Source organism: Bacteroides sp. MSB163 (assembly GCF_036416795.1).
GTDB classification, from domain to species: Bacteria; Bacteroidota; Bacteroidia; order Bacteroidales; family Bacteroidaceae; genus Bacteroides; species Bacteroides maternus.
The window spans coordinates 173,015-230,685 of the sequence record NZ_CP143867.1 but is presented as its reverse complement, the minus strand read 5'-3'; the positions used below and the strand labels follow the sequence as shown (position 1 = coordinate 230,685).

General features: G+C 41.4%; 42 protein-coding genes (2 of these 42 running past the window's edge). 30 read left to right on the top strand and 12 right to left on the bottom strand.

Features of this window, described 5'->3' with window-relative positions; genetic code table 11:
* The 3 genes from VYM24_RS00720 to VYM24_RS00710 all read right to left on the bottom strand — a co-directional run.
* Positions 1 to 1,891, bottom strand: partial view of a SusC/RagA family TonB-linked outer membrane protein gene (locus tag VYM24_RS00720; RefSeq protein ID WP_330941219.1) — the 5' portion only. 1,145 nt of this gene lie to the left of the window's left edge; only the first 1,891 of its 3,036 coding nucleotides appear in the window; the start codon lies at positions 1,889 to 1,891; the stop codon falls past the left edge of the window.
* A gap of 201 nt (positions 1,892 to 2,092) precedes the next feature.
* Positions 2,093 to 3,808, bottom strand: coding sequence for a DUF6377 domain-containing protein (locus tag VYM24_RS00715; protein WP_007659759.1), 1,716 nt, complete (start codon positions 3,806 to 3,808; stop codon positions 2,093 to 2,095).
* A gap of 4 nt (positions 3,809 to 3,812) precedes the next feature.
* On the bottom strand, positions 3,813 to 4,766 hold the full coding sequence (locus tag VYM24_RS00710) for a tetratricopeptide repeat protein (protein WP_425286622.1): 954 nt from the start codon (positions 4,764 to 4,766) through the stop codon (positions 3,813 to 3,815).
* 195 nt (positions 4,767 to 4,961) lie between these two features.
* On the opposite strand from VYM24_RS00710, the gene VYM24_RS00705 reads away from it, so the two are divergent.
* Positions 4,962 to 5,762: a M48 family metallopeptidase gene (locus VYM24_RS00705; protein WP_007210106.1), complete on the top strand. Its 801-nt coding sequence runs from the start codon at positions 4,962 to 4,964 to the stop codon at positions 5,760 to 5,762.
* A 92-nt stretch (positions 5,763 to 5,854) separates the two neighbouring features.
* Here VYM24_RS00705 and VYM24_RS00700 read toward each other — a convergent pair whose 3' ends face one another.
* The 3 genes from VYM24_RS00700 to recJ form a co-directional block, all read right to left on the bottom strand.
* Positions 5,855 to 7,516, bottom strand: coding sequence for an IS1182 family transposase (locus tag VYM24_RS00700; protein ID WP_330941218.1), 1,662 nt, complete (start codon positions 7,514 to 7,516; stop codon positions 5,855 to 5,857).
* 121 nt (positions 7,517 to 7,637) lie between these two features.
* Positions 7,638 to 9,530, bottom strand: coding sequence for a RecQ family ATP-dependent DNA helicase (locus VYM24_RS00695; RefSeq protein WP_330942299.1), 1,893 nt, complete (start codon positions 9,528 to 9,530; stop codon positions 7,638 to 7,640).
* A gap of 103 nt (positions 9,531 to 9,633) precedes the next feature.
* Positions 9,634 to 11,349: a single-stranded-DNA-specific exonuclease RecJ gene (gene recJ, locus VYM24_RS00690; protein WP_217712725.1), complete on the bottom strand. Its 1,716-nt coding sequence runs from the start codon at positions 11,347 to 11,349 to the stop codon at positions 9,634 to 9,636.
* Between the two features lie 222 nt (positions 11,350 to 11,571).
* Between recJ and yaaA the strand changes: the two genes are divergently transcribed.
* Positions 11,572 to 12,336 carry a peroxide stress protein YaaA gene (yaaA, locus tag VYM24_RS00685; protein WP_291554847.1) on the top strand — a complete coding sequence of 255 codons (765 nt, stop codon included), beginning with the start codon at positions 11,572 to 11,574 and terminating at the stop codon, positions 12,334 to 12,336.
* Between the two features lie 13 nt (positions 12,337 to 12,349).
* Here the strand turns inward: yaaA and aat are convergent, their stop codons facing one another.
* From aat to VYM24_RS00665, 4 genes are all read right to left on the bottom strand, one after another.
* The gene (gene aat, locus VYM24_RS00680; RefSeq protein WP_291554849.1) at positions 12,350 to 12,988 is read right to left on the bottom strand and encodes a leucyl/phenylalanyl-tRNA--protein transferase; all 639 of its coding nucleotides are present in this window, start codon (positions 12,986 to 12,988) and stop codon (positions 12,350 to 12,352) included.
* Between the two features lie 4 nt (positions 12,989 to 12,992).
* Positions 12,993 to 15,221, bottom strand: coding sequence for an AAA family ATPase (locus VYM24_RS00675; protein ID WP_291554851.1), 2,229 nt, complete (start codon positions 15,219 to 15,221; stop codon positions 12,993 to 12,995).
* Positions 15,222 to 15,237: 16 nt separating this feature from the next.
* The gene (locus VYM24_RS00670; protein WP_118463503.1) at positions 15,238 to 15,546 is read right to left on the bottom strand and encodes an ATP-dependent Clp protease adaptor ClpS; all 309 of its coding nucleotides are present in this window, start codon (positions 15,544 to 15,546) and stop codon (positions 15,238 to 15,240) included.
* 971 nt (positions 15,547 to 16,517) lie between these two features.
* Positions 16,518 to 16,952, bottom strand: coding sequence for an acyl-CoA thioesterase (locus VYM24_RS00665; RefSeq protein WP_007210119.1), 435 nt, complete (start codon positions 16,950 to 16,952; stop codon positions 16,518 to 16,520).
* A gap of 80 nt (positions 16,953 to 17,032) precedes the next feature.
* Between VYM24_RS00665 and VYM24_RS00660 the strand changes: the two genes are divergently transcribed.
* From VYM24_RS00660 to VYM24_RS00525, 28 genes are all read left to right on the top strand, one after another.
* The gene (locus VYM24_RS00660; protein ID WP_227087934.1) at positions 17,033 to 17,596 is read left to right on the top strand and encodes an L-threonylcarbamoyladenylate synthase; all 564 of its coding nucleotides are present in this window, start codon (positions 17,033 to 17,035) and stop codon (positions 17,594 to 17,596) included.
* 141 nt (positions 17,597 to 17,737) lie between these two features.
* On the top strand, positions 17,738 to 19,528 hold the full coding sequence (locus VYM24_RS00655) for a chloride channel protein (protein WP_299088196.1): 1,791 nt from the start codon (positions 17,738 to 17,740) through the stop codon (positions 19,526 to 19,528).
* A gap of 12 nt (positions 19,529 to 19,540) precedes the next feature.
* Complete coding sequence (gene fmt / locus VYM24_RS00650) at positions 19,541 to 20,512, top strand: methionyl-tRNA formyltransferase (RefSeq protein WP_291548799.1); 972 nt, start codon at positions 19,541 to 19,543, stop codon at positions 20,510 to 20,512.
* A 188-nt stretch (positions 20,513 to 20,700) separates the two neighbouring features.
* Positions 20,701 to 21,294, top strand: coding sequence for an RNA polymerase sigma factor (locus VYM24_RS00645; RefSeq protein ID WP_227087919.1), 594 nt, complete (start codon positions 20,701 to 20,703; stop codon positions 21,292 to 21,294).
* A gap of 198 nt (positions 21,295 to 21,492) precedes the next feature.
* Positions 21,493 to 21,678, top strand: coding sequence for a hypothetical protein (locus VYM24_RS00640; RefSeq protein ID WP_227087918.1), 186 nt, complete (start codon positions 21,493 to 21,495; stop codon positions 21,676 to 21,678).
* 64 nt (positions 21,679 to 21,742) lie between these two features.
* A complete protein-coding gene (gene rpe / locus VYM24_RS00635) occupies positions 21,743 to 22,393 on the top strand; it encodes a ribulose-phosphate 3-epimerase (protein ID WP_330941217.1) in 651 nt (216 codons plus the stop codon).
* A 56-nt stretch (positions 22,394 to 22,449) separates the two neighbouring features.
* Positions 22,450 to 24,552 (top strand): ComEC/Rec2 family competence protein, encoded by a 2,103-nt coding sequence (locus tag VYM24_RS00630; protein ID WP_330942298.1) that lies wholly within the window; start codon positions 22,450 to 22,452, stop codon positions 24,550 to 24,552.
* Between the two features lie 109 nt (positions 24,553 to 24,661).
* The gene (locus VYM24_RS00625) at positions 24,662 to 25,888 is read left to right on the top strand and encodes a 6-bladed beta-propeller (protein WP_330941216.1); all 1,227 of its coding nucleotides are present in this window, start codon (positions 24,662 to 24,664) and stop codon (positions 25,886 to 25,888) included.
* A gap of 121 nt (positions 25,889 to 26,009) precedes the next feature.
* Positions 26,010 to 26,387, top strand: coding sequence for a ribosomal maturation YjgA family protein (locus tag VYM24_RS00620; RefSeq protein WP_217712696.1), 378 nt, complete (start codon positions 26,010 to 26,012; stop codon positions 26,385 to 26,387).
* Positions 26,388 to 27,364: 977 nt separating this feature from the next.
* Complete coding sequence (locus VYM24_RS00615) at positions 27,365 to 28,474, top strand: BF3164 family lipoprotein (protein WP_299088180.1); 1,110 nt, start codon at positions 27,365 to 27,367, stop codon at positions 28,472 to 28,474.
* Between the two features lie 38 nt (positions 28,475 to 28,512).
* The gene (locus VYM24_RS00610; protein ID WP_299088178.1) at positions 28,513 to 29,574 is read left to right on the top strand and encodes a TolB-like 6-bladed beta-propeller domain-containing protein; all 1,062 of its coding nucleotides are present in this window, start codon (positions 28,513 to 28,515) and stop codon (positions 29,572 to 29,574) included.
* A gap of 514 nt (positions 29,575 to 30,088) precedes the next feature.
* Positions 30,089 to 32,032, top strand: a complete 1,944-nt coding sequence (locus VYM24_RS00605; protein ID WP_330941215.1) for a hypothetical protein — start codon at positions 30,089 to 30,091, stop codon at positions 32,030 to 32,032.
* Positions 32,033 to 32,090: 58 nt separating this feature from the next.
* Complete coding sequence (gene lepB, locus VYM24_RS00600) at positions 32,091 to 32,822, top strand: signal peptidase I (protein WP_217712693.1); 732 nt, start codon at positions 32,091 to 32,093, stop codon at positions 32,820 to 32,822.
* 46 nt (positions 32,823 to 32,868) lie between these two features.
* Positions 32,869 to 34,644 carry an O-antigen ligase family protein gene (locus tag VYM24_RS00595; protein WP_299088170.1) on the top strand — a complete coding sequence of 592 codons (1,776 nt, stop codon included), beginning with the start codon at positions 32,869 to 32,871 and terminating at the stop codon, positions 34,642 to 34,644.
* A 24-nt stretch (positions 34,645 to 34,668) separates the two neighbouring features.
* On the top strand, positions 34,669 to 35,001 hold the full coding sequence (locus VYM24_RS00590; protein ID WP_299088167.1) for a hypothetical protein: 333 nt from the start codon (positions 34,669 to 34,671) through the stop codon (positions 34,999 to 35,001).
* 79 nt (positions 35,002 to 35,080) lie between these two features.
* Positions 35,081 to 36,208: a 6-bladed beta-propeller gene (locus VYM24_RS00585; protein WP_299088164.1), complete on the top strand. Its 1,128-nt coding sequence runs from the start codon at positions 35,081 to 35,083 to the stop codon at positions 36,206 to 36,208.
* Positions 36,209 to 36,218: 10 nt separating this feature from the next.
* Entirely contained in the window at positions 36,219 to 36,770 is a 552-nt protein-coding gene (locus tag VYM24_RS00580) for a hypothetical protein (protein ID WP_299088160.1), read from the top strand.
* Between the two features lie 53 nt (positions 36,771 to 36,823).
* Complete coding sequence (locus VYM24_RS00575) at positions 36,824 to 37,951, top strand: 6-bladed beta-propeller (protein ID WP_330941214.1); 1,128 nt, start codon at positions 36,824 to 36,826, stop codon at positions 37,949 to 37,951.
* Between the two features lie 5 nt (positions 37,952 to 37,956).
* Entirely contained in the window at positions 37,957 to 39,135 is a 1,179-nt protein-coding gene (locus VYM24_RS00570) for a 6-bladed beta-propeller (RefSeq protein WP_330941213.1), read from the top strand.
* Positions 39,132 to 40,298, top strand: a complete 1,167-nt coding sequence (locus VYM24_RS00565; RefSeq protein WP_330941212.1) for a 6-bladed beta-propeller — start codon at positions 39,132 to 39,134, stop codon at positions 40,296 to 40,298. The genes VYM24_RS00570 and VYM24_RS00565 overlap by 4 nt, the downstream gene beginning before the upstream one ends.
* Positions 40,299 to 40,308: 10 nt before the next feature.
* Positions 40,309 to 40,923: a peroxiredoxin family protein gene (locus VYM24_RS00560; RefSeq protein ID WP_224320545.1), complete on the top strand. Its 615-nt coding sequence runs from the start codon at positions 40,309 to 40,311 to the stop codon at positions 40,921 to 40,923.
* Positions 40,899 to 42,704: an O-antigen ligase family protein gene (locus VYM24_RS00555; RefSeq protein ID WP_330941211.1), complete on the top strand. Its 1,806-nt coding sequence runs from the start codon at positions 40,899 to 40,901 to the stop codon at positions 42,702 to 42,704. The genes VYM24_RS00560 and VYM24_RS00555 overlap by 25 nt, the downstream gene beginning before the upstream one ends.
* A 34-nt stretch (positions 42,705 to 42,738) precedes the next feature.
* Positions 42,739 to 43,467: a signal peptidase I gene (gene lepB / locus VYM24_RS00550; RefSeq protein WP_330941210.1), complete on the top strand. Its 729-nt coding sequence runs from the start codon at positions 42,739 to 42,741 to the stop codon at positions 43,465 to 43,467.
* A gap of 142 nt (positions 43,468 to 43,609) precedes the next feature.
* Positions 43,610 to 44,842 (top strand): DUF4934 domain-containing protein, encoded by a 1,233-nt coding sequence (locus VYM24_RS00545; RefSeq protein WP_299088127.1) that lies wholly within the window; start codon positions 43,610 to 43,612, stop codon positions 44,840 to 44,842.
* A gap of 177 nt (positions 44,843 to 45,019) precedes the next feature.
* Positions 45,020 to 46,102, top strand: a complete 1,083-nt coding sequence (locus VYM24_RS00540) for an efflux RND transporter periplasmic adaptor subunit (RefSeq protein ID WP_299088122.1) — start codon at positions 45,020 to 45,022, stop codon at positions 46,100 to 46,102.
* 5 nt (positions 46,103 to 46,107) lie between these two features.
* Positions 46,108 to 49,179: an efflux RND transporter permease subunit gene (locus VYM24_RS00535; protein WP_330941209.1), complete on the top strand. Its 3,072-nt coding sequence runs from the start codon at positions 46,108 to 46,110 to the stop codon at positions 49,177 to 49,179.
* 86 nt (positions 49,180 to 49,265) lie between these two features.
* Positions 49,266 to 50,744 carry a TolC family protein gene (locus VYM24_RS00530; protein WP_299088118.1) on the top strand — a complete coding sequence of 493 codons (1,479 nt, stop codon included), beginning with the start codon at positions 49,266 to 49,268 and terminating at the stop codon, positions 50,742 to 50,744.
* A gap of 22 nt (positions 50,745 to 50,766) precedes the next feature.
* A complete protein-coding gene (locus tag VYM24_RS00525) occupies positions 50,767 to 53,961 on the top strand; it encodes an efflux RND transporter permease subunit (RefSeq protein ID WP_299088116.1) in 3,195 nt (1,064 codons plus the stop codon).
* 297 nt (positions 53,962 to 54,258) lie between these two features.
* On the opposite strand, the gene VYM24_RS00520 is transcribed toward VYM24_RS00525, so the two are convergent.
* Both VYM24_RS00520 and VYM24_RS00515 read right to left on the bottom strand, forming a co-directional pair.
* The gene (locus tag VYM24_RS00520; protein WP_330941208.1) at positions 54,259 to 55,677 is read right to left on the bottom strand and encodes a sulfatase family protein; all 1,419 of its coding nucleotides are present in this window, start codon (positions 55,675 to 55,677) and stop codon (positions 54,259 to 54,261) included.
* 16 nt (positions 55,678 to 55,693) lie between these two features.
* Positions 55,694 to 57,671, bottom strand: partial view of a DUF4962 domain-containing protein gene (locus VYM24_RS00515; protein WP_425286621.1) — the 3' portion only. 629 nt of this gene lie beyond the right edge of the window; 1,978 of the gene's 2,607 nt are visible here — the last part of the coding sequence; its start codon lies beyond the right edge, outside the window; the stop codon is at positions 55,694 to 55,696.

Here is a 57,671-nt window from a genome sequence, read left to right as displayed (position 1 = left end):
CTTTTGCCAATGGGCTTGCCTGAAAGAAATGTTCATTGGAAATATTCCAGCCGATAGCCATGGAAGGGAATATACCGAACTTGGATTGGCTACCGAATGCGGAGTAACCGTCACGGCGTGCAGTCAGTGTCAATAGGTAACGGCTGTCGTATGAGTAGTTCAGACGTGCCATCTGAGAGATATGGTTTTGCTTGGTATAGCTGGAACTGCCGGACATGGTGGCGGCTTTGGATATCTGGTAATAGTACATCACGTCGTTCGGAAAGTCTTTGCCTTCCATTCCGTTGCCTTCTTTCTCGTAGCTTTGTGCAGAATACAGACCGGTGAAGAAGATGCGGTGCTTGCCGAATTCACGGGTATAAGTGATGATGTTTTCCAGAATCCACTCTTGTGAGTGCCAGTCGTCGGTGTTCAGAATACCATTGGAGCGTGCGCCGTAGTAAGTGTCCATTCCTTGGTACTGTTTCCAGCTGCTGTTTTGGTACGTATAGCCGGTATTGAGCTTATAGCTGAGTCCGGGGACGAACGGCAACTTTATTTCTACCACGTTGTTGGTGATGACTTTAGAGCGTATGTCGTTGCTCTTGTTGTTGAGGCTGCTTAAGGGGTTTACAGAGAAAGCTTCGCTGGAATCTTCCCAGGCGGCGGAACGGATGTTGCCTTCTTCGTCATAAGCTTCTGCCAGGGGATTCATACGGAATGCTCTGGAGAAAGAAGCACTGCTGCCGCTTCGGTCGTAGCGTCCCAACTGGGTACTGGTAGAGAACTTAAACCAGGAAGTGAACTCCTGATCGAGGTTGAAACGGATGTTGTAGCGTTTGAATTGGTTGCCTACGGCAGTACCTTTCACATCGGTATAGTTCAGCGAGACAAAATAGTTGGTTTTGTTGACGCCACCACGGAAGGAGATGTTGTGCTGCTGCTTGAAACCGGTGCGGGTTGCCAGGTCCAGCCAGTCGGTATCCATGCCGGCTTCGTGCATACGCAATTCTGTGGCGGTCATAGATCCCATCCACGGTTCGGGATTGCTTTCTGTGGGTGGGGTGGTATTGGCATCTTTCAATGCTTCCGTCTTATACTTCCAGAATTCAGCTCCATTCATGAGGTTGGGGAAGTTGATGGGATTGTCAATGGTGATGTAGGTGTCGTAGGATACGGTCAGTTTGCCTTTTTCGCCTCTCTTGGAGCTGATGAGGATGACACCGTTCGAACCGCGAGCACCATAGATGGCAGCCGAAGAAGCATCTTTCAATACTTCAATGGATTCGATGTCGTTCGGATTGATTTCAGACCAGGGACCGTCAAAGGGGATACCGTCCAAAATAACCAGTGGTTTGTTGTCTGCCGTGATGGAGTTCTCGCCGCGGATACGGGTCTTGGTGGAAGAGCCTTCCGCATTGGTTCCGGTCACTGAGATATTCAGGCCCGGTACGGCACCTTGCAAAGATTGGATGATGTTGGTCTGCGGGCGGTTCTCCAGTGTTTTGGTATTTACGGAAGCAACTGCACCTGTCATATCCGACTTGCGCTGCACACCATAACCTACCACTACTACCTCATCCAGCATCTTAGTGTCTTCCTTCAGGATAATGCTGACGGGTTTCGTGCCGTTGACTTTCACATCCTGGTTCAGATAGCCGATAAAAGAGATTTCAAGAGTGCTGCCATTCTGTACATTTGCCAATGAAAAGTCTCCTTCTACATTGGTGACACTTCCTGTACCAGTGCCTTTCACAATGACATTAGCTCCGATGATGGGTTCTCCCTTTTCATCTTTCACATTTCCGGTGACTGTGACTTGCTGTTGTGCAAATGCATTTACCGAAATGAACAGTAACAAAGCGCAGCAGGCAAGAATGAGTCTGCATGAGCGTTTTTCTTTTCTTTTCATGATTCGTTTAATAGTTAACATAAGTTTTTAGTTTGGATTTCTGTGGCAAAGGTATGCGCAATAAGGGTTACTTACTCTGCGAGGTAAACAGGCAAAGTAAACTGTTAAAACTGATAAGTACTTGATTATTAGTGTTGATTTCTGAAAATGAGAGGCTCGGAAGTAAACTCTTTGAATGGAATCGGTAGTAGAGAGCAGGGCTTACGCTTTGTATTTTCCGAGCTTTTTCACAGCATTTATAAAATCTTCTTTCGGGATAATGGATTTATTTCGGGTGCGAAGTCGGTTGTTATAAACCGTTTGTGCGGAACAATGGAGGAAGTCCGCTATCTTCACGCTGTCTGTGATGCCGAGTCTTATCAAGGCATGTATGCGCAGTTCGGTATTAAGCAGTTCGCCTTCTTTCAGTTCGATGCGCTCTTCGGGTAGCAGTAAGGCGTTGAAGTCACCTACAAAATCGGGATAGAGATGCAGGAAGATGGTATCGAAATTCTGGTAGAACTCTTTCAGTTCGTTGGAGGCTGTTGCGGAAGAGTCCGTCATTGCTTTTACATCTTCTATCTGGCCTACTTTCAGTTTCCGGTTGATGTTCTTGCGAAACTCTTCCAGCTTACTGATGTAGGTGGAACAGATGTTGAATACATAGCCGATATATTCTTCTTTTACGTAATTAGATTCCCGCAACTGGTCGTTGACTTCCTGTAATTGCGTATTCAAGTCTTTTAGCTGTATGTTTACTTCTTCCAGGCGTTGATGTGCCGTAGAGAGGGCATCCATATTGACGGACAGCTTCTGGTTTGTACTGTCTAACTTCAAGTTGGCTTCTTTTAGCCGGCGCATTTGCTTGCGGATGAACAGGAAGGCACCGATCAGTACGAGAAATAAGAAACTGACGGCAATCAGGGAGGCTTGAAGACGCTTTTGCTGTGTACGGCTCTGTTCCTGGTACGCTTTGTAGATTTGGTTTTGCAAATGAGACATTTTGACTATTCGTACCCGGTTGTGGAAAAGCATGGCTTTTTGGGAACAATAGAGGATGTAGTTATAGGCGCGGTCTATTTCTCCATGCTTAAATAGGTATTCCGCTATTTCCTGCAAAGAACCGATATCTCCGTTGACAGACCGTATGTCTGCCATAGCCGAAAGAATGAGGTTTTCCAGGTATTTGCTCTCGTTATTTTCACTCCGGTAGATGGCGGAGAGGTTGTAGGTAGCTATGGAATACTTGCGGCTGTCGTTAGACAATGTCTGCTTGTTTTCCTCAAATGCTTGTTTGACGGGTTCTATTTCCGGGGTTCCCATGTAGAGCCATGCCCGGCAGTTCCAGTAGCGCAATTCGTCGGGAGTGGCTGTGAGGTATACCGAGTCTCGGAAAGCCTTTTGGAGATTATTGTAATGTTCCGACAGTTGGGAGTTCTCACTGGAGTAATCCCGGAGGCGGGAATAGAGTGTACATAACCTGCCAAAATACTCGGAACGGAGATTTTGGGGTAATTCTTCCGGTTGGATGTCACTGACGGCTTTCAAGGCTTCGGTCAGTAGCCCGGAGGAGGTGAGGACAAATGATTGTTCGAGCAAAGAGACCACTTCCCAGGTACGGTTGTTGGTCTGTTGTGCCAGTTGTATGTTCTTATTGATGTAATGCAGGGCGGAATCCGCATCATAAACCCGATACTCCAAATAGACCATTCTATTCATGGCATAGAGTTCCTTTACATCTTTGACCCGGCTATACTGCATTTTCAATTGCTTGATGCGCTCCTCTTTTACTCTGACAAATAGATCCTGCTGTTCCAGCAGGCTATCTAAAGAGTGAAGCAATTTCCTGTTTTCTTCTAAAGCATGTTTAGAAGTGTCCGCACAGACGTAGGCAGGAAAAAGAAGGCATACAATGAGTATAAAGAGGCCGCTTTTCATGACGCTACAATCCTAAAATGTCCGTTTGTCTTGACTGATTGTCATATTGTCCGCTGATTCCTTGGATTTCTTTGGGGTTCAACTCCAATCCTTTCTTCATATCTTCTGCAGAGCCTGCCGTGTCACCATTCAGTAACTTGGCGCGACCGCGTTCATGATAGGCTTGTGCGAAATTAGGGTTCAGTTCGATGGCTTCGTCAAAGAGTGCGATAGCTTCGGGATATTTCTTCTGGACAATATAAAGTTGTCCCAGGCAAAGAAAAGCCTGTTCGTTGAATGGATTCAATTCTGTTACATAGCGATAATCGGTTTCGGCTTCTTCCTGCTGTCCTGCTGCTTCTTTCACTTTACCGCGGAGCAGTAATGCAGCTTCTTCATCGGGATCTTGGGAGAGTATAGCGTCGATATCTTCGGTAGCTTCCTTGTATTGCTGCATATTGATTAAGGCTTCGGCACGCAGCAGGCGGGCTTCGGTGAAGTCGTCTTTCAGTACAATGGCTTTGGTGAGATGGGCGATGCTCATGATACCATCGTCCATACCTTGCTTGGCCCTACCCAGAAGATAGTGTGCCATGGCATTTCCTTCTTCTATTTCAATAGCTTTTTGTGCGGCGTCTGCCATTGCTTGATAGTCTTCTTGCAGGTAGCATACGTTGGCAAGGGTGAGGAAAGTGGAGGTGTGGTTCGGTTCCTGTTTTGCCATGCGTTCCAGTAGTTCATGTGCTTCGCTGAGGGCATTAGTTTGAATGTAAACCTGGCTCAGATAGCTCATGGTTTCAAAGTCTTCCTGAAGGGCAAGGGCTTCCGTGAAGCATTTGATTGCATAATCGGGACGCCCCATACGTTGTGCACGCATGCCGTCATACTTGAATATCTCGAAGTTCTTTTGATCGTTTTTCTGTTTCTCAGTTTCCGGTTTCTCTTGTTTGCCGGAGAAGAAAGATTTAAAGAATCCCATAATCTGTATTTCTTAGGTGTTTTGTTTTTATTCTTTTTGCAAACTTACATAAAAATCTTGTTTCCATACCAAGAACTCCGTCTAAAAAGAAAAAACATTCGTGTTATTATTGATGGTATCATTTAAAATTTGTTCTTTTGCGATACATTTACCAATTATATTAATTAATCATCATTTCTAAATTAAAACACAAGAATGAAAAAGATTTTCATGAAGTGGGCCTTTTTTATGTTATGTATGGCCGTGACAATGCCTGCAATGGCTCAGTTTAATGTAAAAGCACTGAAAGGTGCGGCTAAAGCTGTTAAGGCTGTGACTCTGACTGATGCTCAGATGGCAGAATATGTAAAAGAGTATATCGACTGGATGGATACACATAATCAGGTATGTGCCGACGATAATGAGTATACAATCCGTCTGAAAAAGCTGACTGAAGGCTTGACGGATGTAGAGGGAATTCCTTTGAACTTCAAAGTTTATTATGTGATAGATGTCAATGCATTTGCTTGTGCTGACGGTAGTGTGCGCATTTTCTCGTCTTTGATGGATATCATGACGGATGATGAATTGCTGGGTGTAATCGGCCATGAAGTAGGTCACGTGGCACACAAGGACTCTAAGAATGGATTCCGTACGGCATTGCTGACTTCAGCTTTGAAGGATGGTATTTCTTCACAAGGTGGTACGGCAGCTAAGTTGTCTGATTCTCAGTTGGGTGACCTGGGTGAGGCTCTGGTAAACTCTACATATTCACAGAAGCAGGAGAGAAGTGCTGATGACTATGGATATGAATTTCTGAAAAGTCATGGTAAGAATCCCTGGGCAATGGCTTTATCTTTCCAAAAGCTGAAGAAATTGCAAGAAGAAGCCGGTGCACAGAAAAGTAGTAAGCTGAATCAACTGTTCTCTACTCATCCTGATTTGGATGCCCGTATCCAGCGTATGGAAGAACGTGCAACCAGCGAAGGTATTGAGAAACCGGCAGTAACGGAATAATTCTTTATTGATATAATAAGGAGAAGAGGTTGTGTCAAAACGTTGGCACAACCTTTTTCTATAATTTATAGTCCTGTTATCTTTTCTTTTGTCTACGCCGCTTTTTTCTCATTCATTTGGTAACAAGTTGCTATATTCCCGTTGTATCGGGTTATAAATAGTCCAATAAATATAGATTTAGTAAGTGTAATGAGCTCCTTTCCTGTTTTTCTCAGTTTTGCACACATCTTTTTGATATTAAAAGCTATGGCAAAGAAGGCAAAGTCCATTGTCACCTTGTCTTCTCCCACATGCCGGAACCTCTTGTATGCCATGTTGTATTTCATTTGTCCGAAAACAGCTTCCGGTTCTATACACCGCCTGCCCCTATACCTGACTCCTTCTTCTGAGACTAACCTTTCCCGTGCCTGCCGTTTGTATTGGTTTAACCGGTGGTTGACTTCTATAATACGGTTCCCCCGTGCTTTAAAACAACTTCCATGCAAAGGACAACCTTCGCATCTTTGTGCTTTGTACCGGGCACTTTCGGTGATGTATCCGCTCGCTGTTTTGTCATGTCTGGTTCCTATGCGGTTCATGTGTTGCCCCATCGGACAAACGTAATAATCCTCCCCCGCATTGTAATGGAGACTTTCCGCATGGAACGTGTTGGGAGTATAACGGGGACGCTGCTCTTTATGGAAGTAGTTGTACTTGACAAAGGCCTCTATCCCGTTTTCCTGCATGAACCGGTAATTTTCTTCCGAGCCGTAACCGGAGTCTGCCACACCGATACCCGGTAAGCGGTTATAGCGGTGCTGGAAGGAGTGGAAGAAAGGGATCAGGGTCAGCGTATCGGTGGGGTTGGGAAACAGCCGGAAGTCTATGATGAATTGGTTTTCAGTACCTGTTTGTAAATTATACCCGGGCTTGGTCTGCCCGTTCTTCATGGCGTCTTCTTTCATACGCATGAATGTAGCATCAGGATCGGTCTTGGAATAGGAATTACGTTCTCCAAGGACTTCAAGGTGATTGTCGTATTCCATCAGCTTGTCACGATACCCTTCAAGTTCCCTGACCTGTTTCTTCTTTTCACGCAGAGCTTTCTTTTGTTCCTTGTCCTGTGTTACAGGCTGGTGTTCCAGCACTTCTTTGAGTTCATCCACTATATTAGAGAGCATGGAGGGAGTCAACTCAACGGATGTGTCTTTCACAGAGTTCTCCTGTACAATGGCTTCATCCACCTGCTCCAGAAGGATGCGAACCTTATTCAGCAACCTTGTACGGTTCTTTTCGACTGTCTTGCGCCAGACAAAAGTATATTTGTTGGCCTTGGACTCAATCTTGGTACCGTCGATATACTCCACGTCAAGACTGATGAAACCCTTATCGGCAAGGACAAGAACCAACTGCGTGAAAACGTTGTTAATCTCCTCCTTTACACGGTTACGGAAACGGTTGATGGTTATGAAATCCGGATGCTCATGACCGGCAAGCCAGATATAATGAATGTCACGCAAAAGAAGCTTCTCTATTTTACGACAGGAATAGATATTATTCATGTAAGCGTAGATAATTACCTTAAGCATCATTTTAGGATGATAAGCTGAGCGCCCCGTTTCTTTATAAAGCTTCTTGAAATTATCAAGATTGAGATTATCAACAACTGCATTGACTATGCGGACAGGGTCGTCCGCAGCTATGTTTTCATCAATTCTTTGTGGAAAAAGAACGGTTTGGTTGGGAATGTAAGGACGAAAATGTAACTTTGCCATAACGAAAAAAATGATGCCTAAAGTTACATAAACTTTGGGTAATAACAAAGCCTGGGCTTGGGAAAGTCCGGGCTTTGCGCATAAAAAAAGGTTGTGCCAGCATTTTGACACAACCTCTTTCTTATGCCTTTAGGCTTATGATGCCGTTCTCCGCCTTCAGGTCTTTATCTTCCAGCAATTCGCGGATGCATTGAGAGATGATTTCTTTATCTGCTTCTATTTGTGAGGCAATATCGGCAGGTGTCAGAGATTGCTTGCGAAGCAATTCTTTAATTTCTTCTTTTATTTGGTGGGAGGAAAGTTCGGGAGTCTCGGTACGGTGGCTGAGGCAGACATCGCATATTCCACAGTTATGTTCATTTTTCTCTCCGAAATAGCGTAGAAGCATACGGCTGCGGCAAACGGTTTCGGTCGTTACATAATCTACCATTGCCTGAATGCGGGCTTCATAACGTTCCTTACGCTCCTCGTATATACTGCGGGAGATTTGCAGATGTTGCCTGTCTACGCGTTCGCGCGTGTATATGATATAAGGTGTCTTTTTATGTGGAATATAGTCGATGACGCGCATCTTGGATAGACGTATCAGTAAGTCGTACACCCGTTGTCGCGTTAATCTGCTACGTACGGCAAGCGAATTCTCGTTGATAAAGGTGTAATCCGTGAATACTCCGGTGTAAGAGCGCAGAACGATTTGAATAAGTTTGTCCATGTCCTCTCCCAGTTCGCGCAATTTATACAGTTCATCACGGCGGACGGTGAAGTAAAGACGGGAGGCATTGTCTTGTTCGTCGGTATATTCCAGATATCCTGCTTGCGTCAGAATCTTCAATGCACTGTCGGCAGGTACAGGGAAATATTTGAACTTCCGGCAAAAGTCTTCCAGATTGAACTCTCTGACACATCCCAAACCGTCTCCCATTGCCATCTGGTAATAATATTGCAGATGTTCGTACACCTGTTTGATGTAGTCTTTCTCCGGAAAGGTGTCCGGGATACGTTTATGAAGGGTGACTTTGTCCGATTTGGCATAGAGTATTACGGCATACGCTTTGTTGCCGTCACGTCCTGCACGTCCTGCTTCCTGGAAATAAGCTTCGGGAGAGTCCGGCAAATCGAGGTGGATTACGATACGTACATCGGGTTTGTCGATACCCATACCAAAAGCATTGGTGGCAACCATTACACGGCTTTCTCCTGTCTGCCAGCGATGCTGACGTATATCCTTGGTGGCATCATCCAGACCAGCATGGTAGAAGTCGGCGGTAATCTCTTTGTTAATTAAAAGTTCGGTGATTTCTTTGGTTCGCCGACGATTGCGTACGTAAATAATGGCACTACCCGGCATACGGCGTAGGATGTGAAGAAGTTCTCCGGTCTTATTTTCTGTTTTGCGGACTATGTAGGCAAGATTCTTCCGTTCAAAACTCATGCGGAAAACATTTTCCTGCCGGAAGCACAGCCGCATCTGGATGTCCTTCACAACTTCCGGAGTAGCGGTTGCAGTCAGTGCCAGCACAGGGACACCGGGTAGGAGGTCACGTATTTCGGCTATCTTCAGATAGGCAGGACGGAAATCATATCCCCATTGTGAAATGCAATGGCTTTCGTCAACGGTTATCATGCTGACGTTCATTTTCCGTAGCTTGGTGCGGAAGATTTCCGTATCCAACCGTTCGGGCGATATATACAGGAATTTATAATTGCCGAAAATACAGTTTTCCAGCGTGACGATAATCTCTTGCCGGGACATTCCGGAGTAGATGGCAAGTGCTTTGATTCCTCTTTTTTTCAGATTCTGTACTTGGTCTTTCATCAGAGAAATCAGGGGAGTAATAACTATGCAAAGCCCCTCTTTGGCAAGTGCAGGCACTTGGAATGTGATGGACTTTCCACCGCCCGTAGGCATCAGCCCCAACGTATCTCTGTCTTCACCAATACTATTGATGATGTCTTCCTGTATGCCACGGAAGTTATCATATCCCCAATATTGTTTTAAGATTTCCTTGTACATAGAAGTGAAGAGTGAAAAACGAAGAATGAAGAGTGAAGGATGAAGAATTAGCTGCGCTATTATCCGCATGGTAATTCTTCATTCTTCACTCTTCATTTTTCATTTAATTAGGTTGAATATCCTCTATCTGTAACTGTACCTCGCCCCGTTTATGGGTATTCTCTTCAATGGTGTAGCAGATATCAAACGAACGCTTGGTTTTGATGAAACGTACATGCGAACTTTGTCCGAAGGCGATGCCGTTCATTACATTATTCGATTTGTTGTCTACCAGTTCCAGCTTGATATGCTCTTGATCGCGCCCCACTACTTTACTGGTACCGTAATCATAGACATTATGCGTACAGAATATCGGTTTCGGATTATCCGGACCATAAGGATTGAATTTCTTCAGGTCACTAAAGAATTTCGGAGAAATATCCCTGAAATCTATTTCTGCATCGATATTTATGACCGCACTTGTCTGTTCCGGTAGGATGTTCTGTGAAACGAATTCCTCGAAGCGTTTGGTAAAGGCGGGAACATTCTCTACTTTCATCGAAAGGCCGGCTGCATAGGTATGACCACCGAAATTTTCCAGCAGATCACGGCAATATTCAATCGCTTTATACACGTCAAAGCCGGATACGGAACGGGCGGAACCTGTTGCCATATCATCCGTACGGGTCAGCACTACTGCGGGGCGATAATAAATTTCCGTCAGGCGGGAGGCAACGATACCGATAACACCTTTGTGCCAATCCTCGTTGTATAACACGATAGAACGGCGTTCGGCAAGTCCTTCCAGATCAGCTACAATCTGGTTGGCTTCCTCGGTCATGGTCTTATCGAGATCTTTCCGGGTTTCGTTGTATTGATTGATTTGATTGGCTTTTTCCAAAGCTATGGAGAAATCCTTCTCAGTCAGCAGGTCGACGGCCTCTTTTCCGTTCTGGATACGTCCGGAGGCATTGATGCGCGGGCCTATCTTGAACACGATGTCGCTGACGGTAATATCCTTTTCTGTCAATCCGCATACGTCGATAATCGCTTTCAAACCTACGCTGGGATTACTGTTCAACTGCTTCAATCCGTGGAAAGCAAGTATCCGGTTTTCTCCCATGATGGGAACAATGTCCGAAGCGATGCTTACGGCAACCAGGTCGAGCAGTGGAATGAGGTGATGGAACTCGATGCCATTGCTGATGGCAAATGCCTGCATGAATTTGAAGCCTACGCCGCAACCGGAAAGGTGCTCGTAAGGATACGTATTATCTAAACGCTTGGCGTTCAGGATAGCGGCGGCAGGTGGAAGTACATCGTCGGGCACATGATGGTCGCAGATGATAAAGTCAATGCCTTTTTCTTTGGCATAGGTTATCTCCTCTACAGCTTTGATGCCGCAATCCAGTACGATAATCAATCCTACACCGGTTTCTGCGGCATAGTCTACCCCTTTGGTAGATACCCCGTAACCTTCGTTGTAGCGGTCGGGGATGTAATAGTCAATGTTCGAATAGAACTGTTGAATAAACTTGTAGACCAGTGCCACTGCGGTAGTGCCGTCTACATCATAATCACCATAAATCAGAATACGCTCTTTCTTTCCCATTGCCTTATTAAGGCGCTCCACGGCCACATCCATGTCTTTCATCAGAAATGGGTCGTGCAAGTCGGGCAACTGCGGGCGGAAAAACTTCTTGGCATCCTGTGCCTTCGTTATTCCCCGCTGCACCAATAATCCGCCAAGAATCGGGCTAATCCCTAATTCTTGGGCCAACTTTTGGCTTGTCTCTGCCTGTTCGGGTGTAATGGGTTGATAATTCCATTTGTGAGTCATTTTATATATTGTTTTTTCCTTTTTTCAGTCTCGTGGTTGGAAGAGGTTTCGTTTCTCTCGGGAAAAGCCTGTATTTTTCCAACAAGGCGTAAAAGTACGAAAAAGTATGGAAACAGAGGAAGGTTATGCGGAAAAACTTTGCGCAAAACTTTTTCATACGAGCATGAAAGTTCTACATTCGATTTGTATTATCTTTGTTTCCCAAAAAACTTTGAACGTGATATGTTGACATTCATCTCTTGTGCCAAAACGATGACGGCACGCACATCTGTAGGAGTCCCTGAAATAACTGTTCCGTACTTTCAGGCGGAGGCAGTGCAGAATGCCTTGGATATGGGGCAATTTTCAGCTGCTGACCTGGAACGTCTGCTACGTATAAATTCCAAGATTGCCGCTGAGAATTATCTGCGCTATCAGGATTTCTTTTCGGAGGCAAATTCTGCGATGCCCGCTATCTGTGCCTATACCGGTGCGGTGTTCAAACGTATAGTACCGAAAGATTTTTCCGAAGATGATTTTCGTTACGCTCAGGAACACATGCGCATCACTTCCTTTCTGTACGGACTGCTTCGTCCGCTGGATGGGATAAAGCCTTATCGTATGGAAGGAGATGTACGCTTGCCCGAAAGGGGAGGGATGACTATGTTTGATTACTGGAAACCTTTGCTGACGGATTATTTTATAGCGGATATCAAACGGCAGGGTGGCATACTCGTTAATCTTGCCAGTGGTGAGATGAGAGATCTGTTCGACTGGAAGCGGGTAGAAGAAGAAGTCCGTGTCATTACTCCTGAATTCCAGGTATGGAAAGGCGGGCAACTAAAGACAATTGTGATATATGCCAAGATGTGCCGCGGAGAAATGCTACGCTATATTATTAAAAATCGCATTGAAAATTCCGAAGACTTGAAAGCGTTTACGTGGGAGGGTTTCGCATACGATGAAGGGCGCAGTACGGATGAGCACTTGCAATTTACGCTGGTGTGATCAGCGGAGGTGGCTATGATTGCAAAAGCTCCATGTATTCTTCGTAGCTGATATATCTTCCTCCCATTGATTTCAGATGGGGAGTTTCGAACTGGCAGTCTATCAGTACGCCGCCATGCTCTCCGAAGAATTGTGCCAGGTGGATGAGGGCTAACTTGGATGCACTCGGAACCAGTGAAAACATACTCTCACCGAAAAAGCAGCGCCCCAAAGTGACTCCATAGAGTCCGCCTACTAACTGTTCCCCTTCCCATATTTCCACGCTGGCGGCAAAGCCCTGTTCATGCAGAAGTGTATAAGCCTCTATCATCTCCGGACCGAGCCAGGCGCCTTCCATATCCATCCTCAGTTCTCCACACTTACGGATGACTTCATCGAAAGCCTGATTGATGGTGACATCGTACTTCCCTTTGTTTATGAGCGTCCGCATGGAGTGGGAGATATGGATTTCGTCGGGGAAAATGACGAAGCGTTCCAGCGGGCACCACCATTGTATCATTCCCTCCTGAAAAGTGTACCAGGGAAATATCCCGTTAGAGTAAGCCAGGATGAGGCGGTCGGTCGACAGGTCACCGCCTACTGCCAGCAATCCGTCCGGATCGCCGTAGCGCGGATCGGGAAATGTAATTTCGTCAGTTAGTGCAAAGACCATAATATTACTTTGTAGAGAGTTGTAGGACTAACTGATCTTTGTCTACCCGTATGTAAGTTTTACCACCGGATTTTAAGGAACCGAATAAGATTTCGCGCATCAGGAGTGGTTTCAGATGCGAAGCTATCACACGGTCCATTTCGCGGGCGCCATATTCGGGCAGGAATCCACGTTGCAATAACCAGTTGCGGGCTTCCGGACTCAATTCCATCTCTATCTGGCGTGCGGCAAGCTTGCCGCTCAGTTCCCCAAGCTTCTTGTCGAGGATAAGTGAGGCCATTTCCCGACTCATATCGTGGAAGATGACAGTAGCGGACAGACGGTTGATAAACTCCGGCTTGAAGGTCTTCTTGACCTGTTTCAACATGGCTTCCCCGGCTGTAATCTGACTGCTGAATCCAATAGATGCCTGACGGGCAAATTGTGCACCGGCATTTGAGGTCATGATAAGTACAACGTGGCGGCAGTCGGCTTTTCGTCCCTTATTATCCGTAAGAACAGCATAGTCCATTACTTGTAGCAGAATATTGAACACATCGGGATGGGCTTTCTCAATTTCATCAAGCAGCAGTACGCAGTTGGGGGTTTTGCGGATGGCGTCGGTTAATAAACCACCGTCTTCATAGCCTACATATCCGGCGGGTGAACCGATTAATTTGGCTACGGTATGCTTCTCGGTGTATTCGCTCATATCGAAACGTTGTAGGGAAATACCCAGTTCGGAGGCCAGCACTTTGGCTACTTCAGTTTTACCTACTCCGGTAGGACCGACGAAGAGCAGGCTTGCCAGCGGTTTGTTTTCATCCAGCAGCCCGGCTTTGGACATTTGTACGGCTTCCACCACCTGGCGTACTGCCTCTTCCTGGCCGTAAATTTGGGCACTGATACGTGCATGCAAAGTTTCCAGTGAGGTGGTATCTTCTTCTTTCATGGCGAGTGCATCTACTTTGCAGATGCGGGCGAGTACATCGGTTATCAATGTCTTGTCCACAATTTGTTCTCCGGAAGGTATAGGATGAATTTCGCGGTAAGCTCCTGCTTCGTCCACCAGGTCGATAGCCTTGTCGGGCAGAAAGCGGTCGCTGATATAGCGGACACTCGCTTTGACGGCGTAGGGGATTACATCAGGTTGGTAGGTTACTCCATGAAATTCTTCATATTTTTCTTTCAGACCTTCTACGATATGGATGGTTTCCTCAATGCTCGGTTCAAGTATGTCAATTTGTTGGAAGCGACGCACCAACCCTTTGCTGCGGGCAAAGTAACGGTTGTATTCCTCGTATGTGGTAGAGCCGATGAAACGGATGTCTCCGCTTTCCAGATAAGGTTTCAGCATATTGGATGCATCCATGGAACCGTTTCCTGTACGTCCGGCACCTATCAGATTGTGTATCTCGTCGATATAGATGATGGCACGTCCTTCATTGCGGACACCTTCCATAATGGTTTTCAGGCGTTTTTCAAAGTCACCCCGGTATTGCGTACCTGCCAGTAGAGTACCTAAATCCAGTTCATAGATACAGCAGTCGAGGAGTCGTTCGGGGACCTCACGTGCTTCGATGCGGGCAGCGAGTCCGTAAGCGAGGGAGGTTTTGCCAACACCCGGTTCGCCTACATGTAGCGGATTGTTTTTCTCTTTGCGACAGAGCACCTGGATGGTTCGTTCCAGTTCAGCTTTCCGTCCGATGAGTGGATTATGGTCTTGCAGACAGTCATTCAGACAAGTTACAAAGCTTCGCCAGGGTTCGCTTTTTTCCTGTGGAGAGGTTTGCAGATCGTCTTCTTCCTCCACTTCTTCATATCGGGAGATGAGTTGGCTGATAAATTCGGGTAGATCTTCTTCAAGAGTTTCTTTCAGAATATGGCATGCCCAGGAGTCTTTGAGCTGAAGCATGCTTTGCACTAAATGGGGGACGTTCAATGCTTCAGCACTTGAATAGTCTATCATCAGATAGGCATGTTGTATCAGTTCGTTGAGCTGGGTTGAAACTTCCAGTTCATAATCCATGTCTGCGGGAACGCTTTCCAGTTCTTCCGTGAAATAATTCTCTAAAGAGAAAGCAAGTTCTTGGGTATCGTAGAAACATATATTTAAGGCACTGGCAAAGGGACTCTGTTCCAGAAATGCACTCAGCAAATGCTCAGGTGTAATAAATTCATGGCGATACGATATCGCCTTTTTTTGTGCAAAGGTGAATGCGTTGTTCACATGCACTGTATTTTGTATATCCATAATTTTCTCCTAATTTTTATTCTTCTTCCGGTGCAATGGTGAGCCGGAGTGGAAAATTCTCTTCGCGTGCCATGCGGGTGGCTTTCTGTACCTTCGATTGTGCAATGTCGTATGTATAGATGCCCACCACTGCTGATTGACTTTTGTGTACCTGTAACATCAGCATTTCCGCTTCTGCTGCCGATTTAAAGAATACGGTGGTAAGTATCTTGACGACAAACTCCATCGTGGTGAAGTCATCGTTATAGATGATCACCTTGAAGTGCTGCGGTTCGCGCAGGTCTGTACGTTCCTTTTCTTTGAAAGATGATTGTTGCTGTTCCATAATGGGGGCAAATTTATGAAAAAAGAGGCAGATAAAGGCTACATACGAGGATTAAACTTGCTGTAGTAAAATGTGCAGCTATTTCTTGTATATTCATAAACCCTCCCAGGAATATACGGAAATAGTCGTGTGAAGTAAAAACCAGTTAGAGAAAAGATAGGAATACCAAATGGCAAAATGATAATTCTATTCTCTGACATTTCTTTCTTTGTGGAATGATGCTTGGATACATGAAAAAAACGCAAGGATATATGAATAGGTAAAGTTTAAAATGACACTAAGAAGCCTTGAATGGAATCTATTTGCAGGGGTAATGGGATTCTTTGCTATATAATGATTGTATTTTTCTGAGTATGGTTAAAAAATGGTTTTATTGTTTGGTCGGAGGTTTACTTCAAGATAGAAAGGATTCTATCTGTTTTTCAGTGAGGCTACACCCTTAATGGAAGATGGCTATACCCTTTTGGGCAAAGGGTGTCACCTTTTAACCAAAAGGGTGTAGCCATAATAGTAAAAATCGTTTTTTTAGGAGAGAGAAACCCTGTATTTGGAGTAAACAGATGAGCTATTTGGGATAAATGGATTGTATGTTTACTTAAAATAGGTGGTCTAAATGTTAAAAAAGAAAGATACCTTTTCCCGGAAGAGCTTATTTGCTCAATGTGCTTGTTTGTGATAATAGGGAAAAAGTGTTTCTGTGTTATGTAAAGTGGATGATTTAATGACTTTTTGATAAAAAGAGTTTTGCGTGATGAATCTTTTGTTTTGATATTTGATTTACGATTTTGGTATATATTAAAAATGGTATTGGTATTATCCAAATCTATAAATTGTACTGGCTTGACTAATAGTGCTTTTTTGAAAATCGAAAAACGATGTTTGTATGTGAAAAATCCCCTTTACATGCAGCCTTTATGGATAAAGGAATAGTGCAGTGAAAGGGGACTTCTTGTATTTTACTATATTTGTTTTTATTTTTTCTTTCTCAAATCCCTTCCTTCGTATTTACAGATTGCCTGAATCCATTCTTCTTCCAGAGGTTTAGATTCATGTTTTTCTAAATCAAAAGTTACCATCACAGAGGTACATATGCACTTGATCTCCTGTGTTTCCGTATCAATCACCCGCTGGGCGAGGTGAAAACTTTTGGTGCCGATTTCAGTAACGGCAGTTTGTACTGCGATATGATCCGAGCCATAAATCTGTGCAAGGAAGTTCGCTTCTATGTGTACGACGACAATGCCGTCTTTCTCCCAATCGACGTCCGGACATACGGAGGCAAAATACTCGGTTTTTCCCAAATCATAGAAAGAGAAATAAACCGTATTGTTCACATGGCCGAACTTATCGACATCATTAAATCGTAGTTGTATGGGCAGGGTGTGGTTAAATTGAATTTCTTCCATTGTTTTCTCTTAAACTTTTCTATTAATCCGTGCAAAAATAGTACTTTTGCGTGTTAATCACTGTATTTATACACCAAGAAATGATAGAAGATATTAAAAAAGCCTGTCAAGTGATGAACGAAGGCGGAGTCATTCTGTACCCCACCGACACCATTTGGGGAATAGGTTGTGACGCCACCAACGAAGAAGCTGTGCGGCGTGTGTATGAGATTAAGCAGCGCTCGGACAGTAAGGCGATGCTTGTATTGGTAGATTCTCCTGTAAAGGTAGACTTCTATGTGCAGGATGTGCCTGAAGTGGCATGGGATTTGATTGAAGTGGCAGATAAACCGTTGACGATCATCTACTCCGGTGCGCGAAACCTGGCACCTAACCTGATTGCCGAAGATGGTAGCGTGGGTATCCGGGTAACGAATGAAGAATTCTCAAAACGGCTTTGTCAACAGTTCCGTAAGGCGATTGTTTCTACATCGGCCAATATCAGCGGACAACCTTCGCCGGCAAATTACAGTGAGATCACAGAAGAACTTAAGTCCATGGTCGATTACGTAGTGGGCTATCGACGGGAAGAAATGGGACATCCAAAACCATCTAGTATCATAAAACTGGATAAGGGTGGTGTTATAAAAATTATCCGGGAATAAAATAACGGACTAAAAAAGGTATCGTTATTTTTAATCTCTGTAAGCTCGGGTATGCCCTGAGTTTGTCGAAGGATTTTCTCTCTTATTATATGGATACGAGAGTAAATTCTTTATTTCGTTTAGATTGGTAAATATAGGTATATGGAAAAAGAGAAGAGAAGTTTGTTTCAGCGTTTCCTTTTATGGCGTGAAAAGAATATTAAGGAAAAACAGTTTATCTTGATACTCAGTTTTCTGGTAGGTATCTTTACGGCTATTACGGCTTTGATACTGAAGATGCTGATACACTGGATACAGAATTTCCTGACGAACAATTTCAATACGACGGAGGCCAACTACCTTTATCTGGTTTATCCGGTAGTGGGTATTTTTCTGGCAGGATTGTTTGTACGCTATGTGGTGAAGGATGATATCAGTCATGGGGTTACTAAAATTCTCTATGCGATTTCCCGCCGGCAAGGACGGATTAAGCGGCACAATACATGGTCGTCTGTGATTGCCAGTTCCATAACCATTGGTTTCGGTGGTTCGGTAGGAGCAGAGGCGCCTATCGTATTGACAGGGTCCGCTATTGGCTCCAATCTGGGAAGTATTTTTAAGATGGAGCACCGCACACTGATGCTTTTGGTAGGCTGTGGTGCTGCCGGTGCTATTGCTGGTATCTTCAAGGCGCCTATTGCAGGACTGGTGTTTACACTGGAAGTACTGATGATAGACCTGACTATGACTTCTCTGCTTCCGTTGTTGATTTCTGCAGTGACGGCTGCTACAGTGTCCTATATTACTACCGGAACAGAAGCAATGTTTAAATTCCACCTTGACCAGGCATTTGAAATGGAACGTATTCCTTACGTTATCATGCTGGGGATATTTTGCGGACTGGTTTCGCTCTATTTTACCCGTGCAATGAACTCTGTGGAAGGTTTGTTTGGCAAGTTGAAAGGCCCTTACCAGAAGTTGGCTTTGGGTGGTGTCATGTTGAGTATCTTGATATTTCTTTTCCCGCCGCTCTACGGTGAAGGCTATGATACCATCGAACTGTTGCTGAACGGTACTTCCAATGCCGATTGGGATACGGTGATGAACAATTCCTTTTTCTACGGACATGGAAATTTATTGTTACTCTATTTGATGCTCATCATCTTGTTTAAGGTGTTTGCGTCCAGTGCGACAAATGGTGGCGGTGGTTGTGGTGGTATCTTTGCACCTTCTTTGTATTTGGGATGTATCGCTGGTTTTGTCTTCGCTTTTTTCAGTAATAAGTTTGATTTCTCTTATTATCTGCCCGAAAAGAATTTTGCCCTGATGGGCATGGCGGGTGTGATGAGCGGTGTCATGCATGCCCCGTTGACCGGAGTCTTCCTGATAGCCGAACTGACGGGTGGATATGACCTTTTCCTCCCGCTGATGATTGTAGCAGCCAGTTCTTATCTGACAATTATTGTTTTCGAACCTCATAGTATTTACTCCATGCGTTTGGCTAAGAAGGGAGAATTGCTGACTCACCATAAAGATAAAGCAGTACTTACTCTGATGAAGGTGGAAAATGTGGTGGAGAAAGATTTTGTAGTGGTTCATCCGGAGATGGATTTGGGGGAATTGGTGAAAGCGATTTCAGCCTCACGGCGTAATATATTCCCGGTAACGGATAAGAGCGGAATACTGATTGGTATTGTTACTTTAGACGATATCCGGAATATCATGTTCCGGCAGGAGTTGTATCATCGTTTTACGGTAGGCAAGCTGATGACGGCTATTCCGGCACGCCTTTATGACACGGATAGTATGGAACAGGTGATGCGCACGTTTGATGATACGAAAGCATGGAACCTTCCTGTGGTAGATGAAGAAGGGCACTATCTGGGGTTTGTTTCCAAATCGAAGATATTCAATTCATACCGTCAGGTACTGGTTCATTTCTCTGAAGATTAATAAAGTTGTTATATGATGAAGAAAGAAGATTTGCGAATAGTTTATATGGGGACTCCGGATTTTGCAGTGGAGTCTCTGCGGTGTTTAGTAGAAGGTGGATATAATGTAGTAGGTGTCATCACCATGCCTGATAAACCGGCAGGGCGAGGACATAAACTTCAGTTTTCTCCGGTGAAACAGTATGCGCTGGAACAGAATCTTCCTTTGTTGCAACCGGAAAAGTTGAAAGATGAGGCTTTTGTTGAGGCTCTGCGTGAGTGGAAGGCCGATTTGCAGATAGTAGTTGCTTTCCGTATGCTGCCCGAAGTGGTATGGAATATGCCACGTTTGGGAACCTTCAATCTTCATGCTTCTCTTTTGCCTCAATACCGGGGAGCCGCTCCTATTAACTGGGCGGTAATCAATGGTGATACGGAAACAGGTATCACAACTTTCTTCCTGCGTCATGAAATCGATACGGGTGAAGTGATTCAGCAAGTTCGTATTCCTATCGCAGATACGGATGATGTGGGCATTGTGCATGATAAGCTAATGATGCTTGGTGGAAAACTGGTGACTGAAACAGTAGATGCGATCCTGAATGATGCAGTGAAACCTATTCCACAGGAAGAAATGGCAGTTGTAGGCGAATTACGCCCTGCACCGAAGATTTTTAAAGATACCTGTCGTATTGATTGGAATCAGCCAGTGAAACGTATTTATGATTTTATTCGCGGTCTGTCTCCTTATCCTGCCGCCTGGGCGGAATTAGTTCAACCTGATGGAGAGGTGGTAGTTATGAAGATATTTGAGACAGAAAAAATAATCCAATCTCACCAGTTGACTCCCGGAACTTTGCTGACAGATGGTAAGACTTATATCCATGTAGCTGCTGATGATGGTTTTATCGGCATACGTGCTTTGCAACTTCCCGGTAAGAAACGCTTGAAGACAGATGAACTTTTGCGTGGATTCCGGTTGACGGAAGAATTCAGAGTGAAATAGTTACGAGCTACGAGCTACAAGTACTATGCAGAGTGACAGCGCAGTAACTTGTAGCTCGTAACTTGTAACTTAATTATTGCTTCTAATATTGTTTCTTTCCCAAAAATTTCCTTTCTTTGCATATTATTAACTACTAAACATCGAATGCCTATCGGAATACATTACGCTGAAATCTAAAAACACACGTAATGAAAGTACAAACAAATGCTGCTGACGAAACGTTAGTGGCCCTTTATGCACAAGGCAATAACGAGGCATTCGATATTCTGTTGAACCGCTATAAAGACCGTCTTTATACGTACATCTATTATACGGTGCGCAATGAAGAGTTGGCGGAAGACATATTTCAGGAAACTTTCACAAAAGCCATTGTCACCATTCAGCAGGGACGTTACAATGAAAACGGTAAGTTCCCGGCTTGGTTGACTCGTATCGCGCATAATCTTATTATCGACTGTTTTCGTCAGGAAAAACAGGAAAACATAGTGTCTTGTGATGAAGAAGAACGGAATTTACTGAATAATATCCGTCTGTCTGAAGGAACGGTTGAAGCTGAAATAGTGAACCACCAGATTCTTGCGGATGTACGTCGCCTGATGAAACATCTGCCGGACGAACAACGGGAAGTAGTACACATGCGCTTTTATCAAGACCTCAGTTTCAAGGAGATAGCAGAAATGACGGGAGTCAGCATCAATACCTCTTTAGGACGGATGCGTTATGCTATTTTGAACCTGCGCCGGATGGCGGAGAAGCATGGAATCGTGCTGACGATGGATTGAAGGGTACTCAACCGGATATTGGCCCAGGTATGGTGTTTTGGCACTAACCTGGGCTGATTTGTTTATATCTCTCATGTTTTTTATAACTTCTTGTATACTATATCTCTTCTTCTCCCGTTCTTAATACATAAAGTTCTTCCTGCTTCTTTTTGCAGCCCGCAACTTTAATTAATTATTAATTTTCAGTTCAATAAGCCTATGGATAAAAAAACTACTCCTTCTTTTTCTTCTTCATCCGTGAAACCGCGAAGTTCTGATAATGTATTGCCGGATGGACATCCGCAGCCTTCCGGGAAAACTTTGGATTTTCTTCGTAACCTTGCCCGTAATTATCGTACAGTGCCTCAGCTTCCGCAAGGCTTGCAGGGTATAATATTAGGATGAATGAAATCTTTTGTTTACATTTGTACGTTATATCTATAATATAACCTGTAAAATGTAGTGTATTATGAAACCAATCATAGCTCCCTCTATCTTGTCCGCAGATTTTGCTTATCTGGCAAAGGACTTGGAAATGGTGAACCGCAGTGAAGCCGACTGGGTCCACATTGACGTTATGGACGGTGTATTCGTTCCTAATATATCTTTCGGTTTCCCGGTATTGAAGTATGTGGCAAAACTGTCAAAGAAGCCTTTGGATGTACATCTGATGATTGTGCAACCTGAGAAGTTTATTAATGAGGTGAAAGCATTGGGTGCGCACACCATGAATGTACATTTCGAAGCTTGTCCGCATTTGCATCGGGTGGTGCAACAAATACGTGAAGCGGGTATGCAGCCCGCGGTTACACTGAATCCGGCTACCCCTGTAGCGATGTTGAAAGATATTATCCAAGATGTATATATGGTGCTGCTGATGAGTGTGAATCCCGGTTTTGGCGGACAAAAATTTATCGAACATACAGTTGAGAAAGTACGGGAATTGCGTACTCTGATAGACAGTACCGGTTCGAAAGCATTGATAGAAGTGGATGGTGGCGTGAATTTGGAGACAGGTGCCCGCCTGATAGCTGCCGGTGCAGATGCATTGGTTGCAGGTAGTGCCGTGTTTGCAGCTCCTGATCCTGAAGGCATGATACATTCGCTGAAGGATCTTTAATTCTTCATCCATTGATAATTAACAGCCTGCAACGACATCCGTTTCTGCGACTTCTGATGCCGTTTGCAGGCGGTATTGTATGTGGAGATGCGCACTTCTTCTGGCAGCGGGCGGAACTTTCCTTAAATATTCCGGCAGAGGCATCCTGTCCGTTTTCCAATCTTTTTCCTGCTTGGATTTGTCTGGCAGGTTTCTTGTTACTATTTCTGACTTATTTCCTTTCTGATAAATATCGTATTCATTGGCTGTATGGAGTTTCCGTCTTTCTCTGTTGTTTCGGATTAGGCGCCGGTATGACGGAAGAATATTTGCATCGTACGGATTTTCCTTTTTCCGATGAGGCGGCAGTCTATCAGGTGATTCTTCAGGAAAAGCCGGAAATGAAAGAACGAAGCGTGTTATGTCATGTCCAATTAGAGGGAAAAGTGAATGATGAGGATTTGCAGAAAAGTGAATATGGACATACATTTTTATTCTATTTCCCGAGAGATTCCGCTACTGTTGCATTAAAGAGGGGAGATAGATTATGGGTACATACTCGTATTGCCCCTCCTGTCAATAATGGGAATCCTGACGAATTTGATTATGTACGTTATCTTACTCGTAAAGCTGGCACCGGCACAGCGTATATCCCTGCCGGACATTGGCGGATAATAGGTCATGATGCTTCCCGCTCCCTTCAGCAAATAGCTTTGGACTATCGGGAAAAAGTGGTGGAACTATATCATCGTTTAGGTTTTCAGGGAGATAATCTTGCAGTACTTTCGGCTCTTACGGTGGGAGATAAGGAGAATTTGAGCGAGGATATACGGGAAACTTATTCAATTGCTGGCGCCAGTCATGTACTGGCACTTTCAGGACTTCATATAGGCTTGCTTTCTACTTTATTTTTGTTTTTCTTCTCCTTTTTGTGGAAGCGGTGGACTGCTTTTAAACCCTTGGGATTTTTTCTGGTTATTCTCTTTTTGTGGGCATTCGCTTTTCTTACGGGATTATCTTCTTCTGTGGTACGATCCGTAATCATGTTCTCTCTGCTGGCTGTATCCCGTTTACAATCTGAGAAATTGTTATCGTTGAATACACTGGCGGCTACTGCCTTTTTAATGTTACTTTATAATCCACTTTGGCTTTTTGATGTGGGGTTTCAATTGTCTTTTGTAGCGGTAGTTTCTATTTTGTTGATACAGCCCAAACTTTATAGCCTGCTCTCTGTCAAGCGTTGCATTCCTCGTTATGTTTGGGGATTGCTGACGGTTTCCGTTGCTGCGCAAATCGGTACGGCTCCTTTAGTTATATTCTATTTCTCCCGTTTCTCTACTCATTTTCTGCTGACAAATCTGTGGGTGATTCCTATGGTGACATTGATTTTGTATTCTGCGGTTCTTATGCTTGTCCTGACTTCTTTTCCTTTCCTACAATCTGGCTGTGCTTTAGTGGTCGATGCTCTGTTAAGTGCTCAGAACAAAGTTCTCTGCTGGATAGAAGAACTGCCAATGTCCTCTATAGATCGGCTTTGGATAGATCATTGGGAGATTATGCTGTTTTATCTTTTTCTATTATTGCTGCTTCGGAGTTTGGCTATCCGAACTGCTCGCAGCATATCCTTTCCGCTTTGCTGCCTGTTGTTGCTGATCACTTATCATACGATTTCCGTCAGCCTGTCTTCTCCTCAGCGCGGCATTGTTTTTTATAATGTCCGTGGCTGTCCTGCCGTCCATTGCGTTGCTAATAGTGGAGAATCCTGGTTGGCTTATGCTGATAGTGTGCCGGATACTTCCCGTTTGCACCGTGCACTCGTACCTTATTGGAATCGTCAGCATCTCTCTATTCCCAATGCTTTGCCTGCTGATTATTCTACTTCCGGTCTGGCTTTTCATAATCACATTGTTTCCTATGCGGGCAGGCGGGTTTGCCTGCTCCATGATGCCCGCTGGAAAAATAAGATTTCAAAGCACCCTTTACAGATCGATTATTTATACATTTCCAAAGGCTACAATGGTCGTATTGAAGAATTGACTTCTTTGTTCCGCATCCGAACCGTTGTTTTGGATGTTTCTCTCTCAGACTATCGTAGTGATATTCTTAAAAATGATTGTTGCCGTTTAGCTATTCCTTGTATAGCTTTGAAGGAGAGAGGAGCGCTTTGTATCCATTTGTAGAAAATATATTATTGAAGTTTACTAAGTATAGTGACTATTCTTTTCATAATCTTGTTTTGATGATTACTTTTGCAATTGATTATGTAAGAGAAAGAAAATGTAATATACTATGAGAACACTTACACTGTTAATGGCATTAATACTGGGATTATTGACTACTCCTGGTGAAGAGAATAGCGGTTTAACAAAGGAAAATGGCTATGTGATTAATTTGGATCGTGCTGAAAAGTTGGAGAAGAAGACTTATTCATCTTTATTCAGCAAGGCGGGAATCATTGTATTGGAAGATACGGATGAATCATTATTAGGAAAAGTTGATAAGTTAGAAGTCTGCGATAATAATTTGTATGTATTGGAAAAAGGCAGAGGGCTTTTTCTGTTTAATAAGCAGGGTAAATTTATAAAGATGATAGGGCGTAAGGGGAAAGGACCCGGTGAATACATTGATCCGGGTGATATAAGTGTCGACAGGGAAAATAAGAAAATATATGTACTGGACTCCCAAACTCAGAATGTATTGAAGTATAGTAGTAATGGAACTTTTGAAAGTTCATTTAAACTGGAAAATAAAGGTACAAGATCCACTTTTATTCAACCTTTTAAGAATGCGCTGTATACAAATCTGTATACATTTGATGAATCCGGGAAACGATTTCTTTTGAGTAAAGTGGACGTTACTAATGGAAAAAGAATTTCTTTTCAATTCGAGGCTTCTCAGTATAATAAGGGTTGGAATGAACTATTCAGTACTGATCAACATACCTTTATCTCCGGTCCTACCGGAAATCCCAAGTTTATGCAGATCTTCATGGATACAATATTTGAAATAACTTCCAAAGGAATAAAGCCGTATATTACTTTGCAAAGTAAAAAGCTTGTGACAAAGGAATATTTGGAAACTTTGATAGCAGAGAATGATATGTCGAAATCTGTAAGAGTGTCAAAAATATACGATAGATTGATGAAAACCGATAAGATATATAATGTATTTGATTATTGGGAAACCGGTAAATATATTCATTTCAGCTATCATGTAGGCTTTTATGGTTATTCCATTCTTTATAAGAAAGAAGAGAATAAAGCTTATGTTATGTCAGGTATAACTGACGATTTGCTTTATACGGATAAAGCAGGCACATTGTTAATTTCCAAACTGTATTCATTTGATGAGGACCGGGTATATTGCATTGGCATGAATGACGGTTTCACCAAGGATATCTTTTTAGAAAATATGAAGAAAGGCGGAATAAACCCTCGTATAGAAGGGGCCGATAAATTGCAGACCTTGACGGAAGATTCAAATCCGATTATTATATATTATGAGTTTAAGAAATGAAGCTCGTGAGGCATTAAGTAATTTATCAGAAGATGATAATCCGATATTGTTGTTGCTGAAATTTTGAAGTTTCCCATTTATAATAGATTTTAATTTTCCAAATATGTAATAAGAGTGATTTATGGATAATAGAAATGATACATTTATTGGTAGCCGTTGGTTTTACGCAATTTGTTTTGCAGGGTTGTTTGTGGTCGAAACATTAATAGCCCTTTTTGTGCGTGACGCATTCATACGTCCCTATATGGGAGATGTATTGGTGGTAATACTCGTATATTGCTTTGTGCGTATATTTATTACCCGTCCATTGCGATGGCTGCCACTATGGATATTCCTGTTTGCTTGTTGTATTGAAACGTTACAGTATCTGCAATTGGTTACTTTATTGGGGTTGCAAAATTGTACGCTGGCAAGGGTAGTATTGGGTACGTCATTTTCATGGTGGGATATTGTTTGCTATGCTGTTGGGTGTCTGCCTTTACTTTTTATCAGGCGGTAAACGGAACTCGCTCTCAAGCTTCAGCTTCTACCAAAGGTTTATGGTTGATTTTACTTGCACGCTTACACTAATGCTCTGTATCGCCCTATTCATCGGCAATAAGCGGTGGTGTAAGCAAATAATAACGGAGTGTAGGTAAAGTTACCTACACTAACGCAAAATAGGGGTATGCTGCTGTAAATAAGTTTGTTATGTATCATTTTGTACATAAATCGATTCTTTCAGTACCCTCTGTTTTTCGGCTTTTTCTTCGCCACAAAGACGTCGAATGTGGCAAATAACAATAGTTTGTACCATTCCGGGGAGAGAATTCCCGTCTTGCAATGATGCTCAGAGTATGGTTTGCTAATGTTGATTGCCTATGTTTCTTAGGTTAATATCTTATGTTTATATTGTTAATAATCAATATTATAGCGTTTAGTACAATTGTCAATCACGTGCTTCATTATTGTGGTTCTACTGATTCACAATTATGAAGCATGTGCTTCACAGCTGTGGTCATAGCAAAATAAAGAATATGAAGATACCCCAGGTGCTATGTAAAAGCAAAGAAAGGGCAATGCTTTTTTTAAGAAAGAGTAAGAGTCTGTTTTAAAATGATAGGATTGAACACGGAGACACGGAGGATGAAGAAAGAAGAAGGATTCTTTATCACTTTACGTATGCAACTTCAGTTAAATTGGTTTGAATTCTTTGTTTGTATAGGATTAATCATTTTTTAATCTCTAATTAATCTTATATGTTACTATTAATTAACCTTAGCTCTTTATATTTGTACATAGCATTAGGCCTCTATGTAAAAAAGATTATTTAGAGAAGAACTACTATAATTGTTAGAAGCCGCCTGCTTTCGCTTTTGATTTCATCTTAAATGAAAAATAGATAATGTCCGCCTTGAAAAAATTAAAGAATATAACAGAAAAAATGATTGTATTTTATAGAAATGTGGTTGAATTGGAAATAAACAGGTAAATAGTATGAAAAGAATTAGAGGTATATTTTGTTTTGTGATGTTGTTTATTGTTTGCATAAGTTGTCGTGAGAAATATGATGATGGCAAATATTTTAATGGCGATATCCAAAAAGTCGAAGATAATAGTGGAACAGTGAAAAAAGTCACTTTAAATAATGTTATATTGCATGGTGCAAACTATGGCTATATTGCAGTCTATGATTCACTGATGTTTTTTTTGAATCCCAAATTACCGGATCATTTTTATAATATATTCAATATAAATACCGGAGAGGAGATTGGAACCTTTTGTAGTAAAGGAGGTGGTCCTAAGGAGGCTGCTGCTTTTGGACCTATTTCACAATTCTTTAAAATAGGAAATGAATTGCAGACTTTATTATTCGCTCCTAATGAAGAAAAATTAGTTATTTGGAATATAACTCAATCTATTAAGCAGGGTATTACTGTCATAGATAAGATTATTCCGTATGCTTGGAGAGATGCGAATGGGGGAGCATGTTATAATGAGATGTACCTTCAAGATGACAGTATATTATTGGCTAGGGTAGATCCTTTCCCTTTAAGTGATGAAGAATCTACTTTACTGTTTTATCAAAAACGGACGCTTGATACTAATAAGGCGTTAAAGAACTATTCAATTTATAAGCAAACAATAAAAAATGAGGAAGCTTCCATTGTATCCGAAGCTTTTTTTACTTCTGCTGATGCCTTTAAACCGGATGGGACTAAGGCTGTGCAAGTGATGGGGCACCTTCCGCAATTGAATGTTTTAGATTTTGAGACTGGACAGGTCGTGGGATATCGTATGGAAGGGGGAGATGACTTTTCAATCTTTCAGGGAAAGAAAAATATAAAAAATTATTATGTAGAAGTGCAGGCTGATGATAATTATATCTATGCATTGTATTGGGGAAAGGACAGATGGGGAATGCATGAGATTCCGTATGTCAATACTATTCATGTTTTTGACTGGCATGGTAAATTAATACAGAAGTTGGAGACGGATTATGATATTGATAAAATGTTTTTGGATACAGTTAGAAACAGATTGTATGTAACAAGACCAAAGTCTGATGATGTGTATTATTTAGATTTAGATGAGGTCTTTAATTAGTTTGTTTGTAGTAATATTTATTAAAAGACAGGCCGATTATGAAATATCTTGTATTTACAGCTTTTTTGCTTTTTATCTCATGCAAATCAGAAAAAAGAAGTGAGATTCGAAACGTTACTGAAACTTTGTTTGTGGATTCATCTGCAACAGTTAAGTTAGAAGGAGAAAAAATGGATTTAGATTTACTTTGTCCAATGGGAGTATTATGCATGGATACAGTATTGTTATTTTTTCAGGATTTTGAAGAAATAAAAATAAGTGCTTATGGTATGCAGAGTGGACAATTGTTAGGACGATTTTTACGTAAAGGTGGAGGTCCAAATGAAGTTTATTTGTTTTCGGGCTTTACACAATCCTTTTTTCAAAATGGTACTCCAAAGATTGTAGTACAATCTTATCCACAATATTTGGCAATTTTGGATTTGAATGAGACATTGGATAAGAATAAAACTGTATATGAAAAGAAATACAGTTTTACTGATGAACAGCGTAACTCTGTTTTTACATCTTCCAATACAGTCTTTTATATAGAAGAGAATGTTTTTCTGTTAACAAAGGCACCGGAACGGTCAGGAAAAACAGAAGATAACAATACTTATTTTGAATTATATGATTACGCTAAAAATAAGATAATAAAAAGTTTTTATGCTACAGACTTGCCATTTATACCTCAAGCATTTCAATTGTATAAAGGAGTATTATCCTTAAAAAATGATCGTAAAAAAATAGCATCGTTTATGCGCTTCATACCAATGCTTGCAATAACGGATGTTGAGACTGGAAGTTCTAAGCAAATTTTTCCTTTTGGGAAAGAGGAGGAATTAGAATCGTATATAGAGAAACCGGGACATTATTATTGGTCTGTATGTTCAACCGACAATCGCATTGTTGCATTGTATAAAGATGGGATTGCTCCGAGTGAATTAGAGAATGTATCGGTTTCCTATTTACATATATATGATTGGGAAGGCCGTCTTTTGTGTAAAGTAGAAATAGAGGATAATATAAAATGTATTACTCTTAGTGAAGAAACGGGTATGATTTATGCTGTATTAATGAACGATGAGATAAAACGCTATTGTATAAAGCAGCATCTTTAATTATAAATATCATGAAATATTTTGTTATATTATTAACCTCGTGTAATGTTTTGGGCTTTAGTAAAATATATGTGTTAATAGAAAAATGGAATTGAAATAATATGTCCTTTTTTATAAGCTCTACTTCTGTCTTGCCCTGTATTTGATTGGTTACTATTAGTATCAACTAAATACAGGATAAGACATAAAGATAACCCAGGTGCTATGTAAAAGCAAAGAAAGGACTATGTTTTTTTATAAAGAGTAAGAGGCTGTTTTAAAATGACAGGATTGAACACGGAGACACGGAGGATGAAGAAAAAAGAAGGATTCTTTATCACTTTACGTATGCAACTTCAGTTAAATTGGTTTGAATTCTTTGTTTGTATAGGATTAATTATTTTTTAATCTATAATTAAGTTTATATTATACTATTAATTAACCTTGGCTCTTTACATTTGCACTTGCCTAATGGTGGCATTAGACCTCTAAGTAAAAACGTTATTTAGAGAAAAACTACTATAATTATAATACTATGAATAGAGTACAGGTGACAATAATATGGTCTCTGTCAATTGTATTTTTTGTATCATGCGAAAGTGCGGGAGATAAACGTTTGGATTTTGCACTCGAACAGGCCGGAAAAAACAGGATAGAACTTGAAAAAGTGCTGAACTACTACCGAAATGATAGTCTGAAGTTAGAAGCCGCCCGCTTTCTTATAAGGAATATGCCGGGGCATGGCGGTTATGAAGATGACCGTCTGGACAGTGTGAAGGCGGTGATGAAGGCCGCGGTGGAACTAAATATAGGAGGTTATCTGCCTGATAGCGAATGGAAACGCAAGTGGACTGGCTTTAACTACAGGACATTGCCGAAGCGTCCGGATATTGAATACATATCTGCCGATTATCTGATAGAAAATATCGAACAATCTTTCAAAGTATGGGAAAAATGCCCGTGGGCAAAGAATTATTCATTTGACGACTTTTGTGAATGGGTATTGCCCTATCGTATAGGTGACGAGCCATTAGACAATTGGCGGAAAATGTATTATGACCGTTATAAACCTGTTCTAGATTCGCTGTATACCGGTGACGATATGGTAGAGGCCGTCAACCTTCTGGCACGCCATTTCAAGCGGACTAATCTATTTGTTCTCACCACAGAATACCGTATGCCGCATTTGGGTGCTCGTTTCTTGTCAGAATATCTGGTAGGTACATGTCGCGAAATCACCGACCATGCCGTATATGTCTTTCGGGCATTGGGTTTTCCGGTAAATATAGATAAATATTGGTATTCTCCTTCTAATCAGCATGATCACATGTGGAATGTGCTGAAAGATTCAAATGGCGGGTTCATTCCATTTTGGTATATGGATTCGTCCGACTTTGTGGTGAAACGTGGGGCTACGGACGGCAGAAAGAAAGGTAAAGTCTACAGGAATACTTTTGAAGCGCACGATAGTAAGACAGCTTCATTATTTGGACCTTTTTATCAGGATGTGACGGCAGAATACTTTGGTGAGAATGAGTTCAAGGTAAAGGTTGATGACAATATAGAAGGAAATAGTATTCTGCTGGGAATGTTTAGTCCTTCAGGATATGTCACAGTGGATGCAGTCCCATTACGACGCGGTAAAGCACAAGTGAACAATATAGAACCGGGCGTTATTTTCCAGCCTTTGACCTCTGAGAACGGAACACGTTCTCCTGCCGGATATCCTTTTATGGTAGTAGACGGAAATGTACGCTATTTTGAACCGGACATGTCGAAGGCGGTCACCGCCCATATACGGAGAAAATACCCGTTAAGGCAATACCTTTATGGCTACATGGCTACCATGACAGGTGCTGAGATTGAAGTGAGTAATGACCGGTATTTCCGTACGAGTGAGCTGCTTTGTTGCTTGACAGACACTCCCCGCACCAACCTCAATTATTATTATCCGAAGATTTCACGCCCTTATCGTTATGTGCGTTTCACTCCACCGCCTCCTGCCTATCCCACAGCAGATTGTAGGGCGGAAGTTGCAGAACTGGCATTCTTTGATAGTATGGACAGTGAAGAACATCTTCCTTCGAAAGCCATATACGGTGGTGGGCCGGTGGATGAGAATCCCGCGCACGACATAGACAAGGCGTGTGATGATGATTGGCTGACATTCTATTATTCATCAGGGCCGCAGGATTCCATCGTATTTGACCTGCAACGTGCTCGCGCCATAAAAAAGATATTATTCGTTCCTCGCAATGATGATAATTTTATCACTCCGGGCAATGTGTATGAATTATTTTATCAGTCTGGCGTGAAGGGATGGATTTCTTTGGGAGTACAGACTGCTATTACCAATGAATTAATCTATCGGAATATTCCTGAAGGTGCCTTGTTGTGGCTGCGCAATTTGACGCGCGGGAAGGAAGAGCAGGTATTCTATGTGGAAGATGGGGAGCAAAAATTTGTAGGGTATGAATAGGTGGTAATTGCATGATTGAACCGATAAGAGTTTAGGAGTTTATATAGTCTTTTGAGATATGAAAGGAAAAATAAAACGAGTATGGAAAAGGGTAGGATATACATCTTTTGTATTATTCTCCTTGTATCAGATATATCTATCTGTCAGGATCTATTGGTTCGCATTTTGTGTTATACCTACTTATTCCATGTCTCCTACTTTGTTGGGTGGAGATTATATTCTGGCATCTTTGCAAATTCCGGGGCGTAGAATTATAGAAGAAGATGAGTCACAGGACGGACGTAAGCTGGTGCATAGGCTGGAAGGTATCAGACAGGTGCGGAAGAATGATGTAGTGGTGTTCAATTATCCATATTCTGAAGATAAAGAAAAGATGATACTGAGTACAAAACTGTTTTTTTGTAAACGTTGTGTGGCACTGCCTGGTGATACGCATCAGTGGTTTGCCCGCGAGAGTCTGGAAAAAGTGTATCTTCCTAAAGTTGGAGATGTATTACCAATTGACTCCTGTAACTACAACCACTACCGACACTGTATAGAATATGAAACCGGACAATCGCTGAAATTAGAGATGGGCTTGGTTTATTTAGCGGATACTTTATTGACTGAATATCACTTCAAACATGATTATTATTTCATGCAAGGGGATAATGCGAACTATTCGTACGATTCTCGTAATTGGGGATTGCTGCCGGATGACTTCATCTTGGGAGTAGGGCAATTCATCTGGTTCTCAAAAGCTTTGGAAACCGGACAGATTCGATGGAGTAGAATATTTAAAAAGTTGTGAGATTTTCTTTGTGATTGAAAAAAGGTATACTTATATCGATATTGAAATGAAAAATAATATTATCATATCTCTGTTTTTTACAATAGTACTCTGCCTTGTGCCGGTCAGTACCTTTGTCCCTTACGAAATAGTGGACAACTATTTCCAGCTTTTTCCTGTTGCCTGCGCTGTAGGAGTAGTGGCTTTCGTGTCGTGCATTGTGCTGTTTGTAAGTAAAGTAAGATTTCATTTTGTAACCTCCGATATGCTGTTTGTTGTTTTGATTGGGTGGTATTTAATAAGATACGATTATCTGGAACAATTAGCTAACTGGAAAATAATTTATGCCGTTTTGCTGTGTGTATTCTGGTTTGCGTCGCGCTTTATTTTATCCTGTTGTCCTGTATGCAAGAAGACAATATTTTATGGTTTGGCCTTGCTGGGATGCATACAAGCTGTATGGGGTATGTTACAAATATACGGTTTTGCAGGCTCTTATCATAAGATGTTTGCAGTGACGGGATCGTTCTATAATCCCGGACCATATACAGGTTATTTGGCGGTAATTTTCCCCATTTGTTTAGGGCAGATGCTTAACGCTCAGAAGCGGGATAAATATGTATGGGCGACTTTAGCAGTGTTATTATTTTCTATGATTCCGGCAGGGATGAGTCGTTCGGCTTGGGGAGCGTTGATTGTTAGTAGTCTTTTTGTATTATCCCTCCATTTCCGATGGGTGGGGAAGTTGAAGAAATATTTTGTATCGCACTTTAAGACGACGGTATTTTGTGTAGTCTTGTTCTTGGTGTTAGGTGGAACCATTACAGGTTTGTTGATTTCGATGAGGCCCGATTCAGTTTACGGACGCTTATTTATCTGGAAACAGACACTTGCTGTTATCGCTCAAAGCCCTATTTCGGGATATGGGCCTGGGAGTTTTCCGAAAGTTTACGGCCAGGAACAATCCGCTTATTTCTCTCAAGGCGACTACTCGGAATGGGAAGAGAGAGTGGCGGGTTCTCCTGTATATGCTTTTAATGAGTATCTGCAATTGACGGTTGAAGGAGGAGTCATCTTGCTTCTTTTAGCTTGTGCTTTCATCTACTATACTTTTCGGAAAGGCTATCGAACGAGACAATATGCTATATGTGGCGGACTGTTATCTTTATGTGTTTTTGCATTTTCGGCTTATCCGCTCCAAGTGCTTCCATTTGGAGTGGCCGGTACATTGCTTGCCTCCTTATGTGTTTCTACCTGCAAGGAAGAAGAACGTCGTTGTTTTTCCGAAAGTGTTGTTTTGTATATCGCATCGATTCTCTTGCTGGTTGTTTCTGCATCTTGTATTTATCAGTTGAAGGATATTAAGCACTATAAAGAAAGGGCGTTATTTGCTCACATGCTTTACTCGGAAAATGCATATCAGGAAGCTGCGTCTGCATATGAATCTGTTTACGAGAAGATTATGCACAGTCCGAAACTTCTTTTTCGGTATGCACATGTGCTGATGGAGCAGAAGCAGTATAGTCAGGCTATTGAAGTGTTGGAGCGTACTGAGAAAGTTTCCAGTGATGTGGCTGTACTCAATGCAGAAGGGAAATGTTATTTACAATTAGGTGTATATGAGAAGGCTGAATCGTGTTTTATGGCTTCTACTCATAGATTACCCATTCGTATTTATCCTTATTATATGTTGGCTAAACTTTATGCAGATTCTGCTTACTTTAATAAGGAAAAGTTTGAGAAGATGAGCACTATTGTTCTGACAAAAGAGCCTAAAGTCTTTTCAAATGCAATCAATGAAATGAGAAATGAAATTAGAAAGCTTTCTATAAATTTGAATTAACGATTAACAATTAAAAGATCAAAAATGAAAAAGATTAAGATTGTAATGTTTGCAGTTGTGGTTATTGCTATTACTGCATTGAATGTGAGAACTGTATTGAGTTCTGATCGCTCTTACGATGTGAATACATCGACGATTGAGGCTATCAGTGGGGAAGATGATCCTATTGATGGCGGAGAAATCGGAGGGGTTGAGATTAAATGTAGTACAGGAGGAAGTGGAGATTGCTATCAAAAGCGTACGGAAACAATAGATCTCCATCGTTGCCGAGTCTATTGTGCAGCAACAGGTATTCCTAAAGACTACTGTAGTTCATTCTGGATGGGTGTTATTGATTATTGTATAAATTTAAAATAATCGTACGGATGCTATGGGGTGGCTAATGTATTGATTATGTTGGCCATCCTATTATAAATAATAAAAAAGTATATGTGATATGAGAACTATTATTGTTGTTATTTGGGGTATGTTGTTAATGACATCATGCAATCAACAAATTGCCAATAGAGATAGTACGGTATGTAAGATTGACTTTAAAAAAGTAATTTCACCTTCTTTTTACGATTATTTCTCAAGAGTTGAAATAATTCCTTTGGAAACATCTGAGAACTCATTGATAAAATATGTAGGTGAACGCATTTATCATGACGATAAATATTATATACTTGATACGCCTCAGAAAAAAATATTAGTATTTGATGAAAATGGTAACTTTTTATATGATATAAATAAACATGGTAATGGTCCAGGAGAATATACAGAATTATCTAGCTTTTATTTTAATCCTTTTACGGGTGATTTAGACCTTTTGTCTCCTATGGGAGGTATTCTTCGATATGATAGTCTTGGACAAAATTTTAAAGAGAAGATCCCTCTTCCATTGACTGTACCTGCTGTACATCAATTTATTGCACTAGACAAGGATACATATTTGCTTTTTAGCGATTCTCGTGAAGGGAATAAAATGGTGGTATATGATATTGTTCAGCGCAAGATTATCTCAGAGTTGTATGATTTACCAAAATTTCTTTTCTTTAATACTTTTTATCATCATACGTATTCTCCATTTTATGTTTGTGATGGTAAAGTACATTTTGTACAATCCTATAATGGAGATGTTTTCACCTTCGAAAGTAATTCGTTGATTCCCAAATATCATTGGGATTTTGGAGAACAGAATTTTGAAATTTCAGACTTGAAGGATGAACCTATGGAGTATTACTTTAAATATGCTCGTACAGTTGGAGCTAAATATGCAAATATTTTTGTTTCGTATGGTGAGAATTCACGATATTATATTACCGATTTTGCTTTTGATAATAAATATTGGACTCTTATTTATGATAAACAAAGTAAGGAATCTGTAGTATTTAATGCCTTTAAAGAAGGTCATGAATGCATCCCCTCATTTGTTGATGAAAGTGGAGTTTATTTGATAGGAGCAGATCCTAATTATGGTCTTAATATACTAAATGCGGAAGATTTGGATGCTGATACTCGGAAAGTGTTTGATAGTATAAAAGATGACGATAATCCTGTTGTTATAAAATATGTTTTTAAATAAACTAGAAATTATGAAAAAGGTGATTATTTCCTTACAGTTTGTTTTGCTTATTAGTATTTTAATTGTTTCATCTGTTATACTCTACAAAATGTCATTAGAAAAGTCGATCTCAGACTGGGAGAATGAACATTTTATTGAAGAAATGTATATACAGGATAATATAACGGCTTCGATTCTTTGTAGTGGTAATTTTGTTGATATAGAGGAACTTAAGTTGAGTGAGCCACGATTTGTATGCTATTATTCTTCTCAATCATGTGATGCATGTCTTAATTATGCAAAGAAGTGTATAAAAGAGAATTTCGACAAGTCTGAGGAGGCTTCTGCGATTTTATATCTGGCATCTGATTATTCGATAAATGAGAAATTTAAAGAAGGGAATACTATAAATATAGGTAGGAAGAAACTCGGTATATCTTTAGATAATACCAGTCTTGTTTGCTTTTTTGTAATTGTTGACAATAAAATAGAGCATTTGTTTATACCCGATAGGAATTATGGGAAATATACAGATACCTATCTGAAGCAAATCAAAGAAAGGTATTTTAAAACAGAAGATTAAATATAAGATGATTGTACGTGGTAAAGTATTAGTTATTCTTTAAAGTATATGTGATGAAAACATTTGCTATTGTTGTATTCTGTATAGTGTTAATCACATCGTGTAGCCAGCAAATCGCTAATCACGATAATACTACATGTAGAATTGATCTAAAGAAAGTTGATTCTCCTTCTTTCTACGACTATTTTTCAAAGATTGAGATTACCCCTTTGGAATCATCAAAGGAATCCTTAATTAAAGATGTCACTGAATATACTTATCATGCAGGGAAACTTTATATATTTGATAGGGATCAGAAAAAAATATTTGTATTTGATAATGAAGGTAAATTATTTAATATAATAAACAAACGTGGTAATGGACCTGGGGAATATTTAGATTTGTCTGATTTTAGATTTAATTCTTTTACAGGAGATTTGGAACTTTTGTCTCCTATGGGTGGTGTCTTTCGATATGATAGTCTAGGGCAAGACTTTAAAGGGAACATATCTCTCCCGTTGAAGGTATCTGCTGCACACCGATTTATAGCACTAAACAAAAATACTTATCTGTTTTTTTGTGAGGCAAGAAAAGGAAATAAGATGGTAGTCTATGATATTGACCAAAAGAAAATTATTTCGGAAATGTATGATCTTCCTAGGTTCTTATTTTTTAAAACTTTTTATCATCATACATATTCTCCATTTTATATATATGAAAACAAAGTGCATTTTGTACAATCTTACAATGGAGATGTATTTACTTTTGAGAATAATTCGTTGGTGCCGAAATACCATTGGGACTTTGGAAAACAGAATTTTGATATTTCAGGTTTGAAAGATGAATCCTATGAATATTATAATAAGTATGCTCGTACTGTTGGTGCTAAATATGCTAACACTTTTATTTCATATGTTGAGAATTCACGATATTATATTGCTCGATTTGCTTATGATAATAAATTCTGGACATTGATGTATGATAAACAAAGTAAAAAACATGTGGTCTTTAATACATTTATAGAAGGCCATCGTTGCATCCCATCGTTGATTGATGAAAGTGGAATCTATTATATTGTAGATATGCCTCAACAACTTGATTTAGTTCTAAACGTTGAGGAATTAGATGATGCCAACAAGGCAATATGTAATAATATTAAGGATGATGATAATCCGATTGTTATAAAATATGTGTTTAAATAATTAGTATGAAGAAGAATGTTTGTTTGTTATACTTGTTACTTATAATTATAAGTGCTTGTACGAATACTCAGTCTCGTAGAGTGCAGACTGATGAAATATATGTTGCTCAGTCAGGCGAGAAGGTGCTAAAAATGTCTGAGTTGGTAAAGAATATACGCTATGTAAAGCTGGAAACTACTTCTGATAATTTGATTGGCACTGTTAGTCAATTGATACCCTTAAAAGATAAGTATTTGGTAGTTGATAATTCTGCATCTAAACAAGTCCTTTTGTTCGATGCTACAGGGCGTTTCATTACTCGTATTTCTCGTGTGGGGGTGGCTCCCGGAGAATATGTGACGATTACCAGTGTAGCTGTAGATGAAGAAGAGGAACGTATTTTTATTGCTGATATGGGTACTGAAAATATATTGGTTTATGATATGAGAGGTGAATATTTAGACAAAATAAGTGTTGATTTCTCGGTGAAAGATATTGTTTATGTTGGTAGTAACAAAATGGCATGCTATTGTGATTATATGGAAAGAAAGGAGCAGGATGGTCAGGTACCTATTTTGATATTATATGACTTGAGAACAGGTGATAAGCAAATATTGTTATCTGCAGATAGCAGGATCGGTCCTCAAGAAATAATCCATGCTAATCAGTCTATGTATAAAGCTGCCAATGGTGCTTCTTTAGCTTATCCTTTAGATCCTAACATTTATTTAATAGACTCTTTAGGTATTCAACAAAAATTTTATGTGAATTGGGGAGAAGACTTTTGTAAGAAAAGAGAGCGTTATGTAGAGATGTTAAAAGAAGAAGAGGTGCCCATTGAGGAGATTTTTCAAAATAGAAAAACAAATTTTCCTAATTTACTTACTGTCTTATGTAGTGATGATTTTTTCTGTATTTTGTATAATAATCTATCTGAAATGAAAATTGGAGTGGGATTTTATAATTTTCAAAGTCAAAATTATATAGGTGGATATGCTATGGAGCGTTTCCCTATCAAAAATGATATAGATAATGGATTCTATATTAATCCTATTGCAATCAAAGGACATGATTTGTACACTATCATTGAATCTTACAACTTAAGCAGTGTGGAACCAAAGGTTTCAGCACTTGTTGATTTGAAAGAAAAAGTATCTGGTGATGATAATCCTATAATAATGATAACAGAAATGAAAATGGAATGAAGAAATGTATTTTAGTAATTTTAGCTATGCGAAAATATTTACTGTTGTTATTAGTGATATTGGCCGGATGTTCAACTTCGGTAGAAAGGGATGGTCAGAACTTGAAAGTAATTGATGTTCCTTTGCGAAGTAGCAATCATGAAATAAGGATGTCTTCATTTGTGGATTCAATTTCGTATATTCCTCTTGAAACAAAAGATGAATGTTTGATAGGTTTTGTTGACAAGATTGTGGCGACGAATGATTATTATTATGTGGTTGATAAACAGAAAACAAGTTCTGTACTATGTTTCGATAAATTAGGAAAATTTGTTCGAAAAATCGGTGAAAGGGGCGTCGCACCAGGGCAATATGTAGAAATAACCGATGTTAATGTGTATAAGGACAGGGTCTATTTATGGGATTGTTCAATGCGAAAATTATTTATTTTTTCTGCTGACGGACATTTGGAACGGGAAGTGAAAGAAGATTATTTGGCTGCTACTTTCTATGTATTAGACGATTCATGGGTGGCTTTTTGCAGCGGTTATAAAACTAACAAAGCGTATCTAAAAGACAATTCATTCCCCAATCTGTTGTTTGTTAATATTGACACTGGACAGACGAGCCCCGATTTATATTATGATTCTCGCATCTGTGCGACAGGAATAGTTGGATCCGATTTCAATTTCATAAGTAATGGTAATCTGGTGCTCTCTTTGAATGATACTGTTTATCAAGCTTTGTCACCTTCAATTTTGAAGAGGAAATATGCCATGCGGTTTGGAGGGGAATTGGAGAAGACTCAAAAGGAATATATAGAAAGGTTGAAAACAGAAAAAATTGACGCGTATCAGGGTGATAAACTGATGAAAGAAATCCCTTGTATGTATATGTTTCTTGAGACTCCCTCTTATTCCTTCTTGAGATATAGCTGGAGAGATTATTATTATGTGGGAATTATTAACCATAAGGAATCGGATACCTATATGGAAGCAGCAGGCTATAAACAAAATGCAGTGGTAAATGATATGGATGATATGGCTGTTTTTATCCCGTTGACGACTTATAAGAATGCTGTGTACAGTTGTATATCTCCGGGACGATTTGTCGAATCCAAAGCTTTCGGAAAGCAAGTGGAATTAGATGATAACCCGATTATCGTTAAATTTGAGTTGAAATGATGGATTTACAATGAAAAGAGCAACATTTCTTTTAGTAATATTGATAGGATTATTGAGCGTAGGACTCATTTACTCTATACGTGATGCTATGCATAAGGATGTTCAAATAGCGAAACAATCTGAGACCCTGGAAGTCCAAAAGCAAATGCTTACATTGTTATCTGGAAATATGAAGATGCATTATGTATATTCGGAATGCCAGTTGCCAGATATGACATTGTTAGACAAAGATAGAAACGCTATCAAATTGTCCGCTTTGTTGAATGGAGAGGATAAGGTTGTTTTTAAATTTTCATCAACCAATTGCAGCTCATGCATTCAACATAGTTTTTCGTCTGTTAGGAAACTAATGGGGAAGCTAGCGAAGGATAAACTAATTATAATAGCAGATAACTCTAATCGTAGAGAATTACAAGCATTGGTAAATAGCTTGTCGCTAAGTCTTCCTGTTTATTTGACAGAAGATACAGTGTTTCATAATATTTTGGAAAAAGAAAATGTACCTTTCTTTTTTGTAATTGGAGAAGATCTGCGAATGAAAGATTTATTTATTCCAATGAAAGAATTACCTGATCTCTCTGATTTATATTACCGAATTATATGGAAAAAGTATTTCGACAAATAAAGATATTGTCCATTGGGAAAATGATATGTTCAATAGGGATAAGTCTACTGTTATTGGGAGTGATAAACACTACATTTATATCATTCTCAACTCACGATTTATCTTTCTTCATATATCCTTTATCTTGGGCTATTCTTTGTCTGACAGTAGTATTAAGTTTCCTGAAATTCTTTATTAGAAGGAAAAAATGCTTTCAGTTTGTTGTTGCCGACTTGTTAGTTATTATCTTATTGGGCTATTGGCTTTTAAGATATGATTTTGATCTCCAATTGGCAAACTGGAAGCTTTTCCTTTTTGGAGAGCTCTGTATCCTTTGGTTTTCAATCAGGATGCTGCTTGAATGCAATCTCATTTCTGTGGAGAAAATTTCTTGGGTATTGTTGAGTACTGGTATAATTCAGTCAGTATGGGGAATCCTGCAATTGTATGGTTTCTGTGAGTCAAATCATAGCAAATTTGATATAACAGGTTCTTTTTTTAATCCGGGTCCTTATTCCGGCTACATCGCTATAATGGTACCCGTATCTCTTTATCTGTTTCTATCAACTAAATGCATGAAGCGATATGTTGCATTATTCTTTTTAGCAGTCTTGTTGTGCATACTGCCTGCCGGGATGAGCAGATCGGCATGGATTGGAGCAATAGTCTCTTCTGTTATTGTTCTATTTTGGCAAAATAATTGGATAAAGTATTGGTATTTGAAAAGAAAGTTGTCTGTTCTTTGTCTTGTAGTGGGTGTTGTTGGAATAGCAGCAGGAAGTTATCTAATGTTTAATCTGAAAAAAGATTCTGCATGTGGGCGTTTGTTTATTTGGGAAAATACGGCTTGTGCTATATGGAAAAAGCCGGTTTTCGGGTACGGAAGTTGTATGTTTCCGGTTGCTTATGCCCAAGAACAGACTGATAGATTTCGTTCGGGCAAATACACGGCAACAGAAGAAAGAGTAGCGGGAAATCCTGAATATGCTTTCAACGAGTATTTGCAGATTCTGGTAGAAGGAGGATGTCTTTTGCTATTCGGGGTTGTGGTGATTGTGGCATATGCGCTGAGTGGTGGAATTAAGAGGCGAGATTATGGATTATGTGGCGGGCTTATTTCATTATTGATATTCGCATTTTCTTCTTATCCTTTCCAATATCCGGCCTTTTGTGTTGTTGCAGTTATTATAGTGGCAAGCTTAAGCACTAAAAGGACTATTGGCGTTGGGAATAATGTATATGGGCACTGTGTTTTGGTATTTTTGGTAGCTGCTTCTATCTTTTTGCTCTTTTTGCAGGATGCACCCAAAGGTGTGATAGAAAAGTTGGACAAATGCCGTTATCTAAGGTCAACCGATGCATTGGAAATTGCGGAGAAGGGATATGCTATGCTCTATCCTGATTTGAAGCATAATGCCGATTTCGTATATGAATATGGTTTGTGCTTATCTCAACAGAAAAAATATCTTGAATCGAATGATTTATTAAGACGCTCTATGTTGCTGAGATGTAATTATCAGTGCTATAATGCTTTGGGGGGTAATAGCCAACAACAAAAAAAGTATGAACAGGCAGAGAAATATTATTATGATGCTATTTATCTGTTACCTAATAGAATTTATTCATATTATCGGCTGTTTCTGCTTTATGCGCAGCCCGAATTTTATCAACCGGATAAACTGAAACAAATGGCAAAAATCGTATTAACTAAACGTCCGAAAGTTTATTCAAAAGCCATTGAAGAGATGAGAGGGGAAGTGAAAGTGGTTTTAAAAGAACATGGATTGAATTTATCTAATTAATAAAAATAACCTTATTGAGTAATTATTGTCTGCAATGGAAGTACGGGAAATGAAGCGAATAGGAAAGAAATTGATGTATATGGCTTTAAGCTTATTTGTTATATTTCAAGTTTATCTATTTATTAGGTTTTACTGGATTGTATCTTGTTTCATTCCTACGTATTCTATGGCGCCAACTTTATTGGGAGGAGATTATATTATTGTTTCTATGCAAATACCAGGGCGTAGAATAATGAATTCGGATTCAGGAAGGCGGCTAGTGCATAGATTGAAGGGACAACGTGAAGTACAGAGGAATGATGTAGTTGTTTTTAATTTTCCTTATGCTGAAGATAAAGAAAAGATGATAATCAGTATGAATACATTTTATTGTAAACGTTGTGTAGGAGTTCCAGGTGACACTTGCAGATGGTGCGAAGCTACAGGTGTGCGAGAGGTGTATTTACCTAAGATTGGAGATGTACTACATATTGATTCGTGCAATTATGAACATTATTATAAATGTATAGAATATGAAACGGGGAAAAAGATGAGCTTGAAAATGGGGCAAGTCTATTTGGAGGACTCTTTGCTGGAAAGCTTTCGTTTCAATCATAAGTATTATTTTATGCGTGGTGACAATTTTAACCATTCGTATGATTCACGTGGTTGGGGGATATTACCAGATGATTTTATTTTGGGTGTAGGACAGATGATTTGGTTCTCGAAAGATGAAGTGACGAATAGGATTAGTTGGAATAGAATGTTTCGAAGAATTGAATGATGGGTAGCTTTCTATTATATAAAGTCACGTTTTAAATACCCCTTTTTACTTCTTTAACGATGAAATATAGTTTTATAACTAAAAATATTAGTTTATTTGCGGAGATGTTATGAATGTTAAATCTAAAAACACACAAGAAGTTATGAAAAAAGAATGGTTGTATGCAGTAGGTCTGGTTTGCCTGGTGTCGGCTTGTACCGGTACTCCGCAATCGTCGACTGACGGTGAACTATGTTCTATTGATGTGGCGGGAGCTATGGAAAAGCCTGTTGAATTGAAACTTTCGGAATTAGGAAGCGATGTACGCTATGTTCCATTGGAAACAACCGATTCGTGTCTGGTAGGTGGAAGCCCGAATATTCTGTTGCTGGATAAAGAGATTGTTGTTTTTTCACGTCAAACTTGTTTTGTCTTTGATAAAGAGAGCGGTAAGTTTTTAAGCAAAGTAGGACATTTGGGTGATGATCCGGAAGCTTATTCAACTGCGGCGCCTACTTATAACGATGTAAACGGTCTGCTTTATTTTATGCGCCGGCCCGGCAAATTACAGAAATATGATCTGCGAGGTAATTATCGTGGCAGTGTAACGATACCTACTCCGCCTGAATCACCAAGTGATTTCTGCTTTACAGACTCCGTGATAATAGGCCGTTACGGTAATATTGTAGGTGATAACGGGCGTGCTTTGTTGTTATTTAATGAAGCGGGAGAACAGATAGATACGGTGCCCAGCCTACTTCCGGTTTTGCCTAATAGAGGAGTAGATGACATAAACAGTATCAGCGTCAAAAGGCAGGGAAATGCAGGTATTATTCTGACTACATTCAAAAGTGGAGATGCCTCGGCAAGTGTAGCGGGTATTCCTTTCCTGTGGAAAAGTGATAATAAGATACGTTATAAAGAGAATTTCAATGATACCATTTATACAGTGGAAGGGAATGAATTGACACCTTATATTGCGTTCTCCACCGGTAAATGGCATTGGGGCGCCGAGGCACGTACCGAATCCAAAGATAACGAAAAACGCTTGTTGGTGGGATGTATCTTTGAGACGGATCATACTGTTTTCTTTCAGTGTATCCGGGGACTGTATACAGATGAACCGGAAACGTTTAACGGAATCTACGACCGGAAGGCAAATACTACCCAGATGTATGCCGAAAAGGAAGGTATAAAAGATGACCTGACCGGCTTTATGGCTTTCCGTCCCAAGGCATGCAGCGCACAGGGAGAATATGGAATGATTATTGATGCCGGAGAAGTGATGACTTGGTTGGAAGAAAATCCTGAAGCGGCAGAAAATGAAAAACTTTCGGCACTGAAAGAATTGACGGATGATTCTAATCCGGTAGTGATTATTACAGTCCCTAAATAAGGAAGGAGGTATGTTCTTGTCCACCTGTTTGGGGATGGGCAAGAATATACTTATTTGATAATTAGAAAATTAATGGTTTGTAACCTGTCTTGTTTTGTCCATATATATATGGCGGTTCGTAAAGGGAAAACGACTATTTTTGCATACACTAAGTGTAAACGGAAAAACTAATATAAAATGATAAAGACACAGAACTACCGGTTTTTGATCTGTCTGGCACTATTTGCGTTGGCAGCATGTTCCGGTGCGAAAAAAGAAGAGGCCGCCGATGAAGGAGTAGCTACCGTATTGCCGGATGAGAAGAATGAAGTGACCGTGTTGCCTTTGAAACGGCAGATATTCAATCACGAGTTGGTGAGTAATGGCAAGATAGTGGCCGGAGGAATGGCAGATTTGCGTTTTGAAAGTTCGGGTATCGTAGCGCAGATTTATGTGAAGAACGGTGACTGGGTGCACAAAGGACAAAAGCTGGCAGAGCTGGATAAATTCCGTTTAAAGAATAAGACCGCACAGTCCAAGGATGCTTTGGAGAAAGCTAAGTTGGAATTGCAGGATGTATTGATAGGGCAGGGGTATGCAGCGGATGATACTGCCAATGTGCCCGATGATATCATGCAACTGGCACGGGTGAAAAGCGGCTATGATCAGACCCTTTCTCAATATGAACTGGCTAAATACGAAGAAGAACATGCCACTCTGGTTGCTCCTTTTGACGGAGTGGTGGCTAATCTCTTTTCCAAACCCTATAATGCTCCCAGCAGTTCAGACGCTTTCTGTACAATTATCGGTTCACAGGGCATGGAAGCTGACTTTACTGTATTGGAGAGTGAACTCCCCCTAATCAAAGGTGGCGACAAAGTGGTTGTTACCCCTTATGCGGATCCTTCTGCCAAATACGAAGGACGTATCTCCGAAATCAATCCGCTGGTGGACGATAAAGGCATGGTGAAAGTGAAAGCCGTTGTCAACGGACAGGGCAAGCTCTTTAATGGCATGAACATACGGGTTAATGTACATCGTTCGCTGGGTGAACAGCTGGTTGTTCCGAAGAGTTCCGTGGTATTGCGTTCCGGTAAGCAGGTGATTTTTACACTGAAAGATAATAAAGCGAAATGGAACTACGTGCAGACCGTACTGGAAAATTCCGATGAATACACCATTGTGGAAGATGAAGTACAAGAAGGAGATGTGGTGATTGTGACAGGCAATGTAAACCTGGCTCATGAGGCACCGGTGAAAGTTATTGAAAATAAAAAATAAAAGGGGTGGTTAAGTTCTTGATACAGCGGCCCATTGCCGTATTGATGGCGTTTACCGCATGTTTTATTGTCGGTATGGTGACGTATTTCACGTTGCCGGTATCTTTGCTGCCGGATATTGCCATCCCGGAGATTACAGTACAAATTTCGGCACAGAATACTTCTGCGCGTGAGTTGGAGAATACTGTGGTGAAACCGTTGCGCCAACAGCTTATCCAGGTGGCTCGTCTGAAAGATATGGATAGCGAAGCTCATGATGGTGCAGGCCTTATCCGACTGAATTTCGACTTCGGCACCAATACGGATCTTGCTTTTATCGAGGTGAATGAGAAGATTGACGCCGCCATGAATTACCTGCCTAAGGATACGGACCGTCCTAAAGTGGTAAAAGCAAGTGCTACTGATATTCCGGTATTCTATCTCAGCCTCACCCTGAAGAATGACAGTGCTTACGGACAAACGGACGAACGTGCTTTTCTCGACTTGTGTGAATTTGCCGAAAGCGTTATCAAACGGCGTATCGAGCAGCTGACAGAGGTAGCTATGGTGGATATCACAGGATTGGTGGAGCGCCAGTTGCAGATTGTTCCCGATGAAAATAAGCTTGCCGTACTGGGACTTTCCATACAGGATGTAGAATCAGCTCTTGCCCAAAATAATGTGGAACCGGGCAGCATGACCGTACGTGATGGATATTATGAATACAATATCAAGTTCTCCACTCTGTTGCGTACGGAAGAGGATGTGAAGAATATTCTTATTAATAAAAACGGACGTATCATCCGTCTGGAAGAGTTCTGCCGGATAGGTATTGTTCCCGTCAGGGAAAAAGGTGTATCCATGAGCAATGGTAAACGGGCGGTGACATTGGCCATTATCAAGCAAGCGGACGAGAATATGGATGATATGAAGCAAGCTATTGGCGGCACCATGAATTATTTTCAAAGCGTATATCCTGACATTGAATTCAGCGTTAGCCGAAACCAGACAGAGCTTTTGGATTATACTATCTCCAACTTGCAACAAAACCTTTCGTTGGGCTTTCTTTTTATCTGTATCGTAGCCGTACTCTTTCTGGGGGATGTCAAATCTCCTTTCATCATCGGACTGAGTATGGTGGTTTCCATTGTGATCTGTTTTCTCTTTTTCTATCTGTTCAAGATGTCACTGAACATCATATCCCTGTCCGGATTGATTCTTGCACTGGGTATGATGATCGACAGTTCCATCATCGTAACTGAAAATATTTCTCAATATCGGGAAAGGGGATACTCGCTGAAACGTGCCTGTATTGCGGGTACCAGTGAGGTGGTCACTCCGATGCTCAGCTCTTCATTGACTACCATTGCGGTGTTTGTACCACTGATCTTTATGAGTGGTATTGCCGGAGCCATTTTCTACGATCAGGCTTTCTCGGTAACCGTTGGGTTGATGGTTTCTTACTTCACGGGCATCATGTTGCTGCCGGTGCTCTATATGCTGGTTTACCGGACGGGGCTGCGCAAATCATGGTTCTCGCGTATTCGAATCAATAATCCTATAAAGGATCATACACTCGATCGTTTTTATGATGCCGGAGTAGACTTTGTTTTTGCTCATAAAACGGCAAGCGTATTGTTCTGCATAGTTTCCGTGCCATTGTGTGTATTCATGTTCTATTTCATAGGAAAAGAGCGTATGCCGGAAATAGATCAGAATGAGCTGATAGCCCGTGTGGAATGGAATGAGAATATCCATGTGGACGAAAATCGTCGCAGAGTAGACAATTTATTTGAGTTGTTTAAGACAGAGACTATCGAACAGACTGCCGCCGTCGGGCAACAAGACTATCTCCTGAATCGGGAGCAGGCTCTTTCTTCTTCGGAAGCAGAACTTTATTTCAAGACAAAGAATCCCTCTGAGATAGTCCCTTTGCAGGAAAAGGTTTACCGTACCCTCAAAGCGGAGTATCCGTTGGCCGTAATTTCTTTTTCGCCACCCGAGACGGTATTTGAGAAACTGTTTGTGACGGGAGAAGCCGATGTTGTGGCTGAACTCTATTCCCGCAACAAAGAAAAAGTACCGACAGCGGATGAATTACGTAATCTGGAAGCTGAGTTTGCTACCCGCACAAGATATGCTCCCACGGGTATTGCATTTGAAAATCAGCTGAATATCTGTATCAATAAAGAAAAATTGCTACTTTATAATGTTTCGTATGACGAGTTGTATCGCATACTGAAAACTGCTTTTAAAGAAAACAGCATAGCCACTCTTCATTCTTACCAGCAATATCTGCCTATCAGCATTGTGGGAGAGGAACAAACTGTTAACAGCATCTTACAGGAAACACTCGTTCCGACACGGGCGGATCAATATGGTGTTGAATATCTGCCTTTGCGTGAGCTGGTATCAGTGGCACCGGCGGAAGATCTGAAAGCGATTACCGCAGGACGTAACGGAGAATATGTTCCGTTCCGTTTTTATGAAGTAAAAGAGGCGGAACCGCTTATGGAGCAAGTGAAGGAAGTGGTGGATGCTACCGGCGATTGGGATACCGCTTTTTCAGGAAGTTTCTTCTCTAACCGGAAGATGCTGGATGAACTGGTGGTTATTCTGTTTATTTCCATTCTGTTGATGTACTTCATTCTGGCGGCACAGTTCGAGAGTTTTGTGCAACCGCTTATAGTGTTGTTGGAGATACCGATAGACGTAGCTTTTGCCTTGGTACTGTTATGGATATGCGGGCATACGCTGAATCTGATGTCTGCCATCGGTCTGATCGTTACGTGTGGTATCATCATCAACGACTCCATCCTGAAACTGGATGCGATCAATGAATTGCGTAAGACGGGGATGCCGCTTTTGGAAGCTATCCATGAGGCGGGAAGGCGCAGGTTGCGTCCCATCATCATGACTTCGCTTACTACCATTTTTGCCATGGTACCGTTATTGTTCTCTTTCGATATGGGTTCGGAATTGCAGAAACCTCTTTCCATTGCCATGATTGGAGCTATGTTCATCGGTACATTGGTTAGTCTGTTCATCATTCCGTTGATATATTGGTTTATTTATAAAGAAAGAAATATGAAGTATTAAGTATTAAGTATAAGGCTGCGTTATCATGCCGTATGGTTATACTTCATACTTCATACCTCATACTTAATATTTAAAAGTTTGATATAATGAAGAAACTTGGTTTAATTATTCTTTTAGGACTTTCACAGGCGCTTCCGTCCGTCGCACAGCAACAGCAGGTAACGCTGGATTTGCAGCAGACGATTAAGATGGCGAACGACAGTTCGCTGGAAGCTTTCCGTACTAAAAATATGTATCTTTCAGGCTATTGGGAATATCGCACCTATAAGGCAAATCGCTTGCCGAGCCTGACACTGAATATGACTCCTGCACAGTATAACCGTGACATTACGAAGCGTTATGACTCCGAACAGGATTTGGATATTTACCGTAGCCAACAGTCTTTCTATGCCTATGGCAATCTGGCTGTCAGGCAAAACTTTGACTTGACGGGTGGTACTTTCTACCTGGATACCGAGTTGGGTTATATGCGTAGTTTCGGTTCCAATTCCTACACGCAGTATACCAGTGTCCCTGTTCGTTTAGGTTATTCGCAAAGTCTGGTAGGTTATAATCCTTTTCGCTGGGAGCGAAAGATTGAACCGCTGAAATACGAGAAAGTAAAGAAGGAATATATCTACAATGCTGAGCAGGTATCCGAACAAGCCACTACTTATTTCTTTGCACTTGCCATGGCGCAGGCTGAGTACGACTTGGCAAAAGAGAATGTCGCTTCTTCCGATACGCTTTATCGTATTGGTATGCAACGTCTGAAGATAGCCTCTATCAGTCGTGCTGATCTTCTGACGCTGAAGCTGGACGTGGTGAATGCCCGTAACACTTTGCAGAATGCTGAAAGTTCATTGAAACGTGCCATGTTCTCGCTGGCTTCTTTCCTCAATCTGGAAAAGAATACAGAAATACGGCTTCTTCTTCCCAGTCGTCCCGGAGAACTGAATATTCCTGTAGATGCTGCCTTGGATGCCGCCCGTTCCAACAACCCGAACTTCCTTGGATTACGCCAGGACATATTGGAAGCAGAACGGAATGTAGACAAAACCAAGAAAGAATCCCGCTTCAACGCCAGTATCAACGCCAGTGTCGGTTTCAACCAGGTGGCGGAGAAATTTGGCGAAGCCTACAACCGGCCTATGCAGCAGGAAATGGTATCTGTCAGCGTCTCCATTCCTTTAGTGGATTGGGGAGTGCGTAAGGGTAAATATAATATGGCCCGTAACAATCTGAATGTAGTAAAGACCTCTTCCCGTCAAAACGAAATTAGCATTGAAGAAGAAGTCATTATGACCGTAAGTGATTTCAATGTCCAGCAAGACTTGGTGACAAGTGCCGAGGAAGCCCTCGATCTTTCCATCCTGGCATACAATGAAACCCGCCAACGCTTCATCATCGGTAAGGCGGATATCAGTAGCCTTACCTTGTCATTGAACCGTCAGCAAGAAGCCCAGCGCAACTATATCTCAGCCCTGAAAAACTATTGGCTGAACTATTATAAAATCCGCAAGCTAACTCTGCACGATTTTGCCAGCGGTTTCTCTCTTTCTGAGAAATTCGATTATAGTCACTAATAACTCTCAATTCTCAACTAAAATGAAAAGCCTTTCATCTTTTACCCTCATCGTCACCTTTGTTTGTCTGGCACTGGTGGGTTTGGCCTTGGTTCCGATGCTTCCGGTCAAGCTGAACCCGTCGCGCACATTACCGGGCTTTACGGTGCGCTTTAGCATGCCGGGCACTTCGTCGCGGGTGGTAGAGATGGAGGCGACAAGTAAACTGGAGTCCATGCTGGCTCGCATCAAGGGGGTAAAGGGAATGTACTCTACTTCAGGCAATGGTTACGGCTCTATTACGGTAGATCTGGATAAACACGCTGATGTAGATGCGGTACGTTTTGAGGCTTCTACTATTATCCGGCAGACATGGTCACAACTGCCTTCCGGAGTCAGTTATCCGTATATCGATATGAAGGTGCCCGATGAGAATACGGCCCGTCCGTTCTTATCGTTCACACTGAACGCACCGTCCACGCCTATACTGATACAGCAGTATGCAGAAGAGCATATCAAGCCGCGTCTGGCTAAGTTGCAAGGCATTTATAAAATAGATTTAAGTGGCGCCACTCCGATGGAATGGCGGTTGGAATACGACAGTGAACAATTGCGGACACTGGGAATCAGCATTTCTGATATCCAACGGGCCATCCAGTTACATTATAATAAAGAGTTTCTGGGAACGCATAACATGGATACGGCCGGTGGTAAGCAGTGGATACGTCTGGTCTTGATACCGGATGGAGTCAGTGGGCAATTTATTCCTTCGGACATCACGGTGACTGCTTCGGACGGCAAAATTATCCGCTTGGACGAGTTAGTGACTGTAGCGCGTATGGAAGAAGCCCCCCAAAGCTATTACCGTATCAATGGTCTGAATTCTATTTATATGTCTGTCACGGCCATAGAGACTGCTAATCAATTGCAATTGAGCAATGAAGTGATGCGGGAAATGGAAGCAATACGTCTGACTTTGCCGCCCGGTTACGAGGTGCATACTAGCTATGATGCTACGGAGTATATTCGTGAGGAACTGAATAAAATTTATTTCCGCACGGGGCTGACGGTACTGATCCTGCTGGTATTCGTCTGGATTATTACGCTGAATCTGAAATATCTGTTGCTGATCGTTACCAGCCTGGCTATCAACATTTCCGTGGCGGTTATTTTCTATTATCTTTTCGGGCTTGAGATGCAACTGTATTCATTGGCAGGGATTACTGTGTCCTTGAATCTTGTGATAGACAGTACCATTGTGATGACGGATCACATCTTGCACAGGCGTAATCTGAAAGCATTTATGTCCGTGTTGGCGGCTACCTTGACCACAATGGGGGCTTTGGTTATTATCTTCTTTCTGGATGAGAAAATCCGCCTGAACCTGCAAGACTTCGCAGCTGTGGTGATTATTAATCTGGCGGTATCTCTTTTCGTGGCTCTCTTTTTTGTTCCGGCCATGATTGATAGAATAAAGCTTGTCAAGAGAAAGAGCGTGAAACGCTGGGTGCGGAGTCATATACGTATTCGCAGGCTGACTGTTTACTTCACGCATTTCTATCAGTTGCTCATCCGCTTTCTTCTGCGTTGGAGGGTGGCGGTGTGCATTTTGCTCCTGCTTGGTTTCGGGCTGCCCGTTTTCCTTCTTCCTGAGAAGTTGGAGGGTGAAGGCAAATGGATAGAACGGTATAACAAGACGTTGGGCTCTTCTACTTATAAAGAGAAAGTGAAATCTGTGGTGGATAAGGCTTTAGGTGGTAGTCTTCGTTTGTTTGTGCAGAAAGTGTACGAAGGCAGTTATTTTAGTCGCAACGAAGAAGTGGTGCTCTATGCGAATGCGAACTTACCGAATGGAAGTACGCTGGAACAGATGAATACGCTGGTGAAACGTGTGGAAACTTATCTTAGCGGCTTCAAGGAGATTAAGCAGTTCCATGCTTCTGTCTATAATGCACGCAGGGCTAATCTTCAGATTTATTTCAAGAAAGAGTATCAGCATAGTGGTTTCCCTTATACGTTAAAGGCGAATCTGATTGGTAAAGTATCTGAGTTAGGAGGTGGTAGTTGGGATGTATATGGCTTGCAAGATCAGGGCTTCAGTAATGATGTTCGTGAGAGCGCAGGTTCTTATCGCATCAAGATGTATGGCTACAATTATGATGAACTCTATGCATGGGCTGAAAAGCTGAAGGAGGTATTGCTTTCGCACCGTCGCATCAAGGAAGTGTTTATCAAGTCGGAATTTTCCTGGTGGAAAGATGATTATCAAGAGTTTTACTTCAATCTGAATAAGGAGCGTATGGCTCAGGAGGGGATTAATGCCCAGCACTTGTTCTCCGCTATCCAGCCGATATTCGGGAAGAATATGCAGGTAGGTTCGGTAGTGACGGAAAGCGGTACGGAAAGTATCCGACTTTCTTCCCGGCAGTCTCACGACTATGATGTATGGGCCATGCAGTTCTTTCCTTACGGTGTGGATGGTGGAAAGCATTATAAACTTTCCGAATTGGCTACGGTAGAGAAGGGGCAGATGCCGCAACAGATAGCCAAAGAGAATCAGCAATATCGTCTTTGTCTGCAATATGAGTATATCGGCTCGTACGAGCAAGGCAATAAAATACAGAAGCGGGACTTGGAAGAGTTTAATAAATTGCTTCCGATGGGGTATACTGCTGAATCGGATAGCCAATCGTGGTCATGGGGTAAGAAAGATAACCAGCAATACCTGTTGTTGCTGGTTGTGATTGCCATCATCTTCTTTACAACGAGTATTCTGTTTAATTCCCTGAAACAGCCTTTGGCCATTATCTTTGTCATTCCGGTATCTTATATCGGAGTGTTCCTTACATTCTATTGGTTCCGCCTGAATTTTGATCAGGGTGGTTTTGCTTCGTTTGTGCTGCTTTGCGGTATTACGGTAAATGCCAGCATTTATATTCTGAATGAGTACAATAGCATTCGCCGTCGCTTCCCCCGGCTTTCCATGCTTCGTGCCTATACAAAGGCGTGGAATGCAAAGATACTGCCTATTTTTCTTACAGTGGTTTCCACCATTCTGGGTTTCATTCCGTTTATGGTGGGGACGGATAAGGAGGCTTTTTGGTTTCCGTTGGCTGCGGGTACTATTGGCGGATTGGTGATGTCTATTATCGGTATTTTCTTCTTTTTGCCGGTGTTTTGTTTGAAGAGGAAAGAGATTGGCAAATACTCTAAAAGACGTGTCGCACTTAAAAGTTGAATTCAGTGCCTTAATATTTATTTTTTGTGAAATCATCCTACATCCTACACCAATGGGACTCAAACGCTTTGTTGATGGGCGTTTCGGAAGGTGTATGAAAGGGTGTAGGAAAAATATCCTACACCGTACTCTTTTAGTACTATATAGGAAGAAAAAGTTTTTTGTGGAGGAACTATTAGTTGTACTAAATCCCGCATACATATAGCTAAACTTTAGCTAAAACGTATGCGGATTTAGTACAACTAATTGCCGCCTATCGCACTTTAAAGATAATAAGGCGGGCTATCATTTCTTAATCTATTTATAAGCTGTCTGATATCGGGTTGTACTTTTGAGTTTCTTTCCGGGAACATCGTGCAGTTTCGGACGGGTTGGACGTATATTATAGGTATTCATCCACTTTTCAAGGACATCACGAAGTTTTTGCAGTTCCTGGTTATATGCATTTTCCATAACCAGATTTCTCATTTCCCCTCTGTCATTCTGCATATCAAACAGTTGTTCACGATGTCTTCCTTTATCATAAAGCACATATTTATAACGTTCACTGCGTACTACCCAGCCTCTTGTCTTGCTGCCGTCAAACCGTGTTTCGGTGATGATGTATTCTTGATGTAAGACCTGTGGATTACCTTCTTCCACAACTTTCCGGAAAGACTTTCCGGCTACCCCTTCAGGCATCTTGGCACCTGCCCAGTCGCATACGGAAGCGAAGAAATCTATACCGTTACTGATCAGTTGAGGCAATACTTTGCCTGCATTCTTCTTGCCGGGCAGGGTTACGATAAGAGGAATGTTGATAACTTCTTCATATAAAGCAGATTTCTGGTTCCAATGGTGAGCCCCTATACCATCTCCGTGGTCACTGGAGAAGATCACTACTGTATTCTTCCAAAGATCGTTCTTATCAATGGCATCAATAATTTTTCCGATTTCTTTATCTACTTTTTCTACCAAACGATAATAGGTATAACGGTACATACGCCAGTCTTCGGGAGTAAAACCGGCAGTCGGATATACATTATAATTGTTTGCTCTTTCGCTTTCAATGACATCGGCATCGTAAGGATTCTTGGCGAAATTGGCAGGTACTCCCGGGCAGTCCCGTATATCAGGCGTATCGATATTTCCATAAGGGAAGTTCTGGCTTCGCGCGTATTCGCAGATATTGTGTGGATTGTCATAAGAAGCTACCAAAAAAAACGGCTTTTTATGTTTGCGTGAGAGGTATTCGGCGCAAGCTTCCGCCAGTCCGTCGTCACTATGTTTGTAAATGTTGTCGAAGCCGTATTCTTTGTCGGGGACATCAAGAAGAGGAAGATGCCATTTACCGCCATAAGCACAATCATATCCGGCTTTCTTCATTAAGGTGCCTAATGTCTGTGTCCTGAGAGAGTCGGGCATCGGTGAACCATTGACTGACAGTCCTACTGCATCTGGATAATGCCCCGTAAACATGGCTCCACGTGAAGGACCACTAAGCGGAGCAGTGCAATAAGCATTATTGAACATTATGCCAGCCGCTGCCAATCGGTCGAGATTAGGAGTGTGTAGGTCCGGATTTCCGGCACAACTCATGGCGCTGGCTGTCTGTTGATCCGTGAATATATAGATGATATTGGGACGTTCGGCCGCAGAAGCCGCAGAAGAGCATAGCAAAGAAAAAAATGCCAGATGCTTCATTGGAATTTGTTTTACCATATTATTAGCTTTCATGATTTAATATTCGGTTTTATATTTCAGGTTCCGGTAAGGAATCAACCAGTCTTTTCTCTATTCTCTTTCCGCCTACCTGATCGACGATAGTCGTAGCACCCTTATTCGAATTATAATTGAAGTCCAGTGAAGCGCCATTCTGCTTGTTCTCTATGTGCAGGAACGCTTTACCTTCACTATCCAGATTACATTCAATGTCCCATCCTTCTACTGTAATGCGATTTCCCTGATGATTTATCACGGCATCGATACGGTTGTTTCCATGTACATCGATTATATTGAGAAAAAACACTTTATTGCAAGGAGTTGTCGTTGCCGTGAAATGATAATGATTAGGAAGAGCCTTGCCAAGACGCTTTTTCCAGTCAAGGGCGGCTACAAAGAATGTATCCGTTTGTGCATAAGTCATCTCCTGTGAAGAATATAAATGAGCTATCGATACTCCATCCGTTTTATTCTTACCCAGGATGCGCAATCCTCCTTCTTCCTTGACCACCTTCATAGGCAGTTCCACCGTATGTAGCAGATAGTTCCATTCTACCGGCTCTTTGCCGGCCAGTTCATCGTAAACAACAAACAAACCCGAGCGTCCGAGCTGAACGATATGTCTTCGGAAGAATTCCAGCTTATTTTCATCCCAACCTTTCTCCGGTGTAAATTGAGTGCCGGACAAACGTCCGCGTTCCAGCCACAACGGAGAAACTACTTTCCCATAGGCGTTGGAGGCATCGCCTACAACGTAAGAGATTTCTTCACCTTCATAGTAGCGGGGAATCCAACCATAGCCTTCTGTCCCTATCTTTTGACCCATACCGTTTACTAATATGGAGTTATGGGCACGGGTATTCCGGTAGGCATACATACAATGATCATCTGTAAATCCGGTACGATGCCCGCTGCTATAAAAGATAGCCTTACCCCCAAAGAAGGTGTTGAAAGCGTTTTGATTGGCCAAGGCATGGGATGTGGAACCATAAGGGCTGCTTCGGAAAGAAAGCATGGCATTGTTGGCATGATGCCCTATGTCGGTATTCATCAGGGCAGTACCTGCTTGTTTGAAGACTTTGGATTCCGGTAGTTCCGACAGATGTTTGCTATAAGCAGGCCTTTCCTTCGGGGTTGTGCAGCGATACCAGGTCAAATCTGCCGGTTTGGCTTCGAAAGCCTTCGACAGGATGTCAGGGTCTTCCTGCATAATTTCGTGTACATAAGCAGCTGCCCACGGATTGTTACATTCGCGTGCCAGGGCATCGGCATATCCTACGCGCCCTCCGTTCGGACTGCGTTGTCCTTCATGTGAGTTGCCATGACCTCCGGATTTGGAGAAGGGAGGTTGCTGATAGATAACATATAAGGCATTGTTGTTATACCACGGATCTGCAAAGAAGTTGAAGCCGGATATGCGTGAAAAAAAGACCGGCACTTCTATCAAGGTACGTATGTTTACATGGAAATAGGCATCTCCATTGTGCCAGCCACCATCCTTATGCAGACCCGGAAGGCGTGAAATCCATTCATTATAACAGTAATCTGTCCATACGGACGCTTCCGGTATTTCACCGACCGTAGCGAATGCCGCCATCGTCAGGATGCGGAAAGTCATCTGCCACACATGGTTGTCTGCAATACGGTTCTCCAAATGGTTCACGTATTCATTATAGAACTTGTCTCCAATTCTGCGGATGTTATCCAACAGCAGTTGTTTCTCTTCCGGTGACAGTAAATTATAAAATCCGTCATATGCGGATGTGCTCATAGACAATAGGGTGGACAGGTTAAAGTCGCCTGCAAAGTATTTACTTTTTTGCCAGGAAAGGATTTCACTCAGGCGGTTAATGCCTTCCCGATAATACTTCTCGTCTTTTGTCAGCAAATAAGCACGGACCAATGCTTCCACGTTGGCTTCTTCTCTGTCTACAATCTTACGGCTCTCGCGGATGAGGGCTGATTCACGTTGCACTATGTTGGTCAACGTAACTACATTCGTTGTATCG

Bases quoted from the DNA above. Each gene is read 5' to 3' on its own strand.
- VYM24_RS00715 (WP_007659759.1), bottom strand. From the start codon at position 3,808: ATGAAAAGCGGCCTCTTTATACTCATTGTATGCCTTCTTTTTCCTGCC.
- VYM24_RS00710 (WP_425286622.1), bottom strand. From the start codon at position 4,766: ATGGGATTCTTTAAATCTTTCTTCTCCGGCAAACAAGAGAAACCGGAA.
- VYM24_RS00705 (WP_007210106.1), top strand. From the start codon at position 4,962: ATGAAAAAGATTTTCATGAAGTGGGCCTTTTTTATGTTATGTATGGCC.
- VYM24_RS00700 (WP_330941218.1), bottom strand. From the start codon at position 7,516: ATGGCAAAGTTACATTTTCGTCCTTACATTCCCAACCAAACCGTTCTT.
- VYM24_RS00695 (WP_330942299.1), bottom strand. From the start codon at position 9,530: ATGTACAAGGAAATCTTAAAACAATATTGGGGATATGATAACTTCCGT.
- recJ (WP_217712725.1), bottom strand. From the start codon at position 11,349: ATGACTCACAAATGGAATTATCAACCCATTACACCCGAACAGGCAGAG.
- yaaA (WP_291554847.1), top strand. From the start codon at position 11,572: ATGTTGACATTCATCTCTTGTGCCAAAACGATGACGGCACGCACATCT.
- aat (WP_291554849.1), bottom strand. From the start codon at position 12,988: ATGGTCTTTGCACTAACTGACGAAATTACATTTCCCGATCCGCGCTAC.
- VYM24_RS00675 (WP_291554851.1), bottom strand. From the start codon at position 15,221: ATGGATATACAAAATACAGTGCATGTGAACAACGCATTCACCTTTGCA.
- VYM24_RS00670 (WP_118463503.1), bottom strand. From the start codon at position 15,546: ATGGAACAGCAACAATCATCTTTCAAAGAAAAGGAACGTACAGACCTG.
- VYM24_RS00665 (WP_007210119.1), bottom strand. From the start codon at position 16,952: ATGGAAGAAATTCAATTTAACCACACCCTGCCCATACAACTACGATTT.
- VYM24_RS00660 (WP_227087934.1), top strand. From the start codon at position 17,033: ATGATAGAAGATATTAAAAAAGCCTGTCAAGTGATGAACGAAGGCGGA.
- VYM24_RS00655 (WP_299088196.1), top strand. From the start codon at position 17,738: ATGGAAAAAGAGAAGAGAAGTTTGTTTCAGCGTTTCCTTTTATGGCGT.
- fmt (WP_291548799.1), top strand. From the start codon at position 19,541: ATGATGAAGAAAGAAGATTTGCGAATAGTTTATATGGGGACTCCGGAT.
- VYM24_RS00645 (WP_227087919.1), top strand. From the start codon at position 20,701: ATGAAAGTACAAACAAATGCTGCTGACGAAACGTTAGTGGCCCTTTAT.
- VYM24_RS00640 (WP_227087918.1), top strand. From the start codon at position 21,493: ATGGATAAAAAAACTACTCCTTCTTTTTCTTCTTCATCCGTGAAACCG.
- rpe (WP_330941217.1), top strand. From the start codon at position 21,743: ATGAAACCAATCATAGCTCCCTCTATCTTGTCCGCAGATTTTGCTTAT.
- VYM24_RS00630 (WP_330942298.1), top strand. From the start codon at position 22,450: ATGCCGTTTGCAGGCGGTATTGTATGTGGAGATGCGCACTTCTTCTGG.
- VYM24_RS00625 (WP_330941216.1), top strand. From the start codon at position 24,662: ATGAGAACACTTACACTGTTAATGGCATTAATACTGGGATTATTGACT.
- VYM24_RS00620 (WP_217712696.1), top strand. From the start codon at position 26,010: ATGGATAATAGAAATGATACATTTATTGGTAGCCGTTGGTTTTACGCA.
- VYM24_RS00615 (WP_299088180.1), top strand. From the start codon at position 27,365: ATGAAAAGAATTAGAGGTATATTTTGTTTTGTGATGTTGTTTATTGTT.
- VYM24_RS00610 (WP_299088178.1), top strand. From the start codon at position 28,513: ATGAAATATCTTGTATTTACAGCTTTTTTGCTTTTTATCTCATGCAAA.
- VYM24_RS00605 (WP_330941215.1), top strand. From the start codon at position 30,089: ATGAATAGAGTACAGGTGACAATAATATGGTCTCTGTCAATTGTATTT.
- lepB (WP_217712693.1), top strand. From the start codon at position 32,091: ATGAAAGGAAAAATAAAACGAGTATGGAAAAGGGTAGGATATACATCT.
- VYM24_RS00595 (WP_299088170.1), top strand. From the start codon at position 32,869: ATGAAAAATAATATTATCATATCTCTGTTTTTTACAATAGTACTCTGC.
- VYM24_RS00590 (WP_299088167.1), top strand. From the start codon at position 34,669: ATGAAAAAGATTAAGATTGTAATGTTTGCAGTTGTGGTTATTGCTATT.
- VYM24_RS00585 (WP_299088164.1), top strand. From the start codon at position 35,081: ATGAGAACTATTATTGTTGTTATTTGGGGTATGTTGTTAATGACATCA.
- VYM24_RS00580 (WP_299088160.1), top strand. From the start codon at position 36,219: ATGAAAAAGGTGATTATTTCCTTACAGTTTGTTTTGCTTATTAGTATT.
- VYM24_RS00575 (WP_330941214.1), top strand. From the start codon at position 36,824: ATGAAAACATTTGCTATTGTTGTATTCTGTATAGTGTTAATCACATCG.
- VYM24_RS00570 (WP_330941213.1), top strand. From the start codon at position 37,957: ATGAAGAAGAATGTTTGTTTGTTATACTTGTTACTTATAATTATAAGT.
- VYM24_RS00565 (WP_330941212.1), top strand. From the start codon at position 39,132: ATGAAGAAATGTATTTTAGTAATTTTAGCTATGCGAAAATATTTACTG.
- VYM24_RS00560 (WP_224320545.1), top strand. From the start codon at position 40,309: ATGAAAAGAGCAACATTTCTTTTAGTAATATTGATAGGATTATTGAGC.
- VYM24_RS00555 (WP_330941211.1), top strand. From the start codon at position 40,899: ATGGAAAAAGTATTTCGACAAATAAAGATATTGTCCATTGGGAAAATG.
- lepB (WP_330941210.1), top strand. From the start codon at position 42,739: ATGGAAGTACGGGAAATGAAGCGAATAGGAAAGAAATTGATGTATATG.
- VYM24_RS00545 (WP_299088127.1), top strand. From the start codon at position 43,610: ATGAAAAAAGAATGGTTGTATGCAGTAGGTCTGGTTTGCCTGGTGTCG.
- VYM24_RS00540 (WP_299088122.1), top strand. From the start codon at position 45,020: ATGATAAAGACACAGAACTACCGGTTTTTGATCTGTCTGGCACTATTT.
- VYM24_RS00530 (WP_299088118.1), top strand. From the start codon at position 49,266: ATGAAGAAACTTGGTTTAATTATTCTTTTAGGACTTTCACAGGCGCTT.
- VYM24_RS00525 (WP_299088116.1), top strand. From the start codon at position 50,767: ATGAAAAGCCTTTCATCTTTTACCCTCATCGTCACCTTTGTTTGTCTG.
- VYM24_RS00520 (WP_330941208.1), bottom strand. From the start codon at position 55,677: ATGAAAGCTAATAATATGGTAAAACAAATTCCAATGAAGCATCTGGCA.